The sequence below is a fragment of the Neorhizobium sp. T6_25 genome (assembly GCF_002968555.1).
Classification (GTDB): Bacteria; Pseudomonadota; Alphaproteobacteria; order Rhizobiales; family Rhizobiaceae; genus Neorhizobium.
On the sequence record NZ_PVBL01000016.1, the window covers coordinates 112187 to 155499 of the forward strand.

The window sequence follows — 43313 nt, forward strand, 5'->3', positions numbered from 1 at the left end:
TGGCTGTGGAGATCCGCGACTGGGTGAAGACGCGGCTGTCGATGCACGAATATCCGCGCGAGGTCGCCTTCGTCGACGATATTCCGCTGACGACCAGCGGCAAGGTCATCCGCCGGCTGCTGCGGGACAAGGCGGCCGCCGAGTGATCGTCAAGGCGTAACTACCCCGGAACGGCCGGCAAGCGACATGATCTTCTCGCGCAGCATGCGGGCCATGTTGCGGGTGTTGCGGTAGAGGTGAAGCTGGGCTGCCACCTGGCGCACGTCGCGGTCGCCGTTCTGCCGCAGGCCGATCACCAGCGTCCCCATCTCCTCGCGTTCTTCCCAGAAACGGCTCATGATCGGGTGATCGGGAATCGCGCAACTGTCGGTGCGCATGATGTTGGCGTCTTCGAGATGCCACTCGGTCAGTTTCACCATCAGCAGCTTGCCGGGCGAGAACCGGGAAAAACCCTCGTCGTAGGCGGTCTTCCACGTATAGGCCTCGCCGGCCATGATGAAGACGATGAGCGAAGCGATCGCCCGGCCGTCGAAATCGATGGTGTGGATGCGGACTGCGTCGACTTCCGCCAGGTTGGTGATCGCCTCGCGGGCGAAGGCGGCGCGGTAACGGTCGTTGATCAGGGCCGAGCGTTTGCGGCCCTTCCAGCCCTTGGCTTCGAGCGCCAGGAATTCCTCCATCCGCAACCGGATCTCTTCCGGCTGGCGCGCAACCGAGTAGCTGAGCGAGCCCTTGTTGCCGAGATTGCGCCACAGGCGGCGCATTTCGCGGTAGTGGTGCGACGAGATCGAGTGTTTCAGATAGGCCTCGCCGTCGAGCAGGCTTTCCAGCATCGGCCGCTGTTGGGGATCGGTGACGGTCACCGGCAGGTTGCGGCCGATCGCGACCGCCTTGGCGAGCTGGGCGAACGGACCGGCGAGCCTGACGTCCGGCATGACCAGCACGGAGGGCAGGCGGGCTTCGCGCATGCTGAGCGCATCGAAAAGATTGTCGATCGTCTCCGCACTGTCTTCCGCGTCGACGAGCGGCGTGCCGATCGGCCCGAAGGGATTGGCCCAGGCACGGATAATCGAGGCGCCGACCGAAAAGCCCGGCTTTTCGACCGTGAAAGGCATCAGCAGCCGCATACGGCTGCGCGTGCCGGTCTCGTCGCGGATCAGCGCCAGGCGGACCTGCTTGTCCTCGACCCGCGGCATGGCGGGGGCGAGCAGCCGGGCCGAAAAGAAGATGTTCGGCTCGAGCGCACGGTTGGAGAGGAATTCGAGTTCTTCCTGCAGGTCGTAACCGAAGGCGGCGGGATATAGGCAGAGCTCGCGGCCGGGCCGGCCGACCTGGAGATGGGTGTCGGCATCCGGCCGCTCGGCGCGGAGCGCCTGGACCATGCTCATCCGGCCGCCGCCATTGCCCTCGAATTCGCTGCTGAACGGAGGTTGCGCCATGGTCAGGAAGCCTTTGAAGGAGCAGAGGGCGTCGGATCGGCAAAGGCGAAGAGCACGATGCCGAGCGTACGGCGGACTGCGATATGCAGCAGGATAGCCTCGATCATCATCGCCGCCGCCGTCGCCATCGCGGCCCCGGTCAGGCCGAAGCGGGGGATCAGCGCGATGTTGAGAGCGATGCTCGCCAGCAGCGTCACGGCGTAAAGCAGGACGCAGAGCTTCTGGCGACCGGCCATGCTGAGCAGCACCTCGCCGGGGCCGACCATGGATTTGGCGAGAATGCCGCAAAACAGGATCGCCATCAGCCAGTAGCCGGCCGTGAACGCGCTGCCGAACAGCGACAGGAGCAGTTCGCCGGATGCCAGCGCCATGAGCCCGACGGCAAGCGACGGCCAGAAACTCCAGCGCGCGGTCTGTCCGGCAAAGGCGGCCAGCGCCGGCATGTCGTCCTCCGCCATGATGGCGGAGAAGCGGGGGCCGGCGGCTGCCTTGATTGAGAAATAGACGAACTGCACCAGCACGATCGTCTTTGCGGCGGCGTAATAGATGCCGACCTGGTCCGGTGGCAGGTAGAGGCCGACGACGACGACGTCCGCATTGGTCAGCAGGAAGCCGATGCCGTCGACGAGGAAGAGCGGCAGGGAATAACGGAACCAGGCGCCGATCTCGAACTGCATCGGGCCAGGGCCGTAAAGTCGGCGCAGGCGCAGCGTCAGGCGCAGCAGCTGCAGGAGCGTCGTGACATAGGTTGCGGCAAGGGCCGCCTGCATGGCGGTAACGGCCGTGTGGGCAGCGCCGAACCAGAGTGCCCCCAGCATGAACGCGAGGATCAGGGTTGGGCGGATCAGGTAGGTGGGCGAGAGCGCCGTCACCGTCCAGCCGTTCGAACGCGCCGTGCCGTCGAGTACGTCGCCGAGCGCGATCATCGGTATGGTGAAGAAGGCCAGCGACACCGGCACGAGGTAATAGGCTTCGACCGTGTGGCCGTAGACATGCAGAAACAGGAAGCCGAGGCCGGCCACCGCACTTGCCGAGATCAGCGCCACCAGGCGGACGGCAAGATTGAGCCCGCGCACGGTCGCCACCTCGTCGCGCGCCTTGTGCTGGTGCAGGAAGCGGATGACGGACGTGTGGAAGCCGAGGCAGGAGAGATTGCCCGCGAGCACGACCAGAACCCAGACGAATGCGAAGATGCCGTATTCGAACTCGCCCATCAGGCGGGCAAGCACGATCTGCGACACGAAGGCGATGGCCGCACTTGCGACCCGGATCACGAAGGCGGTCAGCGCGCGACGCTGGGCGCGGGCTGTCTCGTCGTCGTCGGTAAGGATGGATTCGAGCTTGCGGGTCAGCGGTGCCAGCCGGGTCCTAAGACCAGGCGGAAGCAATCTTTCCGCTGTTTCGATAACCGCCATGATGGGCACGCAATACTCGTAACGACGACGGGAACAATGGGCAAAAGTGTTGCCACAGCAGGGTTAAGAAAGGGTTCGCCCAGGCGTCGATGGCTTCACGAACTGTGAACTTCAAGGCTCCCTGGAAGAACGGGTCAAGAGGTTGCGGACGGCCGGAACAGCCTGGTGAATGGCGGCAATGGCGAGTGCGACGGCAATCATCCCCACGGCAATCGCGAAGGTGAACGACATGCCGGCGGCCACGGCTTGCGGAGGTGCCGTCGCGACATCGCCCGTTCCCGAGGCCATTGCGAACACCGCGCCCATCAGCGAGGCGCCGGTGATGAGGCCGAGATTGCGTGACAGATTGACCAGGCCGGAAACGACGCCGCGCTGCTGCGCGCCGACGTCCACCATGATCGCGGTGTTGTTAGCCGCCTGGAACAGTTGATAACCGGGCGTCAGCACCGCAATGGCAGCGACGTAGCCGCCAACGCCGAAGGTTCCGGGAAGCAGGGTGAGGGCAAACGAGCCGGCCACCATTCCGACGAGACCGGTGACGACCGCCGTCCCCGCGCCCAGGCGGTCGACGAGCCGGCCGGCCGGTACGCCGCTGAATGTGGAAACAATCGGGCCGATCGACATGACGAGCCCGACGAAAGCCGCATCGAGACCGAGCGAACGCGAAAGATAGAACGGCCCGACCACCAGCGTTGACATCATCACCGCCGAGACAAGCGCGCTGGTTATCAATCCCGTGCTCAAGGCTGGATTGCGCAACATCGACAGTCGGATCAGGGGCGACGCCGCTTTCGCTTCGACGAGAACAAACAGGCCGGCTCCGACGGCAGCCAACAGCAGCAGAGCGGCGTTGACCGGACCAAGGCTACCTCGGCCGATCGTCATGGCGAGTGCATAGGCTGCAAGCACCAGGGCAAGCAGCAGCGTGCCCGAGACGTCGAAGCCGGGCCTTTGGTCCGGTCTTTCGCGGCGAAGATCAGCAGGCAGGTAGCGAAAGGCAAGAAGGAGCGCCAGCAGGCCCAGCGGCACGTTGATCAGGAAGATCGCCCGCCAGCCGGCGCCGGCGATCAGAAGGCCGCCCAGGGAAGGGCCCAGCGCGGTGCCGATTGCCGACATGGTGCCGAGCAATCCCATGGCCGCGCCGGTGCGTGTCTTTGGAAATATGTCAGCGACAAAAGCCATGGTGAGCGCCATCATGGCGGCGGCTCCGAGACCTTGCGCGGCTCTTGCGGCAATCAGGATGCCCAGCGTCGGAGCAATCCCGCAGGCGATCGAGGCTACCGTGAAAAGGGTGATCCCGGCGAGCAGGAGCCGTCGACGCCCCGCAATGTCGCCAAGCCGCCCGACACTGACGATCAGTGTGGTGATTGTAAGAAGATAGGCAAGGACCACCCATTGGACCTGCTGGAAGGAGGCGTCGAACGCCTGCGCCAATGTCGGCAGGCCGACATTGGCGACGCTGGTGCCGAGCGAAGACAGCAACATCGAGAGCGAAAGACCGGCGAGCGCCCCACGGAAGGTACTCGCCCGTTCTGCCGGTTGCGGAACCGGATCGTGGGCGGCAGAGGTCATCGTTTTCCGCTCTCCGCCGGTTTCGGGGCCGGCTTCGCGAGGTTGCTGACGATCCGGCGCGCCAGCGGCGCGACAACCAGCACGACCGGAAAAGCGATGATCCAGGAGGGGAGCCATGCCCCCATCCAGATCCCGAAGAAGCCGTCGATCAGCCCTGCGCTGCGGAGGGTGGAGACGCCGGAGATAAGCAGGGACATCAGGCAGGAAAGAACAAGGCCGAAAATGACGGGTATCAGTCGTACGGGTATCATGGGGAACCTCCAGAAACTATTGTCCAAGGGCTATCTCAAGGGCATGCATGGCGGAAGGCGCATGATTTTCATCAACTCAATGCATAGGACGCCATGTCATAGCGAAGCGCCTGTGTTATGCTGCGCGCATGTCCAGACCTGATCTCAACCTGCTTTTCACCCTTGATGTTCTTTTGGCCGAAGGCAGCGTGGCGCGGGCGGCCAAACGGCTGCGGCTCAGCCAGTCGGCCATGAGCCGGGCCCTGGCGCGATTGCGCGAGACGACGGGCGATCCGCTGCTGGTGAGGGCGGGCCGCGGGCTCGTGCCAACGCCACGGGCGATCGAACTGCGCGAACGGGTCGGCGGCCTCGTGCAGGATGCGGAAGCGGTCTTGCGGCCGGTCGAGATTCTCGATCTCGGTAAGCTGGTCCGGACATTCACGCTGCGCACCAGCGAGGGTTTCGTCGAGAATTTCGGGCCTGGCCTCATCGCTCGTGTCAGCGCTCAGGCGCCCGGCGTCCGGCTGCGTTTCATCCGCAAGCCGGACAAGGACAGCACCTCGCTTCGCGACGGAAGCGTCGACCTGGAAACCGGGGTCGTCGGCGCGACGATCGGTCCGGAAGTGCGGGCTCAGGCACTGTTCCGGGACCGTTTCATCGGCGTCGTGCGCAGCGGGCATCCGCTGGCCGAGGGCGAGATATCGGCTCGGCGATACGCGGCGGGCGGCCATATCCTGGTTTCACGCCGAGGGCTCGAAAAGGGGGCGATCGACGAGGCCCTGGCGGCGTCGGGGCTGGAACGGCGGATCGTGACGATCGTCGACGGTTTCGCGACGGCGCTGGCTCTCGCCAGGTCTTCGGATCTGATCGCCAGCATTCCGGAGCGGCACAGCGGCAACCTGCGCGCCGGGATGTTCAGTTTCGCCCTGCCGGTTCCGGTGCCTGAGATTACCGTGTCATTGCTCTGGCATCCGCGGCTGGATGCCGATCCGGCTCACCGGTGGCTGCGGACATGCGTTCGGGAAATCTGCGCCGGGTCTCCAGCCGAAGGCTGATGCAGTCCTTCCGGAAACCGGAAACGAAAACGCCGCCCAGGGGCGGCGTTCGCATCATCAGGTTCCGCGGAAGCCTCAGGCCTGTTCGAAGGCGCCGTGGCAATGCTTGTATTTCTTGCCGGATCCGCAGGGGCAGGCCTCGTTGCGGCCGATCTTGCCCCAGGTGGAGGGATCTTCAGGCCGGCGGTCTTCCGGTGCGGCGATAAAGTTCTCGCTGTCGAAGCCGTTGACCTGGTTGAGGCCGGTCGTCGGATCGACATGCTGTTCGTCGTAGACGGCCGGCGGCTGCGGCGGCTCGGGGTTCTGCACCAGCTCGACGCGCATCAGCTGGGCAGTGACCGCCTCGCGCAGGTTGGCGAGCAGGGCCTGGAACAGCTCGAAGGCTTCCGCCTTGTATTCCTGCAGCGGATCGCGCTGGGCGTAACCGCGGAAGCCGATGACCGAACGCAGGTGGTCGAGATTGACGATATGCTCGCGCCACAGGTGGTCGAGCGTCTGGAGCAGCACCGAGCGCTCCACATAGGTCATGATATCGGCGCCGAAGCGCTCCTTGCGATCGGCCGCGGCCTTGTCGGCAGCCTCGGTGATGCGCTCGCGGATATCGGTCTCGCCGATCCCTTCTTCCTTGACCCAGTCTTCGATCGGCAGGTCGAGGTTGAGCATCCGGTCGACGTCTTCGCGAAGGCCGGCGGCATTCCATTGTTCGGCATAGGCGCGTTCGGGAATGTGCTTGGCGACGAGAACTTCGATCACCTCGCTGCGCATGTCCTCGACGGTCTCGGATACGTCTTCCGAATCCATCATCTCGATGCGCTGCTCGAAGATCACCTTGCGCTGGTCGTTGGTGACGTCGTCATATTTCAGAAGGTTCTTGCGGATGTCGAAGTTGCGGGCTTCGACCTTCTTCTGGGCGCGTTCGAGCGCCTTGTTGATCCACGGATGGACGATCGCCTCGCCTTCCTTGAGCCCGAGCTTCTGCAGCATGCTGTCCATTCGGTCTGAGCCGAAGATGCGCATCAGGTCGTCCTGGAGCGACAGGTAGAACTTTGAACGGCCGGGGTCGCCCTGACGGCCGGAACGGCCGCGCAACTGGTTGTCGATGCGGCGGCTTTCGTGGCGCTCGGTGGCGATCACGTAGAGGCCACCGGCGGCAAGCGCCTTTTCCTTGAGCTGCTTCACTTCCTCGCGGCTTGCCGCTTCCAGTGCATCGCGCTCCGGACCCGGCTCCATGCCTTCGAGCTCGCGCTCGAGACGCATGTCGATATTGCCGCCGAGCTGGATGTCGGTGCCGCGGCCGGCCATGTTGGTGGCGATCGTCACTGCGCCCGGCACGCCGGCCTGCGACACGATATAGGCTTCCTGCTCGTGGTAACGGGCGTTCAGGACCTGGAAATTGTTGAAGCCCGACTGGCGCAGCATGGTCGCCAGCAGTTCCGACTTCTCGATCGACGTGGTGCCGACCAGAACCGGCTGGCCGCGTTCATGGGCTTGTTTGATCTCTTCGATGATCGCCTTGAACTTTTCGTCGAAGGTCCGGTAGACCTCGTCGTCCTCGTCGATACGCTGGATCGGCAGGTTGGTCGGTACTTCGATCACTTCAAGCTTGTAGATATTGCCGAACTCTTCCGCTTCGGTCTGGGCCGTACCGGTCATCCCAGCGAGCTTTCCGTACATGCGGAAATAGTTCTGGAAGGTGATCGAGGAGAGCGTCTGGTTCTCCGGCTGGATCGTCACCTTTTCCTTGGCTTCGAGCGCCTGGTGCTGGCCTTCCGAATAACGGCGGCCGGGCATCATGCGGCCGGTGAATTCGTCGATGATGACGATCTCGTCGTTGCGGACGATATAGTCCTTGTCGCGGGTGAAGAGCTTGTGGGCCTTCAGCGCGTTGTTGATGTGGTGGACGATCGCAACGTTCTCGACGTCGTAGAGGGATTCGCCCTTCAGGAGGCCCGCCTGGCGCAGCAGGTTCTCGAGCTTTTCGGTGCCGACCTCGGAGAAGTTTGCAGAGCGCTGCTTCTCGTCGATCTCGTAGTCTTCCGGCGTCAGCACCGGGATGAAGGCGTCGATCGTGTTATAGAGTTCCGAACGGTCGTCGAGCGGGCCGGAGATGATCAGCGGCGTGCGCGCCTCGTCGACCAGGATCGAGTCCACTTCATCGACGATCGCGTAATTGTGGCCGCGCTGGACCATCTGGCTGCGCTCGTACTTCATGTTGTCGCGCAGATAATCGAAGCCGAGCTCGTTGTTGGTGGCATAGGTGATGTCGCAGGCATAGTTGGCGCGGCGCTCTTCGTCGCTGAGGCCATGGACGATGACGCCGGTCGTCAGGCCCAGGAAGCCGTAGAGCTTGCCCATCGTGTGGGCGTCGCGCTGGGCGAGGTAGTCGTTGACGGTGACCACATGCACGCCCTTGCCGGCGAGGGCGTTCAGGTAGACCGCCAGCGTCGCCACCAGTGTTTTACCTTCGCCGGTCTTCATCTCGGCAATCGCGCCATCGTGAAGGATCATGCCACCGGTCAACTGCACGTCGAACGGGCGCATGCCGAGTACGCGGCGGGAAGCCTCGCGCACGACCGCAAAGGCCGGGATCAGGAGGTCGTCGAGCGTCTTGCCCTCGGCGAGCAGTTTCCTGAACTCCACCGTCTGGGCTGCAAGCTGCTCGTCGGAGAGAGCCTTGGTCTTCTCCTCGATTGCATTGATGGCGTCGACAGTCGGCTGGTAGCCGCGCACGCGGCGATCGTTTGCCGAACCGAACAATTTGCGGGCGATGCCGCCAAGGCTGACCATACGAATGGTCCTTTCTGAAATCTGTCCCATGGGGGCGCGGGACCGGTCGAACCATCGGTTTCTGATGCCGATAAAATGACCCGCCACGCCCGGAAACTCTGCTGGACGCCAAGTTGCGTGACAGATAAGAGGGGGGTCGAATGATGTCAACGGTGGCGGCCGATACAGAATGGCCACAATCCGGTGTTTGTGAAGGTTTTCTGGCCGGAATCAGACGTTCTGAAACCGGTATCCTTATCGAAAGGTCTTTATCGATGTTGCGCCACAAATTTCTCATGACGGCCGCGCTGGCCGCCGCGATCCTCTGCCAGGCTCCCGCCTTTGCGGCGGAGGATGCCGTCGTTGCCAAGGTTGGCGACCTGGAAATTCACCAGTCGGAACTGGATATTGCGGTTCAGAACCTCGACCCGCAGCTCGCCCAGCTTCCGGACGAACAGAAGAAGGTCGCAGCCCTTTCCGGCGCCATCGACGTCAAGCTGCTCGCCAAGGGTGCTCTCGCCGAAGGCATCAAGGATACGCCGGACTTCAAGAAGCGGATGGACTATATCGCCGACCGCGAGCTGCATAACGCCTACTTCCGCAAGCATGTGATCGACGCCACGACCCCGGCAGAGATCAAGGCCCGTTACGACAAGGAAATCGCTTCCCTGCCGAAGCAGGAAGAGGTGCATGCCCGCCATATCCTGGTGAAGACCGAGGACGAAGCCAAGGCGATCATCGCCGATCTCGACAAGGGCAAGGATTTCGCCGCGATCGCCAAGGAAAAATCCCAGGATTCCAACAAGGATGAAGGCGGCGACCTTGGCTGGTTCGGCCGCGGCCGTATGGTTCCGGAATTCGAAGAAGTCGCGTTCACGCTGAAGAAGGGCGAATATAGCAAGACGCCGGTCAAGTCGCAGTTCGGCTATCACGTCATCAAGCTGGAAGACACGCGCGATGCCCCGGCGCCGGCTTTCGACCAGGTCGAGGACCAGGTCAAGCAGCTGGTGATGCGCGACAAGTACGTCGCTCTCATCACCAAGGCGAAGAGCGAGCAGAAGATCGACATCAAGGATGCGGCCCTCAAGAAGGGCTATGAAGACGTCAGCAAGATGCAGGACGCAGGCGACGCGCCGGTCCAGCAGTAATTCTCGACAACGGGCCCGGATTTTCCGGGCCCTCTCCATATTTGAGCCAGGTAATTTCCGATGTCCGATTCCGTTTCGCCGCTCGCTCCGAAATCCTATCCCGACATGCCGGCGATCCGCGGCGTGCGCATGGCGACAGCCGCCGCCGGGATCAAGTACAAGAACCGCACCGACGTGCTGCTGATGGTGTTCGACGAGCCGGCGACCGTCGCCGGCGTCTTCACTCGCTCCAAGTGCCCTTCGGCGCCGGTCGATTTCTGCCGTGCCAATCTGTCGCACGGGGTGGCGCGCGCCGTGGTCGTCAATTCCGGCAATGCCAACGCCTTTACCGGCATCAGGGGCAAGGCTGCGACTGAACTCACCGCCAAATCGGCCTCCGAGGCTGTCGGCTGCGGCGAGAACGAAGTTTATCTCGCTTCAACCGGCGTGATCGGCGAGCCGCTCGACGCGACGAAATTCGCAGGCGTGCTCGGCGACATGAACAGCGGCGCCACCGGCGACTTCTGGCTGGAGGCCGCCAAGGCGATCATGACCACCGACACCTATCCGAAGGTCGCGACCCGCACCGCCGAGATCGGCGGCGTCACGGTGACGATCAACGGCATCGCCAAGGGCGCCGGCATGATCGCGCCCGACATGGCGACCATGCTGTCCTTCGTGGCGACCGATGCCGACATCGCGTCGCCGGCGCTGCAGAACCTGCTTTCCGCCGGCGTCGGCCCGACCTTCAATTCGGTCACCGTCGACAGCGACACCTCGACCTCCGATACGCTGATGCTGTTTGCCACCGGTGCCGCCGCCGACGACGGGCAGGCCCGCGTCGAGACCGCTGACGACCCGCGCCTCACGAGCTTCCGCGCCGCGCTCAACGATCTGTTGAAGGATCTGGCCCTGCAGGTCGTGCGCGACGGCGAAGGCGCCCGCAAGATGGTCGAGATCACCGTCACCGGCGCCGAAAGCGATGCCGCGGCAAAGACGATCGCGCTGTCGATCGCCAATTCGCCGCTGGTCAAGACCGCGATCGCCGGCGAAGACGCCAATTGGGGACGCATCGTCATGGCCGTCGGCAAGTCCGGCGAAATGGCCGACCGCGACCGGCTGGCGATCTGGTTCGGCGACGTACGCGTCGCCGTCGACGGCGAGCGCGATCCGGCCTATTCCGAAGCCGCGACCACCGCCGTCATGAAGGAACAGGACATTCCGGTGAAGGTCGATATCGGTCTCGGCAGCGGCCGAGCGACCGTCTGGACCTGCGACCTCACCAAGGAATATGTTGCCATCAACGGCGACTACCGGAGCTGACAGGAATTGAACGAAGCATCATCTCCTCAGAACGATCTGCCATTGGTCAGGCGGCTCGAAGCCGTGGGCTTTCGAGCCTGGCCGGCGGCGTCCGTCGTTTATGACGGAAGCTGGCAGGTGCGGCTGACCGGCGGCCATCCTTCAAAGCGCCTGAACTGCATCGTGCCGCTCGACCCGTCCGACCACCGCGACATGGCGATGCGGCTGGAGAAGGCGCGCAAGCGGTTCGAGAATTATGGTCGTCAGCTGGTCGTCCGGGAGACACCGCTCGCTCCTCCCAAGCTGATCGACCATCTCGATGCCGCCGGCTGGCGGGTGTTCGAGACCGTCGACGTGCTGACTGTCAGCCTCGCCGAACTGGAACTGCCGGACACGCTCGATCACCTGCCGAGCCACGATATCGGCCGGTTCTGCGACGCGAGCCTGGCGATCGATAACGAAGATCCGGCGCTGAAGCCGGCGCTTGCCGAGATCCTGAGTTCGATCAAGCCGACCTCCGGCTTCTTCATCAAGGAGAATCCGCAGGAAGGAGCCGCGGCCGTGGCGCTCTGCGTCCAGGACAACGATCTTGCCGGCATCATCTCCTTTGCCGTGGCCCAAGCGCATCGGCGCGAGGGTCTCGGCACCGAAATCCTGTCCTCGGCGCTGCGCTGGGCTCGTATCAGCGGTGCGCGTTCGGCCTGGCTGCAGGTCGTCTCGACCAACGAACCGGCGCTGGCGCTCTATCGGAGGTTCGGCTTCCGCAAGGCCTACGAATACCGTTACTGGCGGCAGGAAAGCCGGGCATGAGCGATGCCCCCTTAAAGATACTGCTCGTCGCCGCCTGCGCGCTGATCGATACCGACGGCCGCATTCTTCTGGCGCAGCGCCCGGAGGGCAAATCGCTCGCCGGTCTCTGGGAATTTCCCGGAGGCAAGGTCGAGCCCGGTGAGACGCCCGAGGAGACGCTGGTGCGCGAGCTCGAGGAAGAGCTCGGCATCAAGACCAGGATTCCCTGCCTGGCGCCGCTCACCTTCGCCAGCCACACCTACGAGACTTTCCACCTCCTGATGCCGCTCTATGTCTGCCGTCGCTTCGAAGGCATTCCGACGGGAAGGGAAGGGCAGGCGATCAAATGGGTGCGGCCGAACGCGCTCAGGGATTACCCGATGCCGCCGGCCGACGAGCCGCTGATCCCGATCCTGCAGGATCTGCTCTGATCGATAAAATTAGAGCCGCCGAATTCATACGGCGTTAAGGGATCGTTTAGCCGATTGTGGCACCTTCAAGGCTTATCCGGTAACGCGTTGATGAGGCTTTAGAAGGCATGGACGAGGAATTCTGGAAAACTGTGCGGGTCCATCAGCGGGCGACGCATGGCTCCGGCAAAACCGGCGCGCTCAATATCGCTCTTCTGTTCGGGACGGCCGCGATCGCTCTTTCACTGATCGTGACGCCGATGCTCGCTGGCCGCAATGATGAGCGCCGACTGGCGCATGTCCAGGAGGATTTCGACCTGATCAGCACGGGCTCCATCAAGCCCGGCGAAAAGGGCGCAAGACATTATACGATCCGGCGCAGCGTGCTGCAGGAAACGCCGGGCTCGGTCTGCATCGTGCAGGGCTATGGCGTCGGCAGCGACTGCTGACGCCAAGGGCTTTTTTGGCCCGCTCATGTTGGTTGAAGGATATTCCATGCGCCTTTTCAGGTTTCTTCTGAAGGATAACAGCGGCGCAACGGCCGTGGAATACGGTCTCATCATCGCGATCATCTCGCTGTCGATGATCGCCGGGTTCACCACCTTTGCCGACGCATTAACGAACACGTTCGAAACCATCTCTAAAAGCATGGATGAGCCTGTTCCATGAATTCGGCTCGGAGCCCGCTCAGCGCGGGCCGCGGCTGTTGAGGGCCTCGGCAAGCCGCATCTTGGCCGAACCCGGCTTCAGCGGCTTCTGCTGGCTTTCGTGCGGGGCCCAGCCGGATGCGTAGATGATCGAGAACGTGGCGCGGATGCGGCCGTCCGGATCGGAATAACGTTCCGCATAAAGTTCTGCAGCCCTTACGAAGAAACGCCTCGTGACCGGCACGCGGCTGCGGCCGGCGAGGGGATTGGTCATGCCCATAGCGCGTAGATCGCGCATCAGCGGGAAAAGCGAGTCGTAGCGCACCGTGTAGGTCTCGGCATCGACGACCGGCAGGGAGAAACCGGCCCGCTGCAGCAGGGCGCCGACATCGCGCACATCGGCAAACGGAATGACGCGGGGGCTCGCGCCACCGGTCAGCTCCGCCTCGGCGGAGAGAAGGACGTCGCGCATTTCCTGCAGCGTGCCGGAGCCGGGGATCGCCGCCAGAAAAAGCCCGTCGGGCTTGAGCGCCCGGCGGATGCGGATCAGCGTGCCGGGCATGTCGTTGACAAGGTGCAGCGAGAGCGGCGACAGGATCAGATTGACGGATTCGGGTTCCAGTGGGACGTCTTCCAATGGAGCCGTGGCGAACGCGTCTCCGGGCCTTGCGAAAGCGGCATCGGTCTCGATACGGCTCACGGTGCCGATCTTGCCGGTGGCAAGTGCTTCGCGGGCCGCGATGCCGGTTCCGCCATGGAGTTCTACCGCGGTTTCGAACTTCCGTTCGACGACCGCCAGCCGGTCTGCAAGCTCGCGGCCGGCAATGTCCAGAAGGAAGGCCGCGTTGCTGTCCTTGGCGGTTATCGCGCGTCTGCGCCGTGCACTCACCAGCTGTTCGTCGAAAAGAATTTCCATGGCCGTCCACTCGTATTCTGCCGTCGCAAAGGCGCGCTCCGTCCGCTATTGTCAAGTCATGTCCGCCGAGCCCAACGTCAATGCCCTGCGACTTTTAACATCGTTTGCCGTGGGGTGGACGAGGTGGGTAGGCGACCTTGTCTATCCTCCGACCTGTCCCGGCTGCGGTGTGCGAACCGGCGCGCATCAGGGCTTCTGCCCCGCCTGCTGGCGGGAAATCCGGTTCATCGAACGGCCCTATTGCGAGGCGCTCGGCCTGCCGTTTTCCTACGATCCGGGGCCTGGCATTCTGTCGGCGCAGGCGATTGCCGAACCGCCCGTCTTCGACCGCCTGCGTTCGGCGGCAATCTTCGAGGGCGCGGCCCGCGACCTCGTCCATTCGCTGAAATACCGCGACCGCACCGATCTCGCGGCTATGATGGCCGGCTGGATGCTGCGCGCCTCCGATGGTTACGTCGCAAACTGCGACGGCATCCTGCCGGTGCCGCTGCATCGCTCGCGTTTCGCCTCGCGGAAATTCAATCAGGCGGCGGAGCTTGCCCGGCATCTGTCGCGAAAATCCGGCCAGCCGTTCCTGCCGTCCACGCTCATCCGCGTCAAACGTACGAACCGGCAGGTGGGGCTTTCGGCGCGAGCCCGAGAGGACAACGTGAGGGCGGCTTTCGCGATCGCGCCGGGCCATGAGGACCGTGTCTTCGGCAAGCGGCTGGTGCTGGTCGACGACGTCTATACGACCGGTGCGACGGTTTCATCCGCCACTCGCGCGTTGAGACGAGCGGGCGCCGCCGAGGTCACGGTTTTGACCTTTGCAATGGCTATTGCCGGGCCTATATGACAGAAGAAGACACTATTGCGCGCGGCCTTTTCCCGACATTTTTCCCCCTGGGCCGCGCCCGGAGACGATCATGGCAGAGGTTACTATCTATACCCGCGAATATTGCGGTTACTGCGCACGCGCCAAGGCATTGCTGGAGACGAAAGGCGTTTCCTACACCGAGCATGATGCCACCTATTCGCAGGAATTGCGCCAGGAGATGATCGGCAAGGCGAACGGTCGCTCGACCTTCCCGCAGATCTTCATCGACGGCACGCATGTCGGCGGTTGCGACGAGCTGCACGCACTCGACCGGGCCGGCAAGCTGGACCCGCTTCTGGCGAACTGAGAGGTATCTTCCATGGCTTTCAAGGCTGCCGCCATCCAGATGTGCTCCGGCGTCGATCCGGAAAAGAACGCCGCCGACATGGCGCGGCTGGTCCGCGAGGCTGCGGCGCAGGGGGCGGTCTATATCCAGACCCCGGAGATGACCGGCTTCCTGCAGCGGGACCGCAAGGCCATGCGCGCCGTGCTGCGCGATGAGGCGGGTGACATCATCGTTTCGACCGCCCGCAGCCTTGCGAGCGAACTCGGCATCCATCTGCATGTCGGCTCGACGGCCATCGCCGTCGAGGACGGCAAGATCGCCAACCGCGCCTTCCTGTTTGCGCCCGGCGGCCGGCAGATCTGCACCTATGACAAGATCCATATGTTCGATGTCGATCTGGACAATGGCGAGAGCTGGCGTGAAAGCTCGGCCTACGAGCCCGGCAGCGAAGCGCGTGTTGCCGACCTGCCGTTCGGCAAACTCGGTTTTGCAATCTGCTACGATGTCCGTTTCCCGCAGCTTTTCCGCACTGAGGCCTTGGCCGGGGCCGAGATCCTGACCGTGCCGGCCGCCTTTACCCGCCAGACCGGCGAGGCCCACTGGGAAATCCTGCTGCGTGCCCGTGCGATCGAGAACGGAGCCTTCGTAATCGCCGCCGCTCAAGGTGGCGTGCATGAAGACGGCCGCGAGACATTTGGCCATTCGATGATCGTCGATCCATGGGGCAGGCTGCTGGCGTCCGCCGGCGGTACCGGCGAAGGCATCGTGCTCGCCGAGATCGATATTGCCGCCGTTTCTGCGGCCCGGGGAAAGATCCCGAACCTCAAGAACGCCCGCGAGTTCTCGCTCGATGCGGTTACGGACGCGGCGGGAGAGGTGGCCGCTTGATCAAGTATTCCCTCTCCTGCGAGAACGCCCACACGTTCGAAGGCTGGTTTTCGGAAGGCGCCGATTTCGACCGGCAGGTGGCGAGCGGGTTCCTCACCTGTCCGGTCTGCAATTCCGCTTCCATTTCCAAGACGCTGATGGCGCCCTCTGTTTCGACCGCCCGAAAGAAGGAAGAGAAGCAGGCGATGGTGATGGACCTCGCCCGCCAGGAGGCTATTGCCAAGCTCAAGGAAGCCGTGGCGGCGATCAAGGCCAATGCCGAGGACGTCGGCGAAAAGTTTCCCGAGGAAGCCCGCAAGATCCATTATGGCGAGGCGGATGCCCGCGGCATCATCGGCCAGGCGAGCCTCGGCGAGGTGCGCGAGCTGCTCGACGAGGGCATTGAGATCGCGCCGTTGCCGATCATTCCCGAAGACGCGAACTGAACGAGCGGGGACGGAGGAACGTCGAGCTGCATTGGCCGGCGTCGGTGCTCTGGTGGTGGGAGCGCTGGCCTGACCTCAATCAAATTCACACTCCTATAGCGCCTGCAATATTACACTGGATCAGGCGGCCCGAAAATCACGCCGGCCGCTTGGCCAGCATCATGTAGTTGACGTCCATGTCCGGCGACAGGTTCCAGCGGTCCTGCAACGGATTGAAGAAGACGCCGGTGCGGTGGATGATTTCCATGCCGGCTGAGGAGATCGGTCTTTCGAGCTCTTCCGGGCGGACCAGCTTTTCGTATTGATGGGTCCCGCGGGGCAGCCAGCGCAGGATGTTTTCAGCGGCGAAGATCGCCAGCGCTCCGGCCTTGAAGGTGCGGTTGATGGTGGCGACGAACATCAGGCCGCCGGGGCGGACCATGTTGGCGCAGGTCGTCATGAAGAAATTGACGTCCGCGACGTGCTCGACCACTTCCATGTTGAGCACGACGTCGAACGTCTCGCCGGCTTCGGCGAGCTGCTCGGCGGTAACGGCGCGGTAGTCGACAGACGTGCCGGTCTCAGACGCATGGGTGGAGGCGATGCCGATGTTCTTTTCGGACGGGTCGGCGCCGACGACGGTCGCGCCCATGCGGGCGATCGGCTCGGAGAGCAGGCCACCACCGCAGCCGATATCGAGGATGCGAAGGCCTGAAAGCGGCAGATGGCTCTTCGGGTCGCGGCCGAAATTTTCACAGATGCGGTCGCGGAGATAGGCGAGCCGCACGGGGTTGAACTTGTGGAGCGGCTTGAACTTGCCGGTCGGGTCCCACCACTCCGCGGCCATTGCGGAAAACCGGTCGACTTCGCTCTGGTCGATCGTGCTGCGGGCGGCTTCGGTCATGGTCGTCATCCCTTCGTTTCAGCGTTTGAAGTCGGATGATAGGGCGTGGAAGTCAAGAGTTCTGCGATCGTCAGCGTCTTTTTGACACCGTGCACTGAGGATCGCAAACCAGTCGGCGTCGGAGCGCAGTTCCATCTTCTGCCTCAATAGCTGCGGGATGCGGACGAAATTTTCGTAGCGGCGGATCCGCCGGCCTGATGTGGTGACGGGCGATTTCGTCTATGTCTTTGAAGATCTGGCAGGCACAGATCGCGGTTATCCTCTCTGGAGGGGAGGGATGGCGAGCCGGGAGGAGGGCAAGATGGCGATCACGGTTGAGCGATTGAAGGCGTTGCTTGCCTTCGAGGAGGTCTCCATGGCGCTGGCGGACAGTTCCGCGGAGATCCACGACGGCTATATTCTCGAAAGGTTGCGTTTTCGGCTTGAGGATGGCGCGGAGGTACGGGGCTTCCTCACCCGGCCGAGCGAAGGCTTCCTCACCCGCGGCCCGGCGATCGTCTATGCGCATGCGCATGGCGCCCGCTGGGATATCGGCGCATCGGAACTGATCGATGGCCGGCCGGCCCTGCTCGATGCCCCCGGGCCGGTTCTGGCGCGCGAAGGATATGTGGCGCTCTGCATCGACATGCCGACGTTTGGCGAGCGGGCCGGGGTGACGGAGGATGCGGCGACCAAGGCGGCGCTCTGGCACGGCAAAACGCTGTTCGGGCAGATGCTTTCCGAACAGGCGGCGGCGCTGACCTGGCTCGCCGGCCGGCCGGAAGTCGATCCGCAAAGGATCGGCGTCTCAGGGCTGTCGATGGGGGCGACGCTTGCCTATTTTCTGGCGGCGATCGATCCGAGGGTGAAGGCGACGGCGCATCTGTGCTGTTATGCGGACTTCGCGACGCTGGTCAAAATCGGCGTCCATGATCTGCACGGGCATTACCTGACCGTGCCGGGGCTGCTCAAGGAAACTTCGATCGGCGAGATTGCCGGGCTGGTGGCGCCGCGGCCGCAGCTCATCTGCATCGGCTGCGACGACCCGCTGACGCCGCCGGTAGCGGTGGATTGCGCATTCGCCGAGACGGAGGCCGCCTATCTCAAGGTGGAAGCGCTCGGTGCGCTGGTGTTCCTGCCGGAGGCGGGTGTCGGGCATCGCGAGACAGAAGCGATGCGGAGGGCGGTGCTGGCCTTTTTCAAAGGGTATCTCTGAAGGCATCAGGCGAACGGCGTCTTTCAAATGACGCCGATATCCGCCTCGATCCTGCGCCTACCGCGTGCCGTTCAGATGCACGCATTTCTTGGAAATCTGCTCCTTGCGCTGCGCCTTGGTATATTGGGCGATCATGCCCGCCGGGCAGCTCTTGTCGTCGAACAAGACGGACTCGCCGGCCGCCATCGATGCGAGCGTCGGTTTGGCCTTGACCATCCTGGTCTGGGCGTTGGCCGGTGATAGCGTGGCCGGTCCGGCAAAGACCATGGCCAGCAATAGAATCAGAAAAGCGCGCAACATCGAAGCCCCTCCTCCCGCTATGGTTGGTGAGGGATTGTAGCGCCCGTGCGATCGACCCGCCATTCCACCTTCCGGTGTAGCTCGGCCCGAAGGAATGAGGGGGAGGACTAGCTCCCCTTCACCCTCAATCCGTTCCGGTCGAACAGATGCAGCGGAGCGCCGGCGACGGAGAGGTAAGCTTCGTCTCCCGGCGAAATCAGCTTCTGGCCAGGAACGACGGCGAGGAGTTTTTCGCCGTTCAGATCGGCGTGGATGACCGTTTCGGAGCCGAGCGCTTCGACGAGGCGCACCTTGACCTTGAGGCTTCCCGGATCATTGGCGAGCGTGATGTGCTGCGGGCGGATGCCGATCGTCAGCTTGTCACCGACGGACAGGGAGTGGCCCGAGAACGGCACGAGCAGGCGATGGCCGCCTGCGGTCGCAAGCGTCGCCGTGCCGGTTTCCAGCTCGGCGACTTCGCCGGCCAGGAAGTTCATGTGCGGCGCGCCGATGAAGCCGGCGACGAAGCGGTTGGCGGGTGTGTTGTAGAGATCGAGCGGGGTGCCGACCTGTTCGATCTTGCCGGCGCGCATGACCACGATGCGATGGGCCAATGTCATCGCCTCCACCTGGTCGTGGGTGACGTAGATCATCGTCGAGCCGAGGCGGGCGTGGAGGGCGGCGAGCTCGGCGCGGGTCGAGACGCGCAGTTCGGCGTCGAGGTTCGACAGCGGCTCGTCGAGCAGGAAGGCGGTCGGGCGGCGCACGATGGCACGGCCGATCGCGACGCGCTGGCGCTGGCCGCCGGAAAGCTGGCCGGGCCGGCGTTCGAGGTAAGGCTCGATCTCCAGCATGCGGGCGGCTTCGAGGATGCGCTCGGCAACCTCGGTCTTCGGCATGTTGGAATTTTCAAGCCCGAAGGCGAGGTTCTGGCGCACGCTCATATGGGGATAGAGCGCGTAGGACTGGAAGACCATGGCAAGGCCGCGGTCGGCAGCGGACACTTCGTTGACGCGCTTGCCGTCGATCTCGATCTCGCCGCCGGTGACCTTTTCAAGGCCGGCGATGGTGCGCAGCAAGGTCGATTTTCCGCAGCCGGACGGGCCGACGAAAACGATGAACTCGCCGTCCTTGATATCGAGGTCGATGTCCTTCAGGACGTCGACTGCGCCGAAGGACTTCTTGATTTTGGTGAGGGTGATCTCGCCCATCGGTGATCCTTACTTCAGGCCGGTGCCGGCAATGCCGGTGGTGATGAAACGCTGCAGGAAGATGAAGACAAGCACGACCGGGATCATGGTCACGACCGTCATGGCCAGGATGAAGTGCCATTGGACGTTAAGTTCGCCGGAATAGATGCTCAGACCCACTTGCAGGGTGTAGAGTTCGCGCCGCGACAATACGATCAACGGCCACAGGAAGTCGTTCCAGCGCCAGACGACCGAGAAGATCGCCAGAACCGCGAGCGCCGGTGCCGTCAGCGGCAGGACGATGCGCCAGTAGATCTGCCATTCGGACGCCTTGTCCATGCGCGCGGCATCGATCAGCTCGTCGGGAATGGTCAGCATGTACTGACGCAGGATGAACACGCCGGTTGGGGTCGCGACCGTCGGCAGGATGACGCCCCAGAGATTGTTGAACAGCCCGAGCGACGAGATGATAGAATAGAGCGGCACCATGATCACCGAAAGCGGCACCATCAGCGTCGCGAGAATGATCAGCATGGCGAGCGAGCGACCGCGGAACTCGTATTTCGATAGCGCGAAGGCGGCCATGGAATTGACGATCAGAGTGATCAGCGTCGCCGTCACCGTCACGAAGACCGAGTTCCACAGGTAGCGAAGGAAATCGAACTGGGTGAAGGGCGTCGTGTAGTTTTCCGTGGCAAAAGAGACCGAACGTACCGGGGTGCGGTCGCCGATGTTGACGCGGACGATTTCTCCGGGCGTCGTCGGATCGACCATCTGGGCGACGAGACCGATGCGGCGCACCTCGGCCAGCACCTTGGTCGAACCGTCCGGCATCTTGGCTTCGAAGAGCTGCAGCGGCTTGTCGTAACCCTGGACCGTCGCCTGGCTGGTGACATAGGGCAGGATCGACGGCGGGAATTCGGCAAGGGCTGCCGGCGTCTTGAAGGACGAGAAGGCGAGCCAGACGGCCGGGCCGAACATGATGATCAGCCCGCCGACGAGCCAGACCCAGGTGACGATATCCGTCCAGTGCCAGCTTTTGCCGCCGCGACGGCGCAGAATGAAGCGAGAGGCGACACCCATCAGCGTTTCCCCTTCTTTTCGCCACGCTGGCCGACGCCGAGCTGGATCAGTGTCAAGACGACGAGCACGAGGCCCATGAGGATCGAGGCGGCTGCGGCGAGGCCCGGATTGCGGAGCGTCGAGGCAAAGCCGGTCTCGTAGATGTACTGGGTCAGATAGAGCGTGCTGGTGCCCGGACCGCCGCCGGTCAACACGTAGACCTCGTCGAAGATCTGAACGGCCTTGATCAGGGCGAGGACAACGACGACCAGAAGGTTCGGCGCGAGAAGCGGCAGCGTGATGCGCCGGAAGACCCGCGCCGGCTTGGTGCCGTCCATTTCGGCAGCTTCATAGAGATCCTTCGGGATCGCCTGCAGGCCGGCGAGCAGGATCAGCGTGTAGAGGCCCATATGCGCCCAGATCGAGACGCCGATCGTGGCGATGAAGGTCCAGTTGCGGTCGGTGAGCCAGGTATAGGGCTCGATGCCGAACTGGTAGAGGCCGAAATTCAGGAGGCCCTGGCGCTGCAGGATCCACTTCCAGATCAGGCCGACTACGACGGGCGACAGGAGGACCGGGAAAAAGAACACGGCGCGCCAGAAGGAGCGGGCGGCGAGATCGCGGTTGAGGATCAATGCCGTAATCAGCGACAGGCCGATCATCAGCGTCACCTGCAGGATCACGAACCAGAACGTGTTGCCGACGGCGGTCCAGAAGGCATCCTCCTGGCAGGACATCGGGTCGAGGTAGTTCGTGCAGGTGAAGAGGCGCTGATACTGCTCGGCGCCGACGAAATTGCGCTCGGAAAGGAAGAAGGCCGTGCCGCCGGTCATCGAATAGACGAAGTTGATGACGAGGGGCAGGAGCACGAAAATGCCGAAGATCAGCATGTTCGGGGCGAGGAACACGGCCGCCATACCGCCGATGCCGGCCGCTTTCTGAACGGCGCGGAGCGGTATGTCGATGATGCGCATCAGGAGATGCACGGGCGCCATGAGAAGGCTGCCGAGACGGTCGGTGAGAGACGTCGTGCTCATGTTCGTATTCCATCCCTCCTTGTCTTCTTGTCCGGATGGCGAGGCTCGCCCCTCATCCGGCCTGCCGGCACCTTCTCCCCGCAGGCGGGGAGAAGGGATTTGCCGCGCCGTCGCCGGTCACCCTCGCCCGCCTACGGGGAGAGGGTGCGCCGAGCGGAGCGGAGGCGGGGTGAGAGGCTCACCCCAATGCTGTCATCAAAGGCCGCTGTCCTTGACCTTCTGGGCGATGTCGGCGTCGATGCGCGTGAAAGCGTCATCGAGTTTCAGTTCGCCGGCCAGCGTCTGACCGACGCGGGTGACGACCGCGGCATAGACCGTGTCGGACCAGCGCCAGCCGGGCAGCTTCAGGGCGGTGTCGGCCGTGGTCTTGGATGCCTCGACATATTTGGTCAGGGCAGCCTTGGCGAAGGCGTTGTCGGTCTTGAAGTCGAGGCCGCCCTTGTCGACGACGCCCTTGTGGCCGGGCAGGAAGAGGGTGCGCTCGGAGAATTCCTTGACGATCTTCTCCTGGGCGAACCAGTCCATGACGGCCGCAACGTCCTTCGGGTTCTTGGTGTATTTCACGGCGACGAGTGCCGCGCCGCCGGGCATGCCGGTGCAGGCTGCCGGGCCGCAGGGGCTGCCGGTCGCGACCCAGTCAAAGCTGTTGCCGATCTTGGTCGTGAGGTTCGCCACCTGCCAGGAACCGGAATAATAGAAGGCGAGCTGGCCGTTGATGAAGTCTTCGGCCGCGGCGCGGTAGGTCGAGCCGGCTGCCGAGACCCAGACGTCCTTGGCGAAGGAGCCTTCACCGACCCAACCGACGAACTTGGTCAGGAAGTCCTTGGCGCCCTTGTCGAGCGGTGCCGGTTTGCCGTCCTTGCCGACATAGTTGGCGCCGTAGGACAGGAGCGGAGCAGTCAGGCGGTGGCCGGAGCGGTCGATCGCCATGGCGAACGGAAGCTTCTGGCTATCCTTGACCTTTTTGGAAGCAGCCGCCCATTCTTCCCAGGTGGCCTTCGGGCCCGGAAGCGGAACGCCGGCCTGGTCGAAGAGGGTCTTGTTGGCATAACCGCCGGTCAGGGTGATCTGCGTCATGAAGCCGGAGATCTGCTTGGAGCCGTCCGGACGCATCCAGTCGGCCTGGGCGCCGAAATTATCGTCCCAGTACTTGGCGTCCTTGACCAGCGGGCGCAGGTCGAGCCAGTGCCTGGAGAGGTCCTTGATCGCCGTGACGCGGGCGATATCCGGGCCGTTGCCGGCTTCGAGCTGCACGGGCAGCTGGTCCTTGATGACGCTGTAGGCAACGTTGTCGAGGATGACGTTGATGCCCGGGTTTTCCTTCATGAAACGGCCGACGAGGTCCTTCATGACGTCGCCTTCGACGCCGTCCGAATACCACATGATCCGCACGTCGCCGGCATGTGCCGCCGTCGACATGAGAAGGGCGAGCGCAGCGCCCGCCAGAAGCGATTTGGTTTTCATGCTCATTTCCTCCTCTGAATGGACGGGCCTCCACCCGTCCGGTTTTTAGATCACGAAGCACTCAGCATCGTTGCTTCGCCTTTTACTGTGTAATCCGACCGCGCGATCACGCGACCTTCGGCTTCCACGGAGCCGTCTTTCCTGAAGCGGACGGTACCATATTCCGGGTCCTCGACAACGACGGTGCCGTCGGATTCCTGTCTCGGGGCGAGCCCGCTGAAGCGGTACTCGACGGCAGTGAGATTGTCCGCTTCGCAGACGCGGACAATCCAGCGGGTCTTCTGGCCGTACTGGCGCAGTTCAGCGCCTGCCGACGGGCCTTCGGTGACGGCCTCCAGCTTCGAGGCGGTGCGCAGCATGACGGCGCCCTTGCCGGAGCGGGCAAGCGCCACGCCGCCGGAAACAAGCGTTTCGTCGAACTCGGCCTTGGGGAACCAGGCATGGGTGAAATCCGGCTGTTCCTCATAGGTAGTGAATTCGAGGATCGCCAGACCGCGGTATTGCTGCGCGCGGGGGATGGTGCCGCAGCCGCCCCAGTAGGACGGGCGGCCGTAGCCGAACTGGATGGTCTCGCCCGGATGGTTGATCCAGATCGCAGCTTCCGGCTTGTCGCCGAGGCGCAGATGCAGGATGGTCTCCTGGTAACCCCATTCGTTCCAGCGGTAATGAGCCGTCGAGCCCATGGCGAAATGCTCGCCCTTGTAGTGGTAGAGCGCCGCAAAGGAATTTTCGCCCTGGGCGAAACGCCATTCCTGGTGCTGGCTGCCGCGGTGATCGGCAATCGCGGCGAATTCGGCAGGGATTTCGAGACCATGATCGCGCAGGCAGACGGCCATCTGCGGCAGGCAGTGGACGCGGCGGCCGTACCAACCCTTCCCCCAGAGCAGGCGGGCAACGCCGGACAGTTCCAGCGATCGGCCGGCGCAGAGCGTGTGCTCGTAGGAGCGGCCTTGCGCTGCCGTCACCATGCCGTGATGGGCGGAGCGGGCGATGATTTCGCAGAGGCGGACGATGCCGGCCTTGGCGCGGTCGGCGATATCCTTGTCGGGCGAAAGGGCTGCAAGCGCCGTCAGGCCCTTGAGGTCGATCGGGAAATAGGGGGCGGAGTTGAACTCGGCCATTTCCCAATGTTCGAAATGGTCGAGCCAGGCGCGGACGCGGGCGGCACCGACCTTTGCCTGCTCCGAACCCTTGCGGCCGCAGCGGACGAAGGTGGCGTCGGGCAAGAGACTGCCGCCGAGATAGGCCGAGGTGTGGAACAGCAGCGCGTGGTTTTCGGAGAAATACCACTGCACGTCGTTACCCGGTTCATCCATCCAGTAACGGTAGTTGAGGATGGCGCCGTCGATGCGGGCACGGGTCTTCTCGTTGATGTCCTTGCCCCAGACGGTGCGCGACCAGATGAGCGGCACCAGCGAGAAGTCGGCGCAGTCGTGGCAGTCCTCGATCGAGGGCAGGATTTCCTCGATCATCGCATCCGTATCGGGACCGGACCGGCCGCTTGCCAGACGGGCGAAGGCGCGGACCGTATCGCGTTCGGAATTTTCCGAGATTTGCGCCAGGGTCTCGGTGATGCGATCGCTCAGCGATGCAGGAGCCTGCCCCTGGCTTTCGGCGTGGCAGATCTCGACGCCCAGCGAACGGGACACGACGAAGCCGCCGGCATTGAGGGTGATGCGGAAGTGGCGGAAGTCGGCGGGCGCCTTTTCCGACGGGCCGATATTGAGGCTGGTGGCGCCGGCGGCCAGGGTGAAGTCGAAATCGAAGCGCTCGCGCGACATGAAATCGCCTTCGACCGCGACATTGACCTTAACCTCGACCGGCAGGGGCGCGGAGAGAAGCAGGGTGATATCGCCGCCGAAATAGTGCTGGCGGTCGAAATACATGGTGTCGAGCGCCTTTTCGAGGCTTGCGGCGACGGGGCTCGTGACCGGAACCGGCATGGCGACACTGGCAGCCGGGCCGGAGAGATAGTCGAACTGATAGAAATAGCGGGCGTCACGCTCGGCGAGGTCGTCGAAGAACAGCGTGATCTCGTTGAGGCCGGCGACCAGCGGCAGTTCGAATTCCTGCTTGGCTTCGAGATTGCGGCTGTAGGGCGCCATCCAGCCGGCTTCCGTGCCGTTGACCCAGATGACGGCGCCGCCGCAGGTGCCGAGGCGGATTTTTGCCGTGCCGGCGGTTTCCGCCTCGATATAGGTGCGGGTCCAGGTGGCGAGCCGGGTCGGACGGAACCAGAAGCCGGAGAGATCGAGCCGCGGCGAACCGAAAGGCAACCACCAGCGGGTGGCATCGAAGGAGCCGCGGACATCCGGGCGCTTGCCGCGATAGGTGTCTGCAAAGATGGTGCGGCACGGATATTCGTGCGGAATGAAGTTCTTGACCTTGGTCAGGAAGAAGAACGGGTCCATCTCGCCCTTCATCGGGGCATCGGGCACGTCGAAACGCTCTTCGGCGATGCGGCCGAGCTGCCAGTATCGGACGGCTTCGCCCGGCTTCAACGTCTTTCGCATCCAGTTTGCTTCGGGATTCATGGCAGTCTTATCTCAGCTCGCTCAGGGCCACGGGGGCCACGTCGTTGTATTCCTGGTTCTCGCCGGTCATGCCCCAGACGAAGGCGTATTGCGCGGTGCCGGCACCCATATGGATCGACCAGGCGGGCGAGAGAACCGCGTCGAGGTTCTTGACCACGAGATGGCGCGTCTCTTCCGGGCGGCCCATCAGGTGGATGACCCGTTCCTCTTCGGGCAGATCGAAATAGCAATAGGCTTCCATGCGGCGCTCATGCAGATGCGGCGGCATGGTGTTCCAGATGCTGCCGTCGGCAAGGTCGGTGATGCCGAGCAGAAGCAGGCAGGACGGCGTGACTTCCGGATGGATGTACATGCGCAGGTTCCGCAGATTGGCGCGCTTGGGATCGCCGAATGTCAGCATCTTCGATTCCGACTGCTTGATGAGGCGGTGCGGAATGTCGGCGCCTGCAGGAACGGAGTTCATGTAGAACCGGGCCGGCTTGTCGGCCGAGGCGCTGGCTACGGAGATTTCCTGGGCGCCGCGGCCGACATAAAGCACGTCGCGGTTTTCCAGGGTGAAACTCTTGCCGTCGACTGAGACGACGCCGGTGCCGCCGAGATTGGCGATGCCCATTTCACGGGCCGACAGCAGGAAGGGCGTGCCGATCTCTTCGCCCGAACCGAAGCTCAGCGTCGACGATACCGGAACAGCGCCGCCGACGATCAAGCGGTCGACATGGGTGTAGGTGAAGCTCACCCTGTCGGCCTGGAACAGGTCTTCCATCAGGAATTCGGCCCGCAGGCGAGCGGTGTCATAGGTCTTGATGTCGTTGGGGCCAGCCCCGTAAAGAACCTTCATCGTCATGCTGTCTCGCCTCCCGGTTCCACATGCCGGATGGCTTCGGAGAGGCACAGGATCGAAAGCGCCTGCCCATAGCCGGTCGGCTGGATGGGAATATCCCGATAGAATTGCAGATCATGGCCCATGCGCGTTCCGTAGGAAACGTTGAGCACGGTGCCGGTTTCGTCGATATTGGCAAGTACCGCTTCAACGGCCTTGAGGCCGGCGGCGCGCCATTCGGGGGTGCCGAGGCCGAGACGGTAACCTTTGAGCAGGCCGTAACCAAAGCCAGCCGTCGCCGAGATCTCCTCGTAGGAGGACGGGTCGTCGAGCAGGGTGCGCCAGGCGCCCGAAGCGGCCTGCAGCGGCAGCAGTGCATTGACCTGCGCCGTCAGCACGCCAAGCAGGAAATCCTTTACCGGCTTCGAAACCTCGGCGAGGTCGAAAAGGTCGAGCATGCCGGCGGTGATCCAGGCATTGCCGCGCGCCCAGCGGGCTTCCGCAAAATTATGGCGGCCCTGGAACGTCCAGCCATGGAACCAGAGGCCGGTCTTCGTGTCGGCGAGGTAACGGGAATGGACGAGGAACTGCTTTGATGCCTCATCGACCAGCTCGCGGCGGCCGCTCGCCTCGCCGTAGGAGGCGAGGAAGAGGGCGACCATATAAAGCGTATCGTCCCAGAGTTCGTCGTTATTGACCTTGTCAGAGACGTGGTGCTCGAAGGCGCCTTCCTCGGTGCGGCCCATCTCGCTCATGACGCGGTCTGCCCAGGCGTCGAGAACCGGCTTCCAGCGCGGGTCGCGGGTTTCGCGCCAGAGGACGGAAAGGCCGAGCATCGGCGCCGTGGTGTTGACGTTGAGCGTCGGGAGCCCGGCGTCGATGCGGGCAGAATACCAGTTCTCGATCAGCGCCTTCAGGTCGTCGCGGCCGGTGAACAGCCAGAGACGGATCAGGCCGTAGAGGCCGACGCCCTGCGGCCATTCCCAGCTTTCGAAAGAGATATAGTCGCCGGCGGTCCCGTCGAGATTGGGTTCGTGGAAACGGCCATCGTCGCGAAGCCCGGTCATGCCGGTCACGAGGCGGTCAAGCTTTTCACGGATGTCCCGGGCTGAAAGGCCCATGTCTCAATTCCTCCCTGTGCTGCAGCATTTGCTGCGCAGCATTGCGATCCGCTTCTCCCAAACGTGCCGTCATGAAAACATCTGAAAATTGATTGCGCAATCTGAAAATTTTTTGCAGTGTGCGCATGGATGATGGGAGGATGTCATGGCGGCGACGATCGTGCCGGGCAAGCGCGGCAAGAAAAGCCGGCGGGTGCGGCTGGAGGATATTGCGGGAAAGGTGGGCGTGTCGCTGAGCACCGTGTCGCGGGCGCTGGCCGGCGAGAAGGGCGTGCGCGCGGACATCCGCCAGCGGATCATGGAGGCAGCGAAAGACGCCAATTACGCAATGCCGACGCCGGTCGCCGGCAAGAAGGTGATCCTGGCGGCATCGAGCGCGGCGATGATCGACTACGTGCGCAACCAGTTCACGCTCTATGTGCTGGAAGGGTTGCGGGATCGCGCGCAGGCTCTCGGGCTCGATATCGTCACCCGTGCGGTCGCCGACCAGTCGGAGGAAAAGGTGGTGCTGGAAGAGGCGCTGGTCGATCCGGACGTCGCGGGCCTGCTGTTTCTGACCGTCGACGACGAAGGGATGCTCGAGGCTACCCGCGGCTTCGGCAAGCCGGTCGTGCTGATCAACGGTGACGATCCGATGATGCGGCTGTCGAGCGTGACCCCCTGCAATCGGTCGGCGGCGCATCTGGCCACCGACTATCTCATCCGGCTGGGGCACAAACGCATCCTCTTCCTGATGCGTCCGGGCCGGCGGACGATCGACCGGCGCCGCGAAGGCTGGCAGGATGCCTTCCAACACCACGGCTTGCCTTGTCCCCCGGATCTCGTCGTGCCGGTCGAGGACTGGCTGCCGGAGCTTGCCGCCCAGGCGATCAGCGAGCGGTTGCGCAGGAACGGGCTCGATTTCACCGCCGTGCTGACGGCGGGCGACAGTCTCGCAGTCGGCGCGATGATGGGGGTGCAGCAGATGGGTTATACCGTGCCGGGCGACGTTTCGGTGATGGGCATGGACGACCTGCCGCAGGCCGCCTTCCTCAATCCGCCGCTGACCACAGTGCATGTACCGATGCGCGAGCTCGGCGCCGTGGCGCTCGATCTTTTGCGGGACGGGATGACCGGATTTGCAAATCCGGCACGGCGGGTGGAGCTTGCTTGTCACATTGCCGAGCGGCAGTCGACCGGACCGGCCAGAGGCTAGCCCCGGCCAACTCGTTTATTCATGCGCCATTCAGAGCCGCGCTGGAACAATGGGAATGTCTCGAACATTGATATTCGGCGAAATCCGTTTGGCAGATGGTCGGTCCGGTTCGCGCGTTATTCGGTTTCTCAGGAGGAAGCCCGTGAAGAAAATTCTGATGTCCGTTGCGGCACTTTGCGCCCTGTTCGTGGCGCCGTCGATTGCGGATGCGGCCGTGCGCGGGGTTGCCACGGCCAATGTCAACATGCGGTCCGGGCCAAGCACCGGCTATCCGGCCGTCGACGTCATTCCGGTCGGTGCGGCGGTAACGATCTACGGCTGCATGAGCAGCGTCAATTGGTGCGACGTCGCCTTCGTCGGCGGACGCGGCTGGGTGTCGGGCAATTACGTGCAGGCGACCTATCGTTCCAACCGCGTCTATGTCGCCCCCGACTATTACGAGGGCCTCGGCATTCCGATGGTCACGTTCGACGTAGGCAACTATTGGGGCCGCTACTATCGCCACCGCGACTTCTACCGCGATCGCGATCGCTGGGACCGGTACGACTGGAGACGCGAATCCCGTCTTCCGCCGCCCCCGCCGCCGCCGCCGCGCTGGGATCGTGACGGAGCCCCGCGCTGGGACCGGGACCGCAGCTGGAGCCCGGGCGACCGGCAGCCGCCGCGTCCGCCAGTATGGCAGGGATATCCCGACCGTTTCTTCACAGACCGGGATTGACTGCAGCCGGCCCCTTTGCGGCTCGGCCGTGACGATGACCGGCAACCTGAACCGCTGATCCCGCCCAAAAATTCAAGGAGGCCGCCTATGGGTGGCCTTTTTGCGCCGGGCATTAAGCCAAGCTCGCGCCGAAGCGTACCGTTCCGCTATGTTCTGACCATTGCGCCTTTTCAGCCTTTTCGATAAGAGACGCCGCAACTCGGTGATCCTGTCGCAAACGACGGGATCTCGGGACGGTTTGAAAGCAGGCGCCCAAGGCTCCCAAGCCTCTTGGCGAAACAGTGGTTTTTGTCGGTATGGCTCGCATCGTCATGAAGTTCGGCGGCACTTCGGTCGCCAATCTCGAACGCATTCACAACGTCGCGCGCCATGTGAAACGTGAGGTTGAGGCCGGGCACGAGGTCGCGGTCGTCGTCTCCGCCATGTCCGGCAAGACCAACGAGCTTGTCGGCTGGGTTCAGGACATGCCGAAGGTCTCCGGCGCCAACTCGCCTTTTTACGACGCACGCGAATATGACGCGGTGGTCGCATCCGGCGAGCAGGTGACGTCCGGCATCCTCGCCATCGCCCTGCAGTCGATGGGCATCAATGCCCGGTCCTGGCAGGGCTGGCAGATCCCCATCCGCACCGACAGCGCCCATGGGGCGGCGCGGATCATGGAGATCGACGGTTCCGAGATCGTCAAGCGGATGGGCGAGGGCCAGGTGGCTGTCGTCGCCGGCTTCCAGGGGCTCGGCCCGGACAACCGGATCGCGACGCTCGGCCGCGGTGGTTCCGACACGTCGGCGGTGGCGATCGCGGCTGCGGTCAAGGCCGACCGCTGCGACATCTATACGGACGTCGACGGCGTCTATACGACCGACCCGCGTATCGTGCCCCAGGCGCGGCGCATGAAGAAGGTTTCCTTCGAGGAAATGCTCGAAATGGCGTCGCTCGGCTCGAAGGTTCTGCAGGTGCGCTCGGTCGAGCTCGCCATGGTCCACAAGGTCCGCACTTTCGTGCGTTCCAGTTTCGAGGATCCCGATGCGCCGGGCATGGGTGACCTTTTGAACCCGCCCGGTACTTTGATTTGCGACGAGGAAGAAATCGTGGAACAGGAAGTCGTCACCGGCATCGCCTATGCCAAGGATGAAGCGCAGATTTCGCTCCGGCGCCTTGCCGACCGGCCGGGCGTGTCGGCTGCGATTTTCGGCCCGCTCGCCGAAGCGCATATCAATGTCGACATGATCGTGCAGAACACGTCGGAAGACGGCTCGCGCACCGACATGACCTTCACCGTACCTTCGGGCGACGTGCAGAAGGCCATGAAGGTGCTCGACGACAACAAGGAAAAGATCGGCTTCGACGTCGTCCAGACCGAATCAGGCCTGGCGAAAGTCTCGGTCATCGGCATCGGCATGCGCAGCCATGCGGGCGTTGCCGCGCACGCTTTCAAGGCACTTGCCGAAAAATCCATCAACATCAAGGCGATCACCACCTCGGAAATCAAGATTTCGATCCTGATCGACGGTGCCTATTCCGAACTCGCCGTTCGGACTTTGCATTCCGCCTACGGTCTCGATAAGAGTTGAGAATGAACCGTTTGGACGCGCCGGCAGTTGTAGGCGCCGTCTTGCGGTTGGGGTGACCTCGTTTCGGGAGAGCATAGGCGATGAGAGACCTGTCGGCAGGTCCGCGCGTTCTGTTGAAGCGGCTGCGCGAGTTGATGGCGGAGCCGCTCGAGCCACAGGAGCGCCTTGACCGGATCGTCCGCCAGATCGCCAGCAACATGGTGGCCGAGGTCTGCTCGGTCTATGTGCTCCGCTCCGACGGCGTTCTCGAACTCTACGCCACCGAAGGCCTCAAAAAGGAAGCCGTCCACACTTCGCAGCTGAAGATGGGCCAAGGCCTCGTCGGCACGATCGCGGCGTCCGCGCAGCCACTCAACCTTTCCGATGCGCAGGCGCATCCGGCCTTCCGCTATCTCCCCGAAACGGGTGAGGAAATCTACCATTCCTTCCTCGGCGTGCCGATCCTGCGGGCCGGCCGCACGCTTGGCGTTCTCGTCGTCCAGAACAAGGCGAGCCGCAACTACCGCGAGGACGAGGTCGAGGCGCTCGAAACCACGGCGATGGTGATCGCCGAGATGATCGCCACCGGCGAGCTCAAGAAGATCACCCGGCCGGGCCTCGAGTTGGACCTCACGCGCGCCATCACCATCGATGCCGACGCCTATAACGAAGGCATCGGCCTTGGTCATGTGGTGCTGCACGAACCGCGTATCGTCGTCACCAATCTCCTCAACGAAGATGCGGAGAAGGAAGTGATCCGGCTGGCGGAATCGCTCGGGTCCCTGCGCATCTCGATCGACGACATGCTGTCGCGCCGCGAAGTATCCCAGGAAGGCGAACATCGCGAGGTGCTCGAAACCTATCGGATGTTCGCCCACGACCAGGGCTGGGTCCGCCGCATGGAAGAAGCGATCCACAACGGCCTGACGGCGGAAGCCGCGGTCGAGAAGGTCCAGAGCGATACCAAGGCGCGGATGATGCGCCTGACCGATCCCTATCTGCGCGAGCGGATGCATGATTTCGACGACCTGGCCAACCGGCTTCTGCGCCAGCTGACGGGTTTTTCCGGCCGCGCCTTCGACGAAGGTTTCCCGACGGACGCTATCATCCTCGCCCGCGCCATGGGGGCCGCCGAACTGCTCGACTATCCGCGCGCCAGCCTGCGCGGCCTGGTGCTCGAAGACGGAGCGGTGACGAGCCACGTGGTGATCGTTGCGCGGGCCATGGGCATTCCGGTCGTCGGCCAGGCGGCGGGTGTCGTGGCGCTTGCCGAAAACGGCGATCCGATCATCATCGACGGCGACGATGGCCAGATTCATCTGCGGCCGGTTCTCGACCTGCAGAAGGCCTACGAGGAAAAGGTGCGCCTGCGGGCCCGCCGGCAGGAGCAGTTCAAGGCGCTGCGGGACGTCGAGCCGGTCACCAAGGACGGCAAGCGCATCAGCCTGCAGATGAATGCCGGCCTGCTGGTGGATCTGCCGCAGCTTGCCGAGTCCGGCGCCGACGGCATCGGCCTCTTCCGCACCGAGCTGCAGTTCATGATCGCCTCGACCATGCCGAAGCTCGAGGAGCAGGAGAGCTTCTACCGCAACGTCATCAAGCAGGCGGCCGGCCGCCCGGTGACGTTCCGCACGCTCGACATCGGCGGTGACAAGGTCGTCTCCTATTTCCGGGCCCAGGAAGAGGAAAATCCGGCGCTCGGCTGGCGGGCGATCCGCCTGTCGCTTGATCGTCCGGGCCTGCTGCGCACCCAGCTTCGGGCGCTGCTCCGGGCCTCCGCCGGCGCCGAACTCAAGATGATGCTGCCGATGGTGACCGAGGTTTCGGAAATCCACGCGGTGCGGGAACTGATGCAGAAGGAAGTGCAGCATCTTTCGAAATTCGGCCACAGCCTGCCGCGCAAGCTGCAGTTCGGGGCGATGCTCGAAGTGCCGGCGCTGATGTGGCAGCTCGACGAGCTGATGGCGGAAGTGGATTTCGTCTCGGTCGGTTCGAACGATCTGTTCCAGTTCACCATGGCGGCGGATCGCGGCAATGCCCGGGTTTCCGATCGTTTCGACAATCTCGGCAAGCCGTTCCTGCGCATTCTGCGCGATATTGCTCGGGCCGGCGAACGCAACAAGACGGTGGTGACGCTGTGCGGCGAGATGGCGGGCAAGCCGCTCTCCGCCATGGCGCTTCTAGGGGTCGGTTTCCGCTCGGTTTCCATGTCCCCGACTTCGATCGGGCCGGTCAAGGCGATGCTGCTCGGGCTTGACATCGACAAGCTGTCCGCTGAATTGAACGTGGCGCTCGACGATATAAGGTCGACGGAGCCGATCCGTGCGCTGCTTGTGCGGTTCGCCGAGGCCAACAATATTCCCGTCTAGCGGATAAAAAGAATAAACGGAGTTAGTGGGTGGCGAAGCTTCCTATCGAAAAGATGCGCGAGCTGGAACGCCGGTTCGGCGAGATCGAGGCGCGCATGTCGGAAGGCCCGGCTGCCGACGTCTATGTGAAGCTGGCGTCCGAATATTCCGAACTGCAGCCGGTGGTGCGCAAGATCCGCGAATACGAGAAGTCGATCGCCGAGGTGGCCGACCTGCGGGCGATGCTGACCGACAAGGGCACCGACCGCGAGATGCGCGAACTCGCCGAAATGGAGCTGCCGGACGCCGAGGAACGGCTCGAGACGCTGGAAAAGGACATGCAGGTCCTGCTTCTGCCGAAGGACGCGGCCGACGAGAGGAGCGCGATCCTCGAAATCCGCGCCGGAACGGGCGGCAACGAGGCGGCTCTTTTTGCCGGCGACCTGTTCCGCATGTACGAGCGTTATGCCGCCACCAAGGGCTGGAAGGTCGAGGTGTTGTCGGCAAGCGAAGGCGAGGCGGGCGGTTACAAGGAAATCATCGCGACCGTGACCGGCCGCGGCGTCTTTTCCAAGCTGAAGTTCGAATCCGGAGTGCACCGCGTGCAGCGTGTGCCCGATACCGAAGCGAGCGGCCGCATCCACACCTCGGCTGCGACCGTGGCGGTGATGCCGGAAGCCGAAGAGATCGATATCGAAATCCGGCCGGAAGACATCCGCATCGACACGATGCGCTCGTCGGGCGCCGGAGGCCAGCACGTCAATACGACCGACTCCGCGGTCCGCATCACCCACATGCCGAGCGGCATCGTGGTGACCAGTTCTGAAAAGTCTCAGCACCAGAACCGCGCCAAGGCGATGCAGGTGCTGCGCACCCGCCTCTACGACATGGAGCGCCAGAAGGCGGACAGCGAACGTTCCGCCGATCGAAGGAGCCAGGTCGGCTCCGGCGATCGGTCCGAGCGCATCCGCACCTATAATTTTCCGCAGGGGCGGGTTACCGACCACCGCATCAACCTGACGCTTTACAAGCTCGACCGGATGATGGAAGGCGATATCGACGAAGTGGTCGATGCGCTGATTTCCGACTATCAGGCCGGCCAGCTGGCGCAGCTCGGCGAGCAACACGGATGACGACGCTCGGAGCAGCCGTCACGGATGCCAGATCGCGGTTCTCGGCGGCGGGCCTGCCGGATGCGGCGATCGAGGCACGGCTGCTGATCGGCGGGTTGCTCGGGCTTTCCAGCACCGAAGTCTTCACCGGCGGCGAGCGGCGGCTGACGGAGGAGGAAACCTCCCGGATCTCGAAAGCGGTCGAGCGCCGCTTGAAACGGGAGCCCGTGCACCGCATATTAGGATTACGTGAATTCCACGGCATGGAGCTCCTGATTTCGAAGGAAACGCTGGAGCCACGCCCGGACACCGAAATCCTGGTGGATTCGATGCTTGCCTATGTGAGGCAGATTGTCGCATACAAGGGTTTGGCACGCATTCTCGATCTTGGTACCGGAACCGGAGCGGTCGTTTTGGCACTGCTGAAGGAAAGCCCAAAGGCCCAAGGGATCGGCAGCGATATTTCGCAGGATGCCCTGCAGACGGCGGCGCGGAACGCGGCGCGGCTGGGAATGGCCGAGAGATTTCAGGTGGTCCGCAGCCATTGGTTCAACGCAATTTCCGGCCGGTTCGACATAATCGTGTCAAATCCGCCCTATATACGAAGCGATGTTATCCCCGCATTGGACCCGGAAGTCCGGGATTTCGATCCGCTGGCAGCGCTAGATGGAGGTCCGGATGGGCTTGAAGCCTATCGCGCGATTGCAGCGAGTGCAGGAGATTTCCTCGAAGAGGACGGCGTTATCGGCGTCGAGATCGGGTTCGATCAGAAGGAAACCGTGACCGCGATTTTCCGCGTCGCCGGCTTTACGCCGGTGGAGGCGGTCCGCGATTATGGCGATAATGATCGGGTTCTCGTATTTACCGTGAATCACCCTTGATTTTGCAGGCAAAAGAAAAGGCTTGGATTTCCGGAGGAAGCGGGATAGCTTGCAAATACGCACTGGGACGGCTGGGAATGAACAGCGATTCGTTCGGGTTACAGGGCAACCCTTTGATCCTTCTCTTTTCGAAGAGTTGCGAAGGTTGAACAATTCCCGGTGCGTGAATCAGTTAATTTGACTTTCACAAGCGGCAGGACGCTTTGATCGGCCTGTGCGCGGCACGCGAAGTCTTGTTCGGCTCTGTCCGGCAGACCGCGTGGCCCCTTATCAGCGAAGACAGAGAATTGGTGAACGATAGATGAGGCCAGGACAGCAGAACAAACGCGGTCGAGGTCGCGGCAGTAACAATAATAACAATAGTGGCGGCGGCGGCGGAAATAACAACTTCAACCGCAAGGGCGGCAATCCTCTCAGCCGCACCTACGACAGCTCCGGCCCGGATGTGAAGATCCGCGGGACCGCCCAGCATATCGCCGAAAAATATAGCCAACTCGGCCGTGATGCCCAAAGCTCCGGCGACCGCGTGATGGCGGAGAACTATCTCCAGCACGCCGAACACTATAACCGCATCATTGCCGCCGCACAGGCGCAGATGCAGGATCGGTTCCAGCACGACAATCGTGGCGACTACCAAGATCGGGACGGCAACGTTCAGGATCAGGACGACATGGACAATAGCGATGGCGAGGACAACGGTTACTCGCAGCAGCCGTCCATGGACGAGGCTCCGCAGCCGCAGGTCCAGCAACAGCAGCCGCGCCGGGAGCAGCCCCGTGAACAGCGCGAGCCTCGCGAGCAGCGGGAACCCCGTGAACAACGGGAGCCCCGCGAACAGCGTGACCAGCAGCGCGAACGCCCCCGCCGCGAAAATCGTCCGGAACAGCCGGCAGTCGCAGCGGTTCCGACACAGGTCGCAGCACCCCAGCCGGTTGCTCCGGTCATCGATGGTTCCGGCCCGCAGCCGGTGATCGAAGGCACGCCCGCGGAAGTGGCGGTCGAGGAAGAGGCACAGGCAGAAGCCACGCCGCGCCGTCGTCGCGCCGCCGGCAGCCGCCCGCGTCGTCCGCGTCGTGGCGAAGGCGCCGGTGAAGAAGGTGGTTCCGAAGGCGAAGCCTCGGGCGACGGCTCGCAGCCGGCCCTGGCGGATGCAGCTTCGGAATAAGCCACACTATAGACAACGAGATCAAGAAGGCCGCTCGGGAAACCGGGCGGCCTTTTTCTTCGAGCAGGGATTGCCTTCTGCTTCAGGACCGAGGCTGGCGCCGATCGCGGACGGAGCGGGCAAGCTCCTCAAGCACCAGGACCGATGCCTCCCAGTCGATGCAGCCGTCGGTGATGCTCTGGCCGTAGACGAGAGGCTTGCCGGGCACCAGATCCTGGCGTCCTCCGACGATATTGCTCTCGATCATCATGCCCTTGATGGCCATGTTGCCGGCCGCCATCTGCGTCGCGACGTTTTTGACGACCAGCGGCTGGTTCATCGGATCCTTGCCGCTATTGGCATGGCTGGCATCGATGAGAATGCGCGGCTCCAAGCTGCGTTTCGCCGCGTCCGTGGAAACGGCCTCGACATCGGCCGCCGCGTAGTTCGGCTGCTTGCCGCCGCGCAGGATAACGTGGCAATCCTCGTTGCCGGTCGTCGTGGCGATCGCGGCCCGGCCGTCCTTGGTCACCGCCGGGAAATGGTGCGTCTGCGATGCGGCCAGTATGGCATCGAGCGCAACCGCGACGCCGCCATCGGTGCCATTCTTGAAGCCGATCGGGCAGGAGAGGCCGGATGCGAGCTGGCGATGTACCTGGCTTTCGGTCGTCCGTGCACCGATCGCCCCCCAGCTGACGAGGTCGGCGATATATTGTGGCGTGATCGTATCGAGGAATTCGCAGCCGGCCGGAAGGCCCGTCGCATTGATATCCAGAAGAAGCTGCCGGGCGATCCTCAAACCCTCTTCGATCCGGTAGCTGCCGTCGAGATGTGGGTCGTTCATCAGGCCCTTCCACCCGACGGTGGTGCGCGGCTTTTCGAAATAGACGCGCATGACGACTTCGAGATCGCCGCTGAAACGTCGTCGCTGTTCTTCCAGCCGGGCCGCATAGTCCCGTGCTGCGATCGGGTCATGAATGGAGCAGGGACCGATGACGACGATCAGCCGGTCGTCCTCGCCATGCAGGATGCGATGGACGATGTCACGCGTCCGGGTCACCGTCCCGGTGACCGCCTCGTTGCGCGGGATTTCGGCGATGATGTCGGCGGGGATGGTCAGCGGTGTGATCTCGACGATGCGGCGATCGTCGACGGTATTGGCGGGACGGGCATTCTGCACGGGCATGGCTCCTGTTTGGTGCTACCGTGCGGAATTGAAAAAGCCGCCAGGTAGACTAGCGGCTTGAGGGAATGTCGTTGCGTCGAAATCAGCTACGCACGGACCCGCATCCGCTGGGGAAAGCGGTAGCTATAAAATCGCGAGGCGTGGGCGGACGTGAAAGACATGCGGTTTCTGTATTCGCTGGATTGTGGATTGTCACGCGGAAAATTCGTGAGGTTTCCGCTCGTGGATTTTCAGCTTCTGAACACTTTAAACACGAGAATCCGCTTACCATATCTCCAGCAACGCCGAGGTTTCGGCAGGGCTCGCCTTTGAGGGAGCTCAATCTCAATCATCGGTCCGTGCCTTATCAAGGGCGGGTCGATCACTGGAGGTACCAGAATGAACATCGAAAAATACTCCGAGCGCGTCCGCGGTTTCCTGCAGTCGGCTCAGACCCAGGCTTTGGCTTCGGGTCACCAGCAGTTTACGCCTGAACATGTGCTGAAGGTGCTGCTCGACGACGATCAGGGCATGGCGTCCTCGCTGATCGATCGCGCCGGCGGCAATTCCAAGGAAGCGCGCATCGCCAACGACGCCGCACTTGCCAAGCTTCCCAAGGTTTCCGGCGGCAATGGCGAAATCTATCTCTCCCAGCCGCTCGCCAAGGTTTTCTCGACCGCGGAAGAGGCAGCCAAGAAGGCTGGCGACAGCTTCGTCACCGTCGAACGCCTGCTTCTCGCGCTTGTCATCGAAAGCTCGGCATCGACGTCGGCGACCTTGAAGAAGGCCGGCCTGACGGCGCAGGGCCTCAACCAGGTGATCAACGATATCCGCAAGGGGCGCACGGCGGACGGCGCCAATGCCGAGGCCGGTTTCGAGGCCCTGAAGAAATATGCGCGCGACCTGACGGCGGAAGCCCGCGACGGCAGGCTCGATCCGGTGATTGGCCGCGACGACGAAATCCGCCGCACGATCCAGGTTCTCTCCCGCCGCACCAAGAACAATCCGGTCCTGATCGGTGAGCCCGGCGTCGGCAAGACGGCGATCGCCGAAGGCCTGGCGCTGCGCATCATCAACGGCGACGTGCCGGAAAGCCTGAAAGACAAGAAGCTGATGGCGCTCGACATGGGTGCCTTGATCGCTGGCGCGAAATATCGCGGCGAATTCGAAGAGCGTCTGAAGAGCGTGCTCAACGAAGTGCAGTCGGAAAATGGCCAGATCATCCTGTTCATCGACGAGATGCACACGCTGGTCGGTGCCGGCAAGTCCGATGGCGCGATGGATGCGTCCAACCTGCTGAAGCCGGCGCTTGCCCGCGGCGAACTTCACTGCGTCGGTGCGACCACGCTCGACGAATACCGCAAGCATGTGGAAAAGGATCCGGCGCTTGCCCGCCGTTTCCAGCCGGTCGTGGTCGACGAGCCGACGGTCGAGGACACGATCTCGATCCTGCGCGGCCTCAAGGAAAAATACGAACAGCACCACAAGGTCCGTATCTCGGATTCGGCACTTGTTGCGGCCGCGACGCTTTCCAACCGCTACATCACCGACCGGTTCCTGCCCGACAAGGCGATCGATCTGATGGACGAAGCCGCAGCTCGGTTGCGCATGCAGGTGGATTCCAAGCCCGAGGAACTCGACGAACTCGACCGCCGCATCATGCAGCTGAAGATCGAGCGGGAAGCGCTGAAGCGGGAAACCGACAGTGCTTCGGTCGACCGGCTGGCGAGGCTCGAGGGCGAAGTCACCTCGCTCGAAGAGCAGGCGGATGCGCTGACGGCCCGCTGGCAGGCGGAAAAGCAGAAGCTCGGCCTTGCCGCCGACTTGAAGCGGCAGCTCGACGAAGCCCGCAACGAACTTGCGACCGCCCAGCGCAAGGGCGAGTTCCAGCGTGCCGGAGAGCTGACCTATGGCGTAATCCCCGAACTGGAAAAGCGCCTCGTGGAGGCGGAAGCCCAGGACAGCTCGACCAATGCGATGGTGCAGGAAGTCGTAAACCCGGATGCGATCGCCCACGTGGTGTCGCGCTGGACCGGCATTCCGGTCGACAAGATGCTGGAAGGCGAGCGCGACAAGCTGCTGCGCATGGAGGACGAGCTGGCGAAATCCGTCATCGGCCAGGGCGATGCGGTCCAGGCTGTCTCGCGTGCGGTTCGCCGTTCGCGTGCCGGGCTGCAGGACCCGAACCGGCCGATCGGCTCGTTCATCTTCCTCGGCCCGACCGGGGTCGGTAAGACGGAGCTGACCAAATCGCTGGCCCGCTTCCTGTTCGACGACGAGTCCGCGATGGTTCGCCTCGACATGTCGGAATACATGGAGAAGCATTCGGTCGCGCGGCTGATCGGTGCACCTCCGGGTTATGTCGGTTACGAGGAAGGCGGCGCGCTGACCGAGGCGGTGCGGCGCAAGCCCTACCAGATCGTGCTGTTCGACGAGATCGAGAAGGCGCATCCGGACGTGTTCAACGTTCTCCTGCAGGTGCTCGACGACGGGCGATTGACGGACGGGCAGGGCCGCACGGTCGACTTCAAGAACACGATGATCATCATGACCTCCAATCTCGGAGCGGAATACCTGACCGCTCTTCGCGAGGGTGAGGATTCCGAAAGCGTGCGCGAGCAGGTGATGGACGTGGTGAAAGCCTCGTTCCGACCTGAATTTTTGAACCGCATCGACGAGATCATCCTGTTCCATCGCCTGAAGCGGAACGAGATGGGGGCGATCGTCGATATCCAGATGAGGCGGCTGCTGTCGCTTCTGGCGGAGCGGAAGATCGCCATCGATCTCGGTCCGGATGCCCGCGAATGGCTGGCCGACAAGGGTTACGATCCGGTCTACGGCGCTCGTCCGCTGAAGCGGGTGATCCAGAAGTTCATGCAGGATCCGCTCGCCGAGCAGATCCTCGGCGGCCAGATCCCGGACGGCTCGACTGTCGCGGTCAGCGCCGGTTCCGACCGGCTGCTCTTCCGGGTCAAACGGGTGGTGAGCGAGGCTGCGTAAGCCGAACCGAACGTTGAAAAGCAGAATGGCGGCTTCGGCCGCCACTCTTGTTCGTGCCCAGTTGATCCGGTAAAGGCCTCAGCGGCTGGCGACCTCGTCGGCCGACTGGGTGTTGAGGATCGTATCGATCCGCTTGCGTTCCTCTTCGAAACGGGCGAGCGCCTTGCCGTTCAGCGAATTGCCGCCCGGCAGGCGGATCTTCATCGCATCGACCTTGGTGCCGTTGACGATCAGCTCGTAGTGAAGGTGGGCGCCGGTCGATTGGCCGGTGGAGCCGACGTAACCGATGACCTGGCCCTGGGTGACCTTGGCGCCTTCACGAACACCTGGCGCGATGGCGCTCTGGTGATTGTAGGAGGAGACGTAGCCATTGGCGTGGCGGATGAGCGTCTGGTTGCCATAGCCGCCGGAATCCCAGCCGGCCTTTTCGACGACGCCGTTGCCCGTGGCGATGATCGGCGTGCCGCGCGGGGCGGCCCAGTCGGTGCCGGTATGCATGCGGGAATAACCGAGCAGCGGGTGGCCGCGCATGCCGAAGCCGGAGGTCATGCGGCCGTTCGGAAGCGGGTTGCGCAGCAGGAATTGCCGGATGCTCTTGCCGTCCTCATCGAAATAATCGACCGAGTTGTCGTCGGGGTTCTGGAAGCGGTAAAAACGGCTCGTCGTGTCGCCGAACCGGGCATTCACGTAAAGCAGCTGGGAATCCTTGTTGGCCTGGCCCTTTTCGTCGGCGACCGAGAAGAAGGCCTCGATTTTGTCCGCCGGCTTCAGCTGGGCCTGCAGATCGACGTTGCTGGCAAGCAGTTTTACCAGCGTGCCGGTCATCTCCTTGCTCATGCCGTAAGAGAGGGCTGCCCGGTAGATGCCGTCATAGACGCGCGGCAGTTCCCGGCCGGCGACGATCTGTGGTGATTGTTCGCTGAAGGCGGAGGCGACCGCGTCCAGCATCGGCGGCTCCTGGCCGTCCACAAAGCGGCCGTGATCGTCGAGAGCGACGGTTACCCGGTGGTCGCCGCGGCGATAGAGGCTGGCGCGGACGACGAGGACCATGTCGCCTTCCTGGATGACGCCGATGCGCAGCACGTCGCCGATGGAAAGGTCGGCCTCGCCGAGGCGGGACTGCAGGTAGCCGGAAATCTCTCGCGCCTTGCCTTCCGGATACCCGACCTCGGTCATCGCCTGGCTGACCGTCTCGGCCTTGCGCACGGGAATGATGTCGTCGGCATATTCGCGGGTGCGGGCGTTGATCGCCTCAGGCATCGAAACCGAGATGTTTTCCTCGACGACGCGGGCCGAAAGGCCGGCGGTGATATCGAGACCGCCGCCGTCCTCCTTCGAGGAGAAGCGCTGCGGGTCGACATAATAGAGCGCCGAAAGCTGGCCGTTGCCGTCGGTGAGCACCGAACCGTTGGAGCGGACGTTTTCTTCGACCTCCTCCAGCGTCATCGCCTGCGCGAAGGCATACATGCTGCCTTTGATGGGGAAGGCCACGGTCTGGAGACTGACCTCGGACTCGACATTCGAGCCGTAGATGACGCCGGCACGCGCGGCAGGCGGCGGCGGGGTCTCGCTCGACGAGAAGATCGTCATCGGATCGAAGTTCGGGTAATCTTCCTGCGCCACGTGGTTTGCGGCAAGATTCATCTTTACATGGGCGAAAGGCTTGCGGCGGACGACTTCCTTGTTACCCTCGTGCACGACCGTCGAGACTTCCATCACCTTCCGGTCGGTCGGCATAGCGACGATATTGCTGCCGAGCAGCCTTTTGCCGCGCGAGGCAGCATCTGCATCGTTGGTCGGGATTGAGGCGGAGGCTTCGGCGGGGATGGCAAGCTGCTGACGGCCGTCGAGGGCGGCAAACAAAGCAACGCCCATCAGGATCGAAGAGGTAATGCCGGTCAGGAAGGTGCCGGACAGCCAACGCAACGAAATCTCACGTCGATCCGGAGCGCGACGGCCGTCGGCGAGGATCGGCGGTTCGTTGCCGAGCGAGCGGATCATGCTGCGGGCCGTCATCATGCCAATTAAAGCCAGTCCCTGATACTCGTTATTGCCGTAGGCAGCTTCTATACTGCCTGCGGGACCTTGGGCCAAACATGTGCCCCTTTCAGTCTAGAGAGTCAAATCGGCCGCGGTGCAAACGCGTACACTTCACCGAGGCGTCGTTCCGATTCCCTGCTGCAATCGTGGTAACCATGAGATTGTGAATTTGTCGGGGCGGTTTTGGGGCAGGGGCCAAAAGGGCGCTGTTTATGCCCGTCTCAGGGGCTCGAAAGTCGGGAGAAAACGGCTTTCACGGAGTTTTCATGGAAATTCACCTTTATAATCAAGTGGATGTCGTTTTTCTCAAGATTTCTGAATCAATGCTGTTGACTTCAAACTGGGGTCGGCACTATAACCCGCTCACTGAACGAGGGCGGCGGCGCTGCTGGCGACGACGACTTTCGTTCTTCAGAAATCACTGATTGATTGGCGCATGCTGGTTGGGACCG

At 63.2% G+C, this 43313-nt stretch carries 37 protein-coding genes and 1 pseudogene (1 of these 38 cut by a window edge); 21 read left to right on the plus strand and 17 right to left on the minus strand.

Annotation, left to right across the window (positions count from 1 at the left end; genetic code table 11):
• A protein-coding gene (locus C5L10_RS20865) for an AMP-binding protein (RefSeq protein ID WP_105431204.1) crosses the window boundary here: on the plus strand, nucleotides 1–146 show its 3' portion. It extends 1489 nt beyond the left edge of the window; 146 of the gene's 1635 nt are visible here — the last part of the coding sequence; its start codon lies beyond the left edge, outside the window; its stop codon occupies nucleotides 144–146.
• Between the two features lie 3 nt (nucleotides 147–149).
• Here C5L10_RS20865 and C5L10_RS20870 read toward each other — a convergent pair whose 3' ends face one another.
• The 4 genes from C5L10_RS20870 to C5L10_RS20885 all read right to left on the minus strand — a co-directional run bounded on the left by C5L10_RS20870 (nucleotide 150) and on the right by C5L10_RS20885 (nucleotide 4677).
• Nucleotides 150–1388, minus strand: a complete 1239-nt coding sequence (locus C5L10_RS20870) for a GNAT family N-acetyltransferase (protein ID WP_245448075.1) — start codon at nucleotides 1386–1388, stop codon at nucleotides 150–152.
• Nucleotides 1389–1441: 53 nt separating this feature from the next.
• Complete coding sequence (locus C5L10_RS20875; RefSeq protein WP_305778744.1) at nucleotides 1442–2863, minus strand: lipopolysaccharide biosynthesis protein; 1422 nt, start codon at nucleotides 2861–2863, stop codon at nucleotides 1442–1444.
• Between the two features lie 102 nt (nucleotides 2864–2965).
• Nucleotides 2966–4426 (minus strand): MFS transporter, encoded by a 1461-nt coding sequence (locus C5L10_RS20880; RefSeq protein WP_105431207.1) that lies wholly within the window; start codon nucleotides 4424–4426, stop codon nucleotides 2966–2968.
• The gene (locus tag C5L10_RS20885; RefSeq protein ID WP_105431208.1) at nucleotides 4423–4677 is read right to left on the minus strand and encodes a DUF2798 domain-containing protein; all 255 of its coding nucleotides are present in this window, start codon (nucleotides 4675–4677) and stop codon (nucleotides 4423–4425) included. The genes C5L10_RS20880 and C5L10_RS20885 overlap by 4 nt, the downstream gene beginning before the upstream one ends.
• Nucleotides 4678–4805: 128 nt before the next feature.
• Here C5L10_RS20885 and C5L10_RS20890 point away from each other — a divergent pair, with 128 nt between their 5' ends.
• Entirely contained in the window at nucleotides 4806–5711 is a 906-nt protein-coding gene (locus tag C5L10_RS20890) for a LysR family transcriptional regulator (protein WP_105431209.1), read from the plus strand.
• A 75-nt stretch (nucleotides 5712–5786) separates the two neighbouring features.
• On the opposite strand, the gene secA is transcribed toward C5L10_RS20890, so the two are convergent.
• The gene (secA, locus tag C5L10_RS20895; RefSeq protein ID WP_105431210.1) at nucleotides 5787–8498 is read right to left on the minus strand and encodes a preprotein translocase subunit SecA; all 2712 of its coding nucleotides are present in this window, start codon (nucleotides 8496–8498) and stop codon (nucleotides 5787–5789) included.
• 254 nt (nucleotides 8499–8752) lie between these two features.
• On the opposite strand from secA, the gene C5L10_RS20900 reads away from it, so the two are divergent.
• The 6 genes and pseudogenes from C5L10_RS20900 to C5L10_RS20925 all read left to right on the plus strand — a co-directional run bounded on the left by C5L10_RS20900 (nucleotide 8753) and on the right by C5L10_RS20925 (nucleotide 12774).
• Nucleotides 8753–9625: a peptidylprolyl isomerase gene (locus C5L10_RS20900; RefSeq protein WP_046664963.1), complete on the plus strand. Its 873-nt coding sequence runs from the start codon at nucleotides 8753–8755 to the stop codon at nucleotides 9623–9625.
• Nucleotides 9626–9685: 60 nt separating this feature from the next.
• On the plus strand, nucleotides 9686–10927 hold the full coding sequence (argJ, locus tag C5L10_RS20905; RefSeq protein ID WP_105431211.1) for a bifunctional glutamate N-acetyltransferase/amino-acid acetyltransferase ArgJ: 1242 nt from the start codon (nucleotides 9686–9688) through the stop codon (nucleotides 10925–10927).
• A pseudogene (locus tag C5L10_RS20910) lies at nucleotides 10896–11716 on the plus strand (GNAT family N-acetyltransferase). The gene argJ and the pseudogene C5L10_RS20910 overlap by 32 nt, the downstream one beginning before the upstream one ends.
• Nucleotides 11713–12126, plus strand: a complete 414-nt coding sequence (mutT, locus tag C5L10_RS20915) for an 8-oxo-dGTP diphosphatase MutT (protein WP_105431213.1) — start codon at nucleotides 11713–11715, stop codon at nucleotides 12124–12126. Before C5L10_RS20910 ends, mutT begins: the two are co-directional and overlap by 4 nt.
• A gap of 107 nt (nucleotides 12127–12233) precedes the next feature.
• The gene (locus C5L10_RS20920; protein ID WP_105431214.1) at nucleotides 12234–12554 is read left to right on the plus strand and encodes a hypothetical protein; all 321 of its coding nucleotides are present in this window, start codon (nucleotides 12234–12236) and stop codon (nucleotides 12552–12554) included.
• Nucleotides 12532–12774 carry a Flp family type IVb pilin gene (locus C5L10_RS20925; protein ID WP_371411961.1) on the plus strand — a complete coding sequence of 81 codons (243 nt, stop codon included), beginning with the start codon at nucleotides 12532–12534 and terminating at the stop codon, nucleotides 12772–12774. Before C5L10_RS20920 ends, C5L10_RS20925 begins: the two co-directional genes overlap by 23 nt.
• A gap of 18 nt (nucleotides 12775–12792) precedes the next feature.
• Here C5L10_RS20925 and C5L10_RS20930 read toward each other — a convergent pair whose 3' ends face one another.
• A complete protein-coding gene (locus C5L10_RS20930) occupies nucleotides 12793–13668 on the minus strand; it encodes a class I SAM-dependent methyltransferase (protein ID WP_105431215.1) in 876 nt (291 codons plus the stop codon).
• A gap of 58 nt (nucleotides 13669–13726) precedes the next feature.
• Between C5L10_RS20930 and C5L10_RS20935 the strand changes: the two genes are divergently transcribed.
• The 4 genes from C5L10_RS20935 to C5L10_RS20950 all read left to right on the plus strand — a co-directional run bounded on the left by C5L10_RS20935 (nucleotide 13727) and on the right by C5L10_RS20950 (nucleotide 16123).
• Entirely contained in the window at nucleotides 13727–14503 is a 777-nt protein-coding gene (locus tag C5L10_RS20935; protein ID WP_105431238.1) for a ComF family protein, read from the plus strand.
• A 70-nt stretch (nucleotides 14504–14573) separates the two neighbouring features.
• Nucleotides 14574–14831, plus strand: a complete 258-nt coding sequence (gene grxC, locus C5L10_RS20940; protein WP_105431216.1) for a glutaredoxin 3 — start codon at nucleotides 14574–14576, stop codon at nucleotides 14829–14831.
• A gap of 12 nt (nucleotides 14832–14843) precedes the next feature.
• On the plus strand, nucleotides 14844–15698 hold the full coding sequence (locus C5L10_RS20945) for a carbon-nitrogen hydrolase family protein (RefSeq protein ID WP_105431217.1): 855 nt from the start codon (nucleotides 14844–14846) through the stop codon (nucleotides 15696–15698).
• Nucleotides 15695–16123 (plus strand): DUF1178 family protein, encoded by a 429-nt coding sequence (locus C5L10_RS20950; RefSeq protein ID WP_105405216.1) that lies wholly within the window; start codon nucleotides 15695–15697, stop codon nucleotides 16121–16123. The genes C5L10_RS20945 and C5L10_RS20950 overlap by 4 nt, the downstream gene beginning before the upstream one ends.
• Nucleotides 16124–16259: 136 nt before the next feature.
• Here C5L10_RS20950 and ubiG read toward each other — a convergent pair whose 3' ends face one another.
• Nucleotides 16260–17006, minus strand: coding sequence for a bifunctional 2-polyprenyl-6-hydroxyphenol methylase/3-demethylubiquinol 3-O-methyltransferase UbiG (gene ubiG / locus C5L10_RS20955; RefSeq protein WP_046637326.1), 747 nt, complete (start codon nucleotides 17004–17006; stop codon nucleotides 16260–16262).
• A 301-nt stretch (nucleotides 17007–17307) separates the two neighbouring features.
• Here ubiG and C5L10_RS20960 point away from each other — a divergent pair, with 301 nt between their 5' ends.
• Nucleotides 17308–18201: a S9 family peptidase gene (locus C5L10_RS20960; RefSeq protein ID WP_105431239.1), complete on the plus strand. Its 894-nt coding sequence runs from the start codon at nucleotides 17308–17310 to the stop codon at nucleotides 18199–18201.
• Between the two features lie 57 nt (nucleotides 18202–18258).
• Here C5L10_RS20960 and C5L10_RS20965 read toward each other — a convergent pair whose 3' ends face one another.
• From C5L10_RS20965 to C5L10_RS21000, 8 genes are all read right to left on the minus strand, one after another.
• Complete coding sequence (locus C5L10_RS20965; RefSeq protein WP_105431218.1) at nucleotides 18259–18501, minus strand: DUF6719 family protein; 243 nt, start codon at nucleotides 18499–18501, stop codon at nucleotides 18259–18261.
• 107 nt (nucleotides 18502–18608) lie between these two features.
• Nucleotides 18609–19691, minus strand: coding sequence for an ABC transporter ATP-binding protein (locus tag C5L10_RS20970; RefSeq protein ID WP_105431219.1), 1083 nt, complete (start codon nucleotides 19689–19691; stop codon nucleotides 18609–18611).
• A gap of 9 nt (nucleotides 19692–19700) precedes the next feature.
• Nucleotides 19701–20753, minus strand: a complete 1053-nt coding sequence (locus C5L10_RS20975; RefSeq protein WP_105422785.1) for a carbohydrate ABC transporter permease — start codon at nucleotides 20751–20753, stop codon at nucleotides 19701–19703.
• On the minus strand, nucleotides 20753–21769 hold the full coding sequence (locus C5L10_RS20980) for a carbohydrate ABC transporter permease (RefSeq protein ID WP_046664950.1): 1017 nt from the start codon (nucleotides 21767–21769) through the stop codon (nucleotides 20753–20755). The genes C5L10_RS20975 and C5L10_RS20980 overlap by 1 nt, the downstream gene beginning before the upstream one ends.
• A 195-nt stretch (nucleotides 21770–21964) precedes the next feature.
• Nucleotides 21965–23233, minus strand: coding sequence for an ABC transporter substrate-binding protein (locus C5L10_RS20985; RefSeq protein WP_046665355.1), 1269 nt, complete (start codon nucleotides 23231–23233; stop codon nucleotides 21965–21967).
• 50 nt (nucleotides 23234–23283) lie between these two features.
• Nucleotides 23284–25767: a hypothetical protein gene (locus tag C5L10_RS20990; protein ID WP_105431220.1), complete on the minus strand. Its 2484-nt coding sequence runs from the start codon at nucleotides 25765–25767 to the stop codon at nucleotides 23284–23286.
• 7 nt (nucleotides 25768–25774) lie between these two features.
• Nucleotides 25775–26611, minus strand: a complete 837-nt coding sequence (gene kduI, locus C5L10_RS20995; RefSeq protein WP_105431221.1) for a 5-dehydro-4-deoxy-D-glucuronate isomerase — start codon at nucleotides 26609–26611, stop codon at nucleotides 25775–25777.
• Nucleotides 26608–27708, minus strand: coding sequence for a glycoside hydrolase family 105 protein (locus C5L10_RS21000; protein ID WP_105431222.1), 1101 nt, complete (start codon nucleotides 27706–27708; stop codon nucleotides 26608–26610). The genes kduI and C5L10_RS21000 overlap by 4 nt, the downstream gene beginning before the upstream one ends.
• Before the next feature lie 145 nt (nucleotides 27709–27853).
• On the opposite strand from C5L10_RS21000, the gene C5L10_RS21005 reads away from it, so the two are divergent.
• The 7 genes from C5L10_RS21005 to C5L10_RS21035 all read left to right on the plus strand — a co-directional run bounded on the left by C5L10_RS21005 (nucleotide 27854) and on the right by C5L10_RS21035 (nucleotide 36677).
• Nucleotides 27854–28903, plus strand: coding sequence for a LacI family DNA-binding transcriptional regulator (locus C5L10_RS21005; protein ID WP_105431223.1), 1050 nt, complete (start codon nucleotides 27854–27856; stop codon nucleotides 28901–28903).
• A 142-nt stretch (nucleotides 28904–29045) separates the two neighbouring features.
• Nucleotides 29046–29621 carry an SH3 domain-containing protein gene (locus tag C5L10_RS21010; protein WP_371411962.1) on the plus strand — a complete coding sequence of 192 codons (576 nt, stop codon included), beginning with the start codon at nucleotides 29046–29048 and terminating at the stop codon, nucleotides 29619–29621.
• Nucleotides 29622–29917: 296 nt separating this feature from the next.
• On the plus strand, nucleotides 29918–31192 hold the full coding sequence (locus C5L10_RS21015) for an aspartate kinase (protein ID WP_046605362.1): 1275 nt from the start codon (nucleotides 29918–29920) through the stop codon (nucleotides 31190–31192).
• Nucleotides 31193–31272: 80 nt separating this feature from the next.
• Nucleotides 31273–33540 (plus strand): phosphoenolpyruvate--protein phosphotransferase, encoded by a 2268-nt coding sequence (gene ptsP / locus C5L10_RS21020; RefSeq protein WP_046664946.1) that lies wholly within the window; start codon nucleotides 31273–31275, stop codon nucleotides 33538–33540.
• A gap of 29 nt (nucleotides 33541–33569) precedes the next feature.
• A complete protein-coding gene (gene prfA, locus C5L10_RS21025; protein ID WP_105431224.1) occupies nucleotides 33570–34652 on the plus strand; it encodes a peptide chain release factor 1 in 1083 nt (360 codons plus the stop codon).
• Nucleotides 34649–35512, plus strand: a complete 864-nt coding sequence (gene prmC, locus C5L10_RS21030; RefSeq protein ID WP_105431225.1) for a peptide chain release factor N(5)-glutamine methyltransferase — start codon at nucleotides 34649–34651, stop codon at nucleotides 35510–35512. Before prfA ends, prmC begins: the two co-directional genes overlap by 4 nt.
• A gap of 301 nt (nucleotides 35513–35813) precedes the next feature.
• Nucleotides 35814–36677 (plus strand): DUF4167 domain-containing protein, encoded by an 864-nt coding sequence (locus tag C5L10_RS21035; RefSeq protein ID WP_105431226.1) that lies wholly within the window; start codon nucleotides 35814–35816, stop codon nucleotides 36675–36677.
• Nucleotides 36678–36759: 82 nt separating this feature from the next.
• Here C5L10_RS21035 and C5L10_RS21040 read toward each other — a convergent pair whose 3' ends face one another.
• The gene (locus C5L10_RS21040; RefSeq protein WP_245448071.1) at nucleotides 36760–37836 is read right to left on the minus strand and encodes a 3-deoxy-7-phosphoheptulonate synthase; all 1077 of its coding nucleotides are present in this window, start codon (nucleotides 37834–37836) and stop codon (nucleotides 36760–36762) included.
• Nucleotides 37837–38220: 384 nt separating this feature from the next.
• On the opposite strand from C5L10_RS21040, the gene clpB reads away from it, so the two are divergent.
• On the plus strand, nucleotides 38221–40821 hold the full coding sequence (gene clpB, locus C5L10_RS21045; RefSeq protein ID WP_105431228.1) for an ATP-dependent chaperone ClpB: 2601 nt from the start codon (nucleotides 38221–38223) through the stop codon (nucleotides 40819–40821).
• Between the two features lie 78 nt (nucleotides 40822–40899).
• On the opposite strand, the gene C5L10_RS21050 is transcribed toward clpB, so the two are convergent.
• Nucleotides 40900–42840 (minus strand): M23 family metallopeptidase, encoded by a 1941-nt coding sequence (locus tag C5L10_RS21050; RefSeq protein ID WP_105431229.1) that lies wholly within the window; start codon nucleotides 42838–42840, stop codon nucleotides 40900–40902.
• Between the last annotated feature and the right edge of the window lie 473 nt (nucleotides 42841–43313).

Coding starts and splice junctions, on each gene's coding strand:
- C5L10_RS20870 (WP_245448075.1), bottom strand. CDS start 1,388: ATGAGCATGGTCCAGGCGCTCCGCGCCGAGCGGCCGGATGCCGACACC.
- C5L10_RS20880 (WP_105431207.1), bottom strand. CDS start 4,426: ATGACCTCTGCCGCCCACGATCCGGTTCCGCAACCGGCAGAACGGGCG.
- C5L10_RS20885 (WP_105431208.1), bottom strand. CDS start 4,677: ATGATACCCGTACGACTGATACCCGTCATTTTCGGCCTTGTTCTTTCC.
- C5L10_RS20890 (WP_105431209.1), top strand. CDS start 4,806: ATGTCCAGACCTGATCTCAACCTGCTTTTCACCCTTGATGTTCTTTTG.
- secA (WP_105431210.1), bottom strand. CDS start 8,498: ATGGTCAGCCTTGGCGGCATCGCCCGCAAATTGTTCGGTTCGGCAAAC.
- C5L10_RS20900 (WP_046664963.1), top strand. CDS start 8,753: ATGTTGCGCCACAAATTTCTCATGACGGCCGCGCTGGCCGCCGCGATC.
- argJ (WP_105431211.1), top strand. CDS start 9,686: ATGTCCGATTCCGTTTCGCCGCTCGCTCCGAAATCCTATCCCGACATG.
- mutT (WP_105431213.1), top strand. CDS start 11,713: ATGAGCGATGCCCCCTTAAAGATACTGCTCGTCGCCGCCTGCGCGCTG.
- C5L10_RS20920 (WP_105431214.1), top strand. CDS start 12,234: ATGGACGAGGAATTCTGGAAAACTGTGCGGGTCCATCAGCGGGCGACG.
- C5L10_RS20925 (WP_371411961.1), top strand. CDS start 12,532: ATGGCGTCGGCAGCGACTGCTGACGCCAAGGGCTTTTTTGGCCCGCTC.
- C5L10_RS20930 (WP_105431215.1), bottom strand. CDS start 13,668: ATGGAAATTCTTTTCGACGAACAGCTGGTGAGTGCACGGCGCAGACGC.
- C5L10_RS20935 (WP_105431238.1), top strand. CDS start 13,727: ATGTCCGCCGAGCCCAACGTCAATGCCCTGCGACTTTTAACATCGTTT.
- grxC (WP_105431216.1), top strand. CDS start 14,574: ATGGCAGAGGTTACTATCTATACCCGCGAATATTGCGGTTACTGCGCA.
- C5L10_RS20945 (WP_105431217.1), top strand. CDS start 14,844: ATGGCTTTCAAGGCTGCCGCCATCCAGATGTGCTCCGGCGTCGATCCG.
- ubiG (WP_046637326.1), bottom strand. CDS start 17,006: ATGACCGAAGCCGCCCGCAGCACGATCGACCAGAGCGAAGTCGACCGG.
- C5L10_RS20960 (WP_105431239.1), top strand. CDS start 17,308: ATGGCGATCACGGTTGAGCGATTGAAGGCGTTGCTTGCCTTCGAGGAG.
- C5L10_RS20965 (WP_105431218.1), bottom strand. CDS start 18,501: ATGTTGCGCGCTTTTCTGATTCTATTGCTGGCCATGGTCTTTGCCGGA.
- C5L10_RS20970 (WP_105431219.1), bottom strand. CDS start 19,691: ATGGGCGAGATCACCCTCACCAAAATCAAGAAGTCCTTCGGCGCAGTC.
- C5L10_RS20975 (WP_105422785.1), bottom strand. CDS start 20,753: ATGGGTGTCGCCTCTCGCTTCATTCTGCGCCGTCGCGGCGGCAAAAGC.
- C5L10_RS20980 (WP_046664950.1), bottom strand. CDS start 21,769: ATGAGCACGACGTCTCTCACCGACCGTCTCGGCAGCCTTCTCATGGCG.
- C5L10_RS20985 (WP_046665355.1), bottom strand. CDS start 23,233: ATGAAAACCAAATCGCTTCTGGCGGGCGCTGCGCTCGCCCTTCTCATG.
- C5L10_RS20990 (WP_105431220.1), bottom strand. CDS start 25,767: ATGAATCCCGAAGCAAACTGGATGCGAAAGACGTTGAAGCCGGGCGAA.
- kduI (WP_105431221.1), bottom strand. CDS start 26,611: ATGACGATGAAGGTTCTTTACGGGGCTGGCCCCAACGACATCAAGACC.
- C5L10_RS21000 (WP_105431222.1), bottom strand. CDS start 27,708: ATGGGCCTTTCAGCCCGGGACATCCGTGAAAAGCTTGACCGCCTCGTG.
- C5L10_RS21005 (WP_105431223.1), top strand. CDS start 27,854: ATGGCGGCGACGATCGTGCCGGGCAAGCGCGGCAAGAAAAGCCGGCGG.
- C5L10_RS21015 (WP_046605362.1), top strand. CDS start 29,918: ATGGCTCGCATCGTCATGAAGTTCGGCGGCACTTCGGTCGCCAATCTC.
- ptsP (WP_046664946.1), top strand. CDS start 31,273: ATGAGAGACCTGTCGGCAGGTCCGCGCGTTCTGTTGAAGCGGCTGCGC.
- prmC (WP_105431225.1), top strand. CDS start 34,649: ATGACGACGCTCGGAGCAGCCGTCACGGATGCCAGATCGCGGTTCTCG.
- C5L10_RS21035 (WP_105431226.1), top strand. CDS start 35,814: ATGAGGCCAGGACAGCAGAACAAACGCGGTCGAGGTCGCGGCAGTAAC.
- clpB (WP_105431228.1), top strand. CDS start 38,221: ATGAACATCGAAAAATACTCCGAGCGCGTCCGCGGTTTCCTGCAGTCG.
- C5L10_RS21050 (WP_105431229.1), bottom strand. CDS start 42,840: ATGATGACGGCCCGCAGCATGATCCGCTCGCTCGGCAACGAACCGCCG.